The sequence below is a fragment of the Pelagibacterium xiamenense genome (genome assembly GCF_021166475.1).
Classification (GTDB): domain Bacteria; phylum Pseudomonadota; class Alphaproteobacteria; order Rhizobiales; family Devosiaceae; genus Pelagibacterium; species Pelagibacterium xiamenense.
Map to the genome: position 1 here is coordinate 955,123 of NZ_JAJOYS010000001.1, position 55,821 is coordinate 1,010,943.

Here is a 55,821-nt window from a genome sequence, read left to right on the forward strand (position 1 = left end):
GGCTGTGCGATGGTCATTGCGCGCGATGTTGCCCAGGCCGATACGGCCAATTCGCAAATGCTCAACATCATCCGCTCGGCCTATTCCCAGCCGCCCGATCACGGCGCGGAAATCGTTCGTATCATTTTGGAGGACGAGGAACTAAAGGCCGAATGGAAGGCCGAACTCGAGGCCATGCGCACGCGCATGGTTGAGAACCGGCAAAAGCTCGCCGACGCGATCCGCACCCGCTCCAACAGCTCGGACTTCGATTTCGTCGCCGAGCACCGCGGCATGTTCTCGCTTCTGGGGCTGCCCAAGCCGGTGATCGACCGTCTGAAAACGGAAAATGCCGTTTATATGCTGGACGATAGCCGCATCAACATCGCCGGCCTCGGAGACGAACGCATTCAGCGCCTCGCCGACGCCATCGTCAACGCAACGCGGTAAGCTTCCGGTATTCGCGAAAAGTCCAGCGTTTGCCCTTGCAGCCGGGCTGCTTTTTGTCCACCTATAGACTACGACTAAAGTCTAATCCCAACGGGGGAGAGAAATGAAGTTTTTTGTCGATACCGCCGAGGTCAGCGAGATCCGTGAACTGCACGAGATCGGCCTGCTCGATGGCGTCACCACCAACCCCTCGCTCGTCGCCAAGTCCGGCCGCGACTTCAAGGAAGTCGTCAAGGAAATCTGCGAGATCCTGCCCGGCATGCCGGTTTCTGCCGAAGTCGCCGCGACCGACTATGACGGCATGATGGCCGAGGGCAAGGTGCTCGCCGCGCTCGCCGATAACGTCGTGGTCAAGGTCCCGCTCACCCTCGACGGTTTGAAGGCCTGCAAGCACCTGACCGACCAGGGCATCAAGGTCAACGTCACGCTCTGCTTCTCGGCCAACCAGGCGCTCCTGGCGGCCAAGTGCGGCGCGACGTACATCTCGCCCTTCATCGGCCGGCTCGACGACCTCAACCTCGACGGCATGGAACTGATCGGCGACATCCGTGTGATCTACGACAATTACGGCTTCGAGACCGAAATCCTCGCCGCCTCGATCCGCTCGGCCAACCACGTCTCCCAGGCCGCCCTGGCTGGTGCCGACGTCTCGACCATCCCGCCGGCGGTTCTCAAGAAGCTCGCGAGCCACGCCCTGACCGACAAGGGCCTCGATGCCTTCGTCAAGGACTGGAAAGCCACCGGTCAGTCGATCGTTTAAGGATCGCGCCCGCGCATGGCCGACGCGCCGCTCGATAGGACCATCCGCAACGCGCTGGGCGCCATAGAGGTGCCCGGCGGCGGTTCGCTCGCCGAATTCGATGGGCTCTCGGACATTATCGTCACCAAAAGCGCCGTCGCCTTTGCCATTTCGGTCGATCCGGGAATGGAACCCGCTTTCGCCCCCGTACGCTCAAAGGCGGAGGCGGTCGCCACCGAGCACGCCCAGGGCCGCAAGGTCATGGTCTCCTTGACGGCGGACAAGGCGCCCGCCAAGGCCGCCCCGCAAGGGCAGAGCAGGCCTGCACCGCCCCCGCGTACGCCGGTGCCCGGCGTCAGGCACATTGTCGCCGTCGGCTCGGGCAAGGGCGGTGTGGGCAAGTCAACCTGCGCGGTCAACATCGCGCTCGCTTTCGCCGCGAAGGGGTTCAGAACCGGCATTCTCGATGCCGATCTCTATGGCCCCTCTCTCCCCAAGCTTCTGGGCCTCGAAGGCAAGCCCGCGCTGCGCGAAGACGGCATTTTCCGCCCCTTTGAAGCCTTCGGGCTCAAGGCCATGTCCATCGGCCCGATGCTCGAGGGCAACCAGGCCGTGGTCTGGCGGGGCCCGATGGCGACCTCGGCGTTGCGGCAATTGCTGCGCGAAACCGAATGGGGCGAACTCGACGTCCTCGTTGTCGATCTGCCGCCGGGTACGGGCGACATCCAGATTTCGCTCGTCCAGCAGGTCGAACTCGCCGGCGCGGTCATTGTCTCGACCCCGCAGGATCTCGCCCTGATCGACGCCAAGAAGGCCATCGACATGTTCGCACGGGTCAAAATCCCCGTGCTCGGCATCATCGAGAATATGAGCTACTTCCTCGCTCCCGATACCGGGACCCGTTACGATATCTTCGGTCACGGCGGAGCCAAGGACGCAGCCGAGGAGTTCGGTGTGCCGTTCCTGGGCGAGATCCCGCTTGTGATGTCCATCCGCGAAGGCTCCGACGCGGGCCGTCCGGCGGTCGCGGCCGCTCCCGAAGGCGCTGACGCCCAGGCGTTCATCGCGATTGCAGAAAAGATCGCCCCTGCGCTTCAGCGCAAAGCTGCCTTCCCCGTCTGATCAACGCTGATGACAGCTTCGCCGAAAGCTGGTACGCTATCTGTAATCGATTACATTTCGACAATCGGGACAGGTGGGCCAGCAAGACCCGCGGAACCCCGAACAACCTGCCCGGGCGGAGGGTCTCATCATGTTCACGCACAAGCGCGCCGATTTCGGCGACGACTTCATTTTCGGCACGGCAACCGCGTCCTACCAGATCGAGGGCGGCCAGACCGATGGCCGCGGGCCATCGATCTGGGATAGCTTCTCGGCCACCCCGGGCAATACCCATAACGGCGATACCGGGCGCGTCGCGTGCGACCACTACAACCGCTGGCCCGAGGACCTCGATCTGCTCGCCGACGGCGGATTCGACGCCTACCGGTTTTCCTTTTCCTGGCCGCGTCTGATCCCTGAAGGCACCGGCGCGCGCAATGAGAAGGGGTTCGACTTCTATGACCGTCTGATCGACGGCATGCTCGAGCGCAACATCAAGCCCTACGCGACCCTCTATCACTGGGATCTGCCTAGCGCGTTGCAGGACAAGGGCGGCTGGATGAACCGCGATATCGCGGGTTGGCTCGCCGACTACGCGGTCGAGGTCAACAAGCGCTTTGGCGACCGGCTTGCCGCGACCGCGACGATCAACGAGCCCTGGTGCGTGGCGTTCCTGAGCCACATGCTGGGCGTCCACGCGCCGGGCTACCGCGACCTCCGCGCCGCCGCCCGGGCATCCCACCACGTGCTCTTCGCGCACGGTACGGCGATTAACGCGCTGCGTGCCGAGGGCGCGAAAAATCTTGGCATCGTGCTCAACTTCGAGAGCGCGCAGGGCGCGACTGGCAAGTCCGAGGACCTCGCCGCGGCCCACCTCTGGGACGGCATTTTCAATCGCTGGTACCTCGACGGCGTCTTCAAGGGACAATACCCCGCCGACGTTCTCGAAAAGGGTTTCGGGCCGTATATGCCCGAAGGCTTCGAGGACGACATGGCAACGGTATCGACGCCGCTCGACTGGCTCGGGGTGAACTATTACACCCGGGGGCTCTATGAAGCCGACGCCACCAGGACCATCTTTCCGCTCAAGAAGGTCGACGGCCCGCTCGAAAAAACCGAGATGGGCTGGGAGATTTTCCCCGAGGGCCTCGAGGAAATTCTGACGCGCATCTCCGCGGACTATACCGGCATACCGCTTATCGTCACCGAGAACGGCATGGCCGAAATCGAAGGCACGGACGACCCGCGCCGCATCGCCTATTACGACGCCCATCTCGGCGCGGTGCTGGCCGCGCAAAAGCGCGGCGCCGACGTCAGGGGCTATTTCGGCTGGTCGCTTCTGGACAATTTCGAATGGGCCGAAGGCTACGCCAAACGCTTCGGTCTGGTCCACGTGGACTATGAGACCCAAAAGCGCACGCCCAAAAAGAGCTACGAGGCGTTCAAGACCCTCCTCACGGGTGCCAACCAGTCGCAGGTGGCGTAACGGGGCAGGGAAGCGGGCGCTTCGGCGCGAGCCGAGGCCCTTCCGCCCCAAACTTATCCCCGCCTCTCAAACCTCGCCTATGATGCGCGTTACGGACCCGCTTTGATGGGCGCGAGCGCAACGAACGTTTGGGCGGGACCGGTCCGGGTCCGATGGGAGTCGTCCCAGCGGAGGTCCAAAGCGGACAGAGGCCGGACGGGGATTGATTTCCCCGTCGCACCGGGGAAACCCGGAGGGGCACCGAACCCTTCCCACTCGTGGGAAGGATTACGACAACCCCCAGCCCGGGACGCCGCCATAAGCCGAAAATCCCGGGCGTATGCGGCGAGGCTCGCTTCGCATTTATAAGTTCAGTATGAGGCGCGTCTCGCCGCATACCGTCCACGCTCGATAACCGGGGCCCGAAGGCTGCCGGACGCATCCGCCTGCGCGCCGATTTCTCCTTTCATTACGGCATCATCGGCTTGGCAAGCGGGGCAGATTGTGCGACTTTGAACCTCGCCGGACGCCATTCGAACGACCCTTATTCGGGCACTTAAACGTTTTGGTTCCAAAACGTTTTGGATGGTCGGTGAAAAAGACGTTTTCATTGCGTCACACTGTGCAATGGGAGGACTACATGCACAAATCCCTTATGGCCGGTATTTCGGCCGCTACGCTTTTGCTCGCTTCCGCCTCCGGCGCTTCCGCAGCAACGATGGAAGACATCGAGGCCATGGACCTCTCCGGGCAGACCCTCACCGTCTTCGGTCCGTGGCTCACCGCTGACCAGGAGAATTTCGAGCAGGTGATCGCCCTGTTCGAGGAAGCCACAGGCGCCAATGTCGAATATTCGGGGTCGGACAGCTTCGAGCAGCAGATCGTTATCGACACCCAGGCCGGTTCGGCTCCCAATATCGCCGTCTTCCCCCAGCCCGGCCTCGCTGCCGACCTGGCTTCGCGCGGTCTTCTGACCCCGCTTGGCGACGACGTCGAAAGCTGGCTTGTCGACAACTACGCTGCCGGCCAGTCGTGGGTGGACCTCTCGAGCTTCGAGGGCGATGATGGGGAAACCCATCTTTACGCCTTCCCGTTCAAGGCCGACGTGAAGTCGCTGGTCTGGTACATTCCGGACAACTTCGCCGACGCGGGGTATGAAGTGCCCGAGACGATGGAAGACCTCAAGGCGCTCACCGAGCAGATCGTCGCCGATGGCGGCACTCCGTGGTGCATCGGGCTCGGCTCGGGTGCGGCGACCGGCTGGCCGGCCACTGACTGGGTCGAGGATTTCATGCTGCGCGTCAACCCGCCGGAAGTCTATGACGAGTGGACGACGAACGAGATTCCGTTCAACGATCCGCGTGTCATCGCCGCAATCGAGGAATTCGGCTGGTTCGCAAAGAACCCCGATTTCGTCGCCGGTGGCCCCGCCGCCGTGGGCACGACCGACTTCCGCGACAGCCCGCAGGGCCTCTTCGCCGTGCCGCCCCAGTGCTACATGCACCGGCAGGCATCGTTCATCCCCTCCTTCTTCCCCGAGGGCACCGAACTTGGGACCGACGCCGACTTCTTCTATTTCCCCGCCTTTGCGGATGAAGACCTCGGCAAGCCGGTTCTCGGCGGCGGTACGCTTTTTGCGATCACCAACGATAGCGAAGCGGCCCAGGCGTTCATCCAGTTCCTCGAAACCACCGAGGCCAACGAAACCTGGATGGGTCTGTCGGGCTTCCTGACGCCGAACACCAACGTCAACCTGGACGCCTATGCCAATGAAGCGCTGCGCGGGCAGGGGCAGATCCTGCTCGATGCGACGACCTTCCGCTTTGACGGGTCCGACCTGATGCCGGGTGCTGTCGGCGCGGGTTCGTTCTGGACCGGCATGGTCGACTATGTCGGCGGCGCATCGGCCGAAGAGGTTGCCGACGCGATCCAGACCAGCTGGGACGCGATCAAATAAAAGGGGCATGGGCCCTTGCGACTATGTGCCCGGCGCCAGCGGTGCCGGGCACAGGCATTAGAAGAAAACCATTTCGATTGGGATCTTAGCGGAGGGGTGTTATGTGGCTGCAGATAGCCGGCGCGCTCGTAACCGTCGTGATTGGCGTCGCGGCGTGCGTGCTTTACTTTTGGGGCACCAACTGGGTGCTCGACAGAACCCTTGGGACCTCCGGTGCCGGGGCTGCGGGTGACGGTGTTGCCACGGCGGGGCAGGACAAGCTGCGCACGCGCATCCGCCCCTGGCTTTTCCTTGCGCCCGCCCTGTTCTTCATGGGTCTTTACCTCATCTATCCGGTGGTCGAGACGCTGCGCCTGACGTTCTTTGACCGGTTCGGCACCAATTATGTCGGCTTCGGCAACTACATCTGGGCCTTCAACGATCCCCAGTTCCAGCAATCGATCTTCAATAACCTGCTCTGGCTGATCATCGTGCCGACCCTCGCGACCGCGTTCGGGCTCATCGTCGCCGTTCTCGCGGACCGCATCTGGTGGGGGCAGGTCGCCAAGTCGCTGATCTTCATGCCCATGGCCATTTCGTTCGTCGGCGCATCGGTGATCTGGAAATTCGTCTACGACTACCGCGGCACCAATGCCGACCAGATCGGCATCCTCAATGCCATCGTGCAGATGTTCGGCGGCGAGCCGCAGGCGTGGATGACGATCACGCCGTTCTGGAACTCGTTCCTCCTGATGATCATCCTCGTCTGGATCCAGACCGGCTTTGCGATGGTGATCCTGTCGGCCGCCCTGCGCGGCATCCCCGAGGAGACCATCGAAGCCGCGCGCATCGACGGCGCCAGCGATATCCGTATCTTCTTCGACATCATGATCCCGCAAATCTTCCCGACCATCCTCGTGGTCTGGACGACGATCACCATCGTGGTCCTGAAAATCTTCGACATCGTGCTCGCCATGACCAACGGCCAGTGGGACACCCAGGTGCTGGCAAACCTGATGTTCGACTGGATGTTCCGCGGAGGCGGCGATGCCGGGCGCGGCTCGACCATCGCCATCTGCATCATGATCGCGGTCATTCCGATCATGATCTGGAATATCCGTCAGGCCAACAAGGAAGAGGGGACGCGCTGATGACGACGATCACTTCGGGCACTGCAGCAACGCCCCGCACCGAACGTTCGGCGATCGCCTCCTGGTTCGCGCAGCTGACGGCGGGAAAGATTGTCGCGCAGCTCGCGCTTCTCCTGCTTGTCGTTGTCTGGACCGTGCCGACCGCCGGGCTCCTCATCAGTTCGGTCCGCGACAAGGACCAGTTGACGACCTCGGGCTGGTGGGAGTCGCTCGTAATGAGCGAGGCCAACGAGGCCGCGTCGCTGCCCCCGGCCGACACCCAGGTCGAAGAGAACGGCCAATACGTCATCCGCGGCAGCGTCTTCCCGGAAGACGAGGGGCGCACGGTCGTGCGCTACGGCACCTCGATCAACAATCCTTCCGAGGCCGCGGCCGGCGACACGCTCGACCTGCGCACCGGCGGCGAGATCACCGTCAATGCCGACGGCACGTTCGGGATGGTCTCCGCCGCGCCGTTCGAATACGATCGCGCGCGCATCTTCGTCGTCGCGGGCATTCCGCCGCGGTTCACCATCGAGAACTACGTCGAAGTGCTGACATCGGAGGGCATCGGGCGGAGTTTCATCAACTCCTTCACGGTCACGGTTCCCGCGACCGTGATCCCGATACTGATTGCGGCGTTCGCGGCCTACGCGCTGGCGTGGATGAGCTTCCCGTTCCGTGGGTTGCTCGTCGCGCTCATCGTCGGTCTGCTTGTCGTGCCGCTGCAGATGTCCCTCATCCCGCTCTTGCGTATGTACAACGGCATTGCCGGGCTGACCGGAGGCGCCTCCAAGACCTATCTGGGCATCTGGCTCGCCCATACCGGCTTCGGGCTGCCGCTCGCCATCTATCTTCTGCGCAACTACATGGCGAGCCTGCCCAAGGAAATCATGGAAAGCGCGCGCATGGACGGCGCGTCCCACTTCCAGATCTTCACCACCATGGTGCTGCCGCTCTCGTTCCCGGCGCTCGCGTCGTTCGCGATCTTCCAGTTCCTGTGGGTGTGGAACGACCTACTGGTCGCCACCGTGTTCCTGGGCAATAACGAAGGACAGATCGTCCTGACCGCCCGTTTGCGCGAACTCCTGGGGTCGCGCGGCGACAACTGGGAAATCCTGACAGCCGGCGCGTTCGTGTCGATCTTCGTGCCGCTGATGGTGTTCTTCTCGCTCCAGCGCTACTTCGTCCGCGGCCTTCTGGCCGGATCGGTCAAGGGCGGCTGACCGCGACAGGCATCAAAAGGAAAGGGGCCGCCCCAGGGGCGGCCCTTCGCTATGCGAAAAGCACGTCGTCTTTGATCGTTTCGGCGCTGATGCCATCGGCGAGGTCGAAGAATGCCGGGATCATGGTGCCGCCGGTCTTGCCGGTTTCGCACTGCCGGATGACCTCGGCGACAAGCGCGCGGCCACCGGCGCGCAAGGAGGAATTGACCAGCGTCGCGATACCCTCGAGCGGCGAGAGGTTGAGATATTGCAACTGGTCGTTCATCGACGCGATCATCATGTCCTTGCCCGGCTTTTTGCCCGCCTGCGTGATCGCAGAAAGCCCTTCGAGCGCGAAAAGGATCGATGAATAGATAACCGCCGTCACCTCCGGATCCGCCAGCGCCAGCTCGGTGAGTTGATATCCTGCGTCGCCCATCGGGTGGGTGCCTTCGAAATAAAGGACCGTATCCGGTGGCAGCCCGAGATCCCGGACGGCGGCATCGACAGCACGGCGGCGGATCAGGGCGTAGAGGTATTGTTCGTCGCCGTTGATGAAAGCGAATTTCCTGTGCCCGTTCTCGACCACCAGCTTGGCGAGGTTGTAGAAGACCCCGTGGTTATCGATGTCGACCCAGCCAAAGTCATTGGCCACCCCGTCCCGCCCGTGCACGACGAAAGGGACACCCGCGGACTTGAGGAAAGCGACGCGCGGGTCGTCAGGCCTGGGCACGTCGACGATGAAGCCGTCGACACTGCCATCGCGCACATAGTGTTCATACGCCGCCATCTGACCCTCGGGCGGCTCGCCCGACAGAACAATGTCGTATCGGCTGAGCCTGGCCTCGCGCAAAACGCCCGCCAGAACCTCGACGAAGTGCGGATCGGCGAATTTCGCATCGTGTTCCGACTGCACCCACGCAATCGTGTGGCTGCGCTGGGTCACAAGCCGCTGCGCGTTGCGGTTGGGCGTATATCCGGCCCGCCGAGCAGCTTCGACGATCTTCTGACGGGTCGCCTCGCCGACGTCGGAATACCCGTTTAGCGCGCGCGAGATCGTCGTGATCGACAGCCCCAGTTCGGCTGCCAGATGTTTTATGGTAATGCCGCGCGTGGGCGTTTGCCCCGCGCTTCTCTTTCGGCGTGGCGACGGCGCCATCACCTTCCTCCCAAAATTGTCCTACCCCCGGCGTTCGAGGCCGGTACCCCCATTCGCCCGCTTATACCGGTGGGTTCGGGAAAAAACCATGCCCCGACGCCCGGTTGACGGCAGCCCTTTTCCATGCGTAATGAGGGCATACCCAAAACGTTTTGGAAAGAGAATTCGCTAGGGCAGGATCGCAAGAAGCGGCCGGGTTTCACGATGCCGGGTGCGATCAACACGCGCGATTAATTTGGGGGAGACTTTCCGGGCCATGAGTCACTTTGCGCCTGATTCCAAGCAGTACTGGCATCCTTCCGACACATCCCCCCTCGACCGCAACTGGTGGCGCGGCGCTGTGATCTACCAGATCTACCCGCGCTCCTTTCAGGACCATAACGGTGACGGCGTGGGCGATCTCGTCGGCATCACCTCGCGGCTCGAGTACGTCGCGGATCTCGGCGTCGACGCGATCTGGCTCTCGCCGGTTTTCACCTCGCCGATGAAGGATTTCGGCTACGACGTTTCGAACTACCGCGACATCGACCCGATCTTCGGCACGCTCGAGGATTTCGACAGGCTCGTGGAAAAGGCCCATGCGCTGGGTTTGAAGGTGATCATCGACCAGGTGATCTCCCACACTTCCGACCGCCATCCGTGGTTCGCCGAAAGCCGCGTCTCGCGCACCAACGAGAAGGCCAACTGGTATGTCTGGGCCGACCCCAAGCCCGACGGCTCGCCGCCCAACAACTGGCTTTCGATTTTCGGCGGGTCGGCCTGGCATTGGGACGGTCGGCGCATGCAGTATTACCTGCACAACTTCCTCGTCGCCCAGCCTGACCTCAACTTCCACAACCCCGACGTCCAGAACGCGGTCCTTGGCGAAATGCGGTTCTGGCTCGAGCGCGGCGTCGACGGCTTCCGGCTCGACACGGTGAATTTCTACTTCCATTCCCAAGGGCTCGAGAACAATCCGCCCGTCAACCCGGAAGACTACAACGCATCGACCGCTCCCGCTGTGAACCCCTACAACCTGCAGGAGCACACCTACGACAAGAGTCGCCCGGAAAACATCGCGTTCTTGAAGCGCATGCGCGCGCTGCTCGACGAATATCCGGGCAAGGCGACAGTCGGGGAAATCGGCGACGCGCAACACCAGCTCGAGATCATGGCCCAATACACCTCGGGCGATGACATGCTGCACATGTGCTACACGTTCGACTATCTCGGCGGCGAATATTCCGCCGCGCATTTCCGCGCTGCGATCGAGGCCACCGAGGCGACGGCACCGGACGGATGGATCTGCATCGCCTTTTCGAACCACGACGTCGTCCGCCACGTCACCCGCTGGGCGCCGCACGGCCACGAGGAACGCTTCACCCGCCAGGCGGCGATGCTGCTCATGAGCATGCGCGGCTCGGTCTGCATCTATCAGGGCGAGGAACTTGGCCTGGGCGAGGCCGAACTCGCCTTCGAGGATCTGGTCGATCCGTATGGCATCGAGTTCTGGCCCGAGTTCAAAGGGCGCGATGGCTGCCGGACGCCGATGGTTTGGCAGGCCCATATCCATCAGGGCGGATTTTCTTCGGCCAACCGGACCTGGCTGCCAGTACCGGCACACCATCTCCACCATGCCGTCGACCAGCAGGAACACGTCGCCAATTCGGTGCTCGAATTCTACCGCGCCATGCTCGTCTTCCGCAAACAGCATCCGGCACTCGCCAAAGGCTCCATTACAGTGCGGCACGACACGCCCGAGGGCGTTCTGGCCTTTACCCGGACGCTTGATGATGAAACGCTGTTCTGCGCCTTCAACATGACCGCGTACCCGGTCGTATACGAGCTGCCGGGCGAAACGGCGCTTTCCGATGCGGGAGCGCCGGGATCGGACGGGCAATTGGACGGCAATCGGTTGAGCTTTGGTCCCTTCGGGGCCTATATTGGACGAATGAGCTAGGGCGCCTGGGCCCGTTGGGAGGAAGAATGTCTGACCTCAAGATCACCAATCTTTACAAGAGCTACGGCAAGGTCGAAGTCCTCAAGGACATCAATCTCGATATCAAATCCGGCGAGTTCATCGTCTTCGTCGGTCCCTCCGGGTGCGGCAAGTCCACGCTGCTGAGAACCATCTCGGGCCTCGAAACCATCACCAGCGGTTCGCTGGAGATCGGTGGGCGCGTCGTCAACGACGTGGCCCCGTCCAAACGCGGCATCGCAATGGTGTTCCAGTCCTACGCGCTTTATCCGCACATGACCGTGTTCGACAACATGGCGTATTCGCTCAAGCTTCTGCGTACGCCCAAGGACGAGATGAGAAAGAAAGTCGAGGAAGCCGCCGACATGCTGCAGCTTCGCCCCTATCTCGACCGTCTGCCCAAGGCGCTCTCGGGCGGCCAGCGTCAGCGCGTCGCCATCGGCCGCGCCATCGTGCGCAATCCGCAGGTCTTCCTCTTCGACGAGCCGCTCTCCAACCTCGACGCGGCACTGCGCGTCGCGACCCGCATGGAGATTGCCAAGCTCAACGAAACGCTGCCAGATACCACGATGATCTACGTCACCCACGACCAGGTCGAGGCCATGACGCTGGCCGACCGGATCGTGGTTTTGAAGGACGGCGTGGTGATGCAGGTCGGAACGCCGATGGAGCTTTACGACAATCCGCAGTCGCTCTTTGTGGCCGGGTTCATCGGGTCGCCGAAGATGAATTTCCTCACCGGCAAGCATGCCGAGAAATACAAGTGCCACACGGTCGGCGTTCGTCCCGAGCATATGACGATCCAGGCCAAGGCCAATGGCGGCTGGTCGGGCAAGGTGATCTATTCGGAAAACCTCGGCTCGGACAGCTTCATCTATGTTGATATCGGCGAGGAAGAGCCCGTGATCGTCCGCCAGGATGGCAAGGCGACTTACCACGCGGGGGACGATATTGCATTCGGGCCCGAGGGCGACCTGTTCCACCGTTTCGATGCGGAAGGCCGGCCCATGACCGACGGCTTTGCAGCTCCGGCAAAGCCGGGTGCAAGCAGCACAGCGGCAACGTCGAAGCGCCGCGCGGCGAGCCCTGCCAACCCTGCTACCGAGGGCACGCCCGACGGGGGTGTTGTGGGCTCGGCAGGCGGAGTGGCAATGCCGGCCAAAAAGCCGGCAGCGAAAAAGCCCGCTGCGCGCTCGACCGCATCCAAGGCCGCGAGCACGCGGTCGACGACGCGCAAGGCGCCGGCCCGAAAATCGCCCGCCAAACCCAAGGCCTGATTGACTAACCTTGGTGCGCGTTCGCGCCGGGCGTTCTGCGTCCGGTGCGCGCCAACAGGATAACCGGCAAGATTCCTATCGCGATGATGATGAGCGCAGCGAGCGCTGCATCCTCATAGGTCCCGCGCGCCGCCTCGCCGTAGAGCAGGGTGGAAAGGCTCTCGAAATTGAGCGGCCGGAGCAGAAGCGTCGCGGGCAGCTCCTTCATGCAATCGACGAAGACGAGTAGGCCCGCGGCCGTCAATGCCGCGCGCGAGAGTGGAAGGTGCACCCTTACGAGCGCGCCCGTCGCCGTCTGGCCGAGCGTGCGGGCCGCATGGTCGTAGGACATCGGGATACGGCTCAAACCCGCCTCGATGCCGCCCGACGCAATGGCAAGGAACCGTGCCGCATAGGCATAAACAAGCGCCGCACCCGAGCCGAGCAGGAGCAAACCGGTCGATATCCCGAACCATTCGCGCATGGCGTGGTCGAGGGTGCGGTCGATGAAGGCGACCGGGATCAGGATGCCGATCGCCAGAACGGTTCCGGGCACCGCGTATCCCAGCGTTGCGATGCGCGCCATCGCGCCGGTCAGCCGGTCGGGGCGAAGGCGGGCCGCGTAGGCAACAGCGAAGCCCATGAACAAGACGACAAGCGTGGCAACGGCCGAAAGACTTACCGTATTGAGCGTGGCGCGGACGAGATAGGGTGAGAGGCCGGCGAATTCGATGCGCTCGATGGCCTCGAAAAGGAGATAAAGCGCCGGACCGAGAAAGCCGATCACGATGGGCAACGCGCCGAGCGCCAGCGCCAGAAGCCCGCGCGCGCCCGTGAGCCGCTGGGGGTCCATGGGGCGCGCCCTCTGCGCGCTGTGGGCGAACCTCTGATCGCGCCGCGCCCAGCGCTCGACGACGATCAGCGTCACGACGAAAACCAGCATCGCCATGGCGATCTGAGCTGCGCCGGGAAGGTCGGTGCGGATGATCCACGTGGTATAGACCGACGCCGTCAGCGTGCGGATGCCCAGAAACTGTGCCGCGCCCACGTCATTGAGCGCTTCCATGAGGGCCAGGCTGACCCCGACCGCGATTGCCGGGCGCGCGAGCGGGAGCGCCACGCGCCAGAAGACGGTAGAGCGCCGGACGCCCAGCGTGCGAGAGACCTCGATGAGGTTCGCCGCCTGGGTGAGGAACATCGCGCGCGTGGTGAGGTAGACATAGGGGTAGAGCACGAAGCCGAAGATCAGGATCGCGCCCCACATCGACCGTATGTCGGGAAGCCGGAAGTCGCGCGGGCTGTCATAGCCCAGAATTGCCCGGATGACGCCTTGAACCGGCCCGAGCGGGCTCAGGACGTCGAGATAGGCATAGGCCATGATATAGGTCGGAACGGCAAGAGGGAGCAAAAGCGCCCATTCGAGCACGCCGCGTCCGCGAAAATCGTAAGCAGAAACGATCCACGCCGCGCCGGTGCCGACGCAGGTGGCGATGATCCCCGTTCCGGCGAGCAGGATAGCGGTATTCTGAACTGCTTGCGGCAGCACATAGGCAATGACATGGGACCAGAGGGTCCCGGTGTCGCTTGCCGCCGTGATCGCAATGGTCAGCACCGGAATCAGCGCGAGGGCCGCCGTGAGCACGGCCAGACCGACCCATACCCCGCTGCCCCCGTGACGCCGTCTGTTCGCCTGTGTCGGAAAAACCGCTGCCATCAAACCTCAGGAAAAAGCGGCGGACCGATGGGTCCGCCGCCTTTTGGTATCAGTTTTCGAAGGTATCGAAATTGACCCTGTCGACCAATTCGCTCGCCAGCGTGCGGTACTGGACGATGTCACCAAGTGGGATCGAGTCGGGTTCCAGTTCGCCGAAGGCGGCAATGATCGGGTGGGCTTCCGCGGTGCCGGTCACCGGATATTCGAAATTGGCTTCGGCATAGAGCTTTTGTGCCTCGTCCGAGACGAGGTACTCAAGCAGTTGGACGGCTTCCTCGCGGTTGGGTGCGTGCGCTGCAACGCCGGCGCCGGAGATGTTCACCTGCGTGCCGCCGTTTTCGAAGGTCGGCAGGATGACCTTGATCTCGTCGCTCCAGGCCTTCTGCTCGTCGCCGCCTGCGCCGCTGGCCATCAGCCCGACATAGTACGAGTTGCCAATGGAAATATCGCAGATGCCTGCCGCGATGTCGCGCGCGCCGTCGCGGTCGCCGCCTGCCGCCACGCGGGCCTGATTGGCCTTGATGCCCTCGAGCCACTGAAGTGCCGCGTCTTCACCGTGATGGGCGATATAGGCCGCGAACAGGGCGGTATTGTAAGGGTGATGCCCCGACCGGATGCACAGACGCCCGCGCCACTCTTCATCGTCGAGCTGCTCGTAGGTGAACGTGTCCAGATCGAGGTCCTTCGCCGCATAGAGCACGCGGGCGCGCCCCGAGAGCGCGAACCAGTTGCCGTCGGCATCGCGGAGCACTTCGGGGATGGCCGCTTCGAGAACCTCGGATTCGACCGGCTGGGTCAGGCCCCGATCGACAAGGTCGCTCAGAACGCCGAAGTCGACGGTCATCAGGATGTCGGCGGGCGAGCTTTCGCCTTCCGCCGCAACCCGCTCTGCCAGACCGTCCTGAAGGAAAACGGTGTTGACCGCGATCCCGGTCTCCTCGGTAAAGGCCTCGAGGATCGGTTGGATCAGTCCGGGTTCGCGGGTGGTATAGATATTCACTTCCTGCGCGAGGGCGGGGCTTGCGGCGGTAAGTGCGAAAAGGCTCGCAACCGCAAAGCGCTTCAGGGTCGTCATGGGAATTCCTCCAAACGGTCAAACGCTGACAGCGCCTAAGCGCGCCGTGATGCGCCTTAATCCATAGTGGAGGCGGAAAGTCAAGTATAATGAAGTAAGTTTAGAGGCGTTCTAAACTATTGTAATTGTTTAGTTACTTCGCCCCGCTCTCAGCCGCGGGGAAGCGCGGCGCGCGCGGCTTCGTCGGCAGAAAAAACCAGGACGTCGTCGGGTTCGATGCTGACTTGCACCGTGTGCCCGACATCCAGCCCCGATCGTGCGCTGGTGCGCATCACCAGCGGTTCGCTCATGCCGTCCACGGACAGACCCACTTCCTCAATCTCCCCGAGCAGGACCCTGCTCGTGACCCGGGCAGCGATGCCGCTGCCGTTGAGCTTGACGGCTTGCGGCCGCACGTAGAGGTATACCGGACCGGAGCTGCCGCAGGGCGCCGGAAACCGCCCCAACGGGCTATCGAGCCAGTCCCCGGAGCGGCGCGCCGGAATGCGGTTGACCCGCGAGAAGAACTCGGCGGCGTAGGCGGTCTGGGGATAGCTGTAGATCGCATCGCCGGTACCGGTTTCGATGACCTTGCCCTTATGCATGAGGACGACCTTGTCGCCCAGCGAGAGGGCTTCCTCGGGATCGTGCGTCACGATGATGGCGGTGGTTCCGAGCGCACGAAGCACCGAGCTCGTTTCCTGCCGGACAGCATCGCGCAGGCGGCGGTCGAGGTTCGAGAACGGTTCGTCCATCAAAAGCACGTGCGGCTGCGGCGCGAGCGCGCGGGCGAGCGCGACGCGCTGCTGCTCGCCGCCCGAAAGCATATGGGGATACCGGTCTGCGAGCCCGTCGATCTTGAGCCTGGAAAGAACCTCGTCGGCACGCTCACCCGCCGCCTTGCGGCCCAGAGGCCGCAGGCCGAAAAGGATGTTCTGGCGTGCGCTCAGGTGCGGGAAGAGCGCATAGTCCTGGAACATGAAGCCCACATTGCGGTCTTCGGGTTCAACGAAAACGTCCGGGCCGGTGACCATGTCCCCGTCGAGCCACACCGAACCGGCGTCGATATCCTCGACCCCGGCGATGACGCGCAAAAGCGTGGACTTGCCGCAGCCGGACTGGCCCACGAGGCAGACGACCTCACCCGCGGCCATATCGAACGAAACGTTGTCGAGCGCCGTCACCGCACCGAAGCGGCGCGTGACGGACCTGATTGAAAGAGCCGGTGTTTGCGCTTGGGTCATGCCTGTCACAAGCGCCTGGCAGGAGCTTTTGTCAAGACGATGCCGGCTGGCGGATAACGAGTGCTGCGGGAATACTGAGGGTCATCAGTGTGCCGGTCTCGCTTGCCGGGGCGAGATCGAGCGAGCACGCATTGACCGCCGCCAGCGAGCGCGTGAGCGTCAGCCCTATACTCGAGCGTATCGGAGCTCGCGCTGCGCCCTCCTTGTCCTGTCCATCACGGAAGACAACGAACTGCTCTGTCAGTGCGTTGGGTGATTTCGCCGCGTCGCGTACATGGATCGAAACCGATCCGTCTCCCTCCCGCTGGGCGGAGAGCACAACCTTGCTGCCTTCGCCGCTCTGGGCGATGGCGCTCGCGAGCATGTTGAGAACGGCTTGCTTGAGCGTGGCTTCATCGGCCCGGACGAAGGGCAGCGCTTCGGAAATGGCGCTGCGCAGAAGTACTCGCGCCGAGCCGGCATGGCCCCTCACGCGCACGAGGCAGTCCGCAAGCAGCGTCGCCAGGTCGATGTCGGCCGGCGAGAGCCGCATTTCGCCATTGGCGAGGCGCACGAAATCGTCAAGTTCGTCCGCCAGGTCGCCGATGGCCTGTCCCGCTGCCTTGATGTCGCGCGCATATTCGATATAGCGCGGATTGGTGATCGGGCCGAAGGCCTGAGAGGCGATGAGCTCGGCAAAGCCTGAAATCGTGTTGAGCGGCCGCCGTACTTCGCGGCTGATGCGCGAAAGGGTGGCCGTCGGCACGCCGGCATGCGCCGGAGAACCGGGCGTTTCCGGCATCTCGAGAATGCCGAAATAGCCCGAGATCACGCCAGCGCGGCCTTGCGCGAATAGCTTGAGCCGGGTGCCGCGCGCGCTGCCCTTGAGCGTCACCGCCGGCCGCCGGGATTCGGCGAACCGCGCCGGCAGGGAGAGGAAGCGCTCGAGTTCGGCCCTGCCTTCGGGGGCAATGAGCGCGGTAAGCGTCATGCCAGGCGCGGGTGCGTCCTCGCCCCCGTCATTGATGCTGACCTCCGACACAACGCCGTTGGCATCGGTGGCAAGGAAAATGTCTCCCGAAAGGCTCGCGGCAAGCTGGGCGAAGCGCTTGACCTCGCCCTCGTCGAGGACGTCGCCGTCGCGCGCCCGGGCCGAAAGCATGACCGCGTTGCGGCCCTGCCAGGAAACGGTCTGCAGCCGGGCGGTGACCGCGATCTTTTCCCCGTCGCGGCGTACAAGCTGCGTTACCGGTCCGGCGGGTTCGGCAGCGTCGACCGTCGGGAAGATTGTGGCGAGCCCGAGCGCGCGCAGCGTCGTCGCGTTTTCGTAGCCGGTGAGATCGACGAGTGCGCGGTTGGCGAACAGGATTTCCTGGTCGCGGAAGATGAGGATGCCCAACGGAAGGCGATTGAGAACGAGGGATTCGTCGCTGAGCGGAACCAGGGAGCCGGTGTCGCGCGGGGCCTCCGGGGCCGGTTCGGCCGGGGCTTCGGGTTCGCTCTCGGTGCCGATCCGGTCGTTGAGAATACGCGCGAGCTCCTCGAAATTGTAGCGCGCCGCGCGGTCGTCGTTCTCCGGCGCGCTCTCGTCCGCCTGCTCGCCCTCGTCAGAGGTATCGGTCTCGTAGTGCGCGGTCGGCAGCGTCAACCCGCGCCCCGTGATTTGCCACAGGCCGGCCCGCCCGCTGGCATCCTGCTCGGCGTCGGCGGTGAAGACCTCGGTTTCGTCGATTACCGCTTCCGCGCCCCAATCGCTCTGTTCGCCATCGGTCGCTTCGGGCGCGCCGGTATGCTGGGGGAGCGGGGCGGATTGGTGCTCGTGGATCGCCTCCGGGGGGAGCGGCAGATCGTCGGCCTCGCTCAGCGGCTCGTAAAGCGCGCCGTCATCGGCCAGCTTGGCAACCAGTGCGCTCAGCCCGCTGCCGGGAGCGTCCACCGCGGTTTCCTCCGGCGTTTCTCGGGGCGCCTCCGGTTCATCCGGCGCGGATACGGCGTCATCCGGAATAGCCTCGGGTTCGTCGCCGGCGACATCTTCGGGCGCCGGTGCCGCGGCGGCACGGATTTCTTCGGCGATCGGATCGACGCCGACGACCAGGAGGGCAGGGCCGCCCGCGTCAGCGAGCGCGAGCGGCGTACAGACACAGGTTGCTGAAAGCGGCTTGCTGCCTGCCACGAACTGCATGCGTGAAAGCGTCGACTGGCCCATGAGCCCCAGCCGCAGGATGCGCGTGATCTGCCCCTTGATCGGCTGCGCGGCTTCGGCGCGCTTGAGCCCGGAGGATTTAAGCTTGGCGCCAAAAAGCGCCGCGGCATCGTTGTGCCACAAGAGCGACTTGCCGCCTTCCGCCCAAAGCCAGGCCGGGCGGGGATCGTCCTGGAGCGCGAGCGCGCGTTGCGCATCGGGCTTTTCTGTCCAATCCTGCTTCATCCGCGAGCCTGTCACTCCATTCGCCGGGGTCGTTTGGTCTGTCCTGAAATGGGACACCCTTTTGCCCGGGTTTCATCAAGTCTTAAATATAGTGCGTGCGGCGCCCGGTCCATCCGCGTTGCGATTATGGGTGGCGACAATCTGCCGGATGGTTAAGATGAAAAACCATAAAACGCCAGAAAACGCCTCTTGTCTTTATGACCATCTCGACCTATGGTCCGCCCCGTTCCGAGCCGTGATGCATGGCACCAGCCGGGGCTTCTCACGCCGCCTTAGCTCAGTAGGTTAGAGCGCTAGATTGTGGATCTAGAGGTCCCCCGTTCGATCCGGGGAGGCGGTACCACCCCCTTTTATGACTAGATGACGACGACCCTGGCCCCCACCGGGACGCGACGGTAGAGGTCGATGACGTCTTCGTTCGTCATCCGGATGCATCCCGAAGAGACCGAGCGGCCGATGGTCCAGGGTTCGTTGGTGCCGTGAATACGGTAAAGCGTCGACCCGATGTAAAGCGCCCGTGCGCCCATCGGATTGTTCGGCCCGCCGGGCATGAAGGTGGGAAGACCCGGCTGGCGCGCGTGCATTTCCGCCGGCGGGGTCCAACTGGGCCACTCGCGCTTGGCGCTGACCCGGTGGGTACCGGACCATTCGAACCCGGTGCGTGCGACCCCGATGCCGTAGCGCATCGCCTTGCCGTTGGCCATGACGAGGTAGAGGAAGCGCTGGCCGGTATCGACGATGAGCGTACCCGGTGCTTCGGAGGTTCTGAAATTGACGACTTGCCGCAAAAGCGCGGGGTGGCTGACATAGGCGGCCTGATATTGCAGCGCATGCGCCGGGCGCCCCTCCGTCAACTCCATGCCTGGCGGCGGCCCGAACATCGCGTCCATGAACGCCCTGTCCGAGGCGGCAAGCGAGGGGGTGGCGAGCGCCAGCATGGTGGCAATACTCAAAACGATACGCAACATGGCCCGGTCCGATACGCTGGTGGCAGGATGGCGGCCGCCGCGGGAGGCGCGGCGCGAAGCCATTGTCGGCAAAGAGGGCAAAAATTGAGTCAAACATGATGGTTAAGCACCGCTTCAACGCTATGGTTGATCAAAAATGAATCACGCGAATGCGCCGCGAGGAGCCGGATGGACGTTGAAATAACCCGCTGCAACTGGGCCGGCAGCGACCCGCTTTACCAGCATTACCACGACACCGAATGGGGCTATCCGGTTGCCGACGACACGCGGCTTTTCGAAAAGCTGTGCCTCGAGGGGTTTCAGTCCGGGCTGTCCTGGCTGACTATCCTGAAAAAGCGGGAAAATTTTCGGGCCGCTTTTGCCGGGTTCGAGCTCGAACGGGTCGCGCGGTTTACTGAAGCGGACGTCGCGCGCCTTCTGGGCGACGCGGGCATCGTGCGCCATCGCGGCAAGATCAATTCGACCGTCAACAACGCCAACCGCGCGCTGGCGTTGAGGGAAGAATTCGGATCGCTGGCGGCCTATTTCTGGCGCTTCGAGCCCCGGCCCGAGGAGCGTCCGAGCGATCTCAGCTGGGAGAGCCTGCGCAAGATCGCAACGACGTCGGCATCCACGGCCATGTCCAAGGATCTCAAAAAGCGCGGCTTTTCCTTTGTGGGGCCGACGACATGCTATGCGTTCATGCAGGCGATGGGGTTGGTGAACGACCATGTCGCAGGCTGCCACTGCCGGGAGAAAGCCGAAGCCGAGCGCGCGGCATTCTTGCGGCCGGTCTGAAGGCATGCCTATTCGTCCGGCGGCCCTTGGGTCCCGGTGTCAAACAGCGTGGACGGTATGCGGCGAGACGATGCCTCATACTGCATATAAAATAGCGAGGCCCGCCTCGCCGCATACATCCGGGATTTTAGGCTTGGCGTCCGCTCGGGCTGGGGCCAATCCCCGCCAGGTTTCCCCGGTGACCACAGGATCGCTGTGGCTGGCCTCGGTGACGTTCGGACCTCCGCTGGGACGACTCCCATCGGACCCGGACCGGTCCCGCCCAAACGTTCGTTGCGCTCGCGCCCATCAAAGCGGGTCCGTAACGCGCATCATAGGCGAGGTTTGAGAGACGGGGATAAGTTTGCGTTTCCGCACTTATCCCCGCCCCGGTGGGTTAGAATTGGCTATCCCTGAAATACAAGGGATGGATCAGGCGGTCATACGCCAGCGGCTGAACGGCGCCGGGCGGCAGACCGAACTGCTCTTCGATCGGAGGCAGCCCGACGTCCGCCCGCAGGTAGTCGGGCAGGTGCCGGGCGATACGCCTCTTCTTGCGCTCTTCGCTCCAGATGAGCGCGACCAAAGCGGCCCTCAGCACGCGCCAGGGGCCATGCTCGGCAATCAGGTTCTCGATCGAAATATGCGGAACGCCAGCGTCCGCGCGAATATGCACGTTTTGCATAACCAATTATCCAGCCGCCAAAAGGCGAACTGGCTCCTTCAGGAGTTGGGAAATGGGCCGGCACCCGCTTTACGGGCGTCGATCCGGGGTGAAATGAGACGGAATCCGGGCGTCAGGACGCACGCGTGCCGGCGTCGGGAACCGCTTTGGTCGGAGGTTGTGCTGGAAAGACCGGAGCCTTGGGCGGCCCGGAAAGAGGGCCTGGCTTAGCCGCGACGCATATTACGATGGAAGCGAAGCGGTTTTACGGACCAGCCGGTGTTTGCGACACAACGGGTTGTGGCGGTAGCAGATGCTGTCATGGATACGCCTCCCGAGGGGTTGGTGTCGAACGCCCCGCTTGTAGGTCACGAATCCGTTAGCGCCAACCCATTCCGGGACAGAATGTCGCACATCAAGCTTGGGTGTGACATATCGGCAACAGGCTGCCGCTTGCCTTGTCTCAAAAGACCTTATCGGCTAGGAACGGCGCGGACTTCGGAACGCCCGGAATGCCGGGCCAAATCAGGCAAGAACAATGGCCAAGAATACTGCGCTCATCACGCCGCGCCTGCCGCGCGGCTTTGTCGACTTTGAACCCGCCGAACTCGCCGCCGTCGAAGAGATGATGGCGAAGATCAAAAAGGTCTACGAGCGCTACGGCTTCGACCCCGTCCAGACCCCGTTCTTCGAATATACCGAAACGCTGGGCAAGTTTCTGCCCGACACCGACCGGCCCAATGCGGGCGTTTTCTCGGTGCAGGACGATGACGAGCAGTGGATGAGCCTGCGCTACGATCTGACCGCGCCGCTCGCGCGCTACTTCGCGCAGAACTATCAGGATTTGCCGAAGCCCTTCCGCTCGTACCGGGCCGGGTGGGTGTTCCGCAACGAAAAGCCAGGGCCGGGGCGGTTCCGGCAGTTCATGCAGTTCGACGCCGACACGGTGGGCGCCGCGGGACCCGAAGCGGACGCGGAAATCTGCATGATGATGGCCGATACGATGGATGCGCTGGGGCTCCAAGGCAAGTACGTGGTGCGGGTGAACAACCGCAAGGTGCTCGATGGGGTGATGGAGGCGATCGGCGTCACCGATGAAGCGCAGAAGCTCACCGTGCTGCGGGCGATCGATAAGCTGGATAAGTTTGGGCCCGATGGCGTGAAACTTCTGCTCGGCGAGGGCCGCAAGGACGAGAGTGGAGATTTCACCGAGGGAGCAAAGCTCTCGGATGCGCAGGCCGATGCCATTATCGAGATGATGGAAGCGCCCCGGCTTGATGCGCTGGTCGACCTGGAAACCGATGCCGGGCCGGACGGCTTTCTCGACGCCGAATTCAAGACACCGGCCCTCTCGCAGTTCAAGATTACAACGGAGTTTGCCCAAGGGTTTGCCGAACTCGGCGCCATGCACAGCCTTTTCGCCGCCGCCGGCTACGGCCCCGACCGCATCAAGATCGACCCTTCCGTCGTCCGCGGCCTCGAATACTACACCGGCCCCGTCTTCGAAATCGAACTCACCTTCCCCGTCACCAACGAAAAGGGCCAGGAAGTGGTCTTCGGCTCGGTCGGCGGCGGGGGGCGGTATGACGGGCTGGTCTCGCGCTTCCGCAGTGAGGAAACGCCCGCGACCGGGTTTTCCATCGGTGTCTCGCGGCTCGCCCACGCGCTGCAATTGACCGGCAATCTGGGCGCTGAACCGGTAACCGGGCCGGTGGTCGTGACGGTCATGGAAAAAGACCGGATAGCGGACTATCAGCAGATGGTCGCCGAATTGCGCGCCGCAGGGATCCGCGCCGAAATGTTCCTTGGCTCCTCCAAGAACATGGGTAAGCAGATGAAATACGCCGACAAGCGCAATGCGCCGGCGGTGGTGATACAGGGTTCGGACGAGCGCGAGCAGGGCGTTGTCCAGGTCAAGGACCTCGCCGAAGGCGCCGAGGCGGCCAAGTCGATCACCGACAATGCCGCCTGGAAAATGGAGCGCCCGGGGCAGTATTCGGTGCCGCGCGGGGAAATGGTGGAGTTCATCAAGCAAATCCCGGCTGTTGCCGCGTGGATGAAGGCGAACGGGTGATGACCGCCGCCGCCCGCCGCGAAGCACTCAAGGGGTTGGTGTCCGGCGAAGGGGTGACCTTTGCCACAACGCCGATCCTCATTCCGCCCGCGCCGTATTTCGACCTCGCGGGGGAAGAGTTCGGCGCGCGGATGATCCTGACGACCGCCGCTGATGGCGCGGAATTCTGCCTGCGGCCCGATTTCACACTGCCCATCGCCATGGGGCATCTCGAGGCCGGCGCCGCGACGCCGGCGGCCTATGGCTATCTCGGGCCCGTGTTCCGCCAGCGCGCGGAGGGGCCGGCCGAGTTCGATCAGGCAGGGCTGGAACTCCTCGCCCAGCCCGACCCCGAGGCGGCGCTTGAGCGGATCATCGGCTTCGCACGCAACGTGCTCGAGCTTTACGCTGTGGCCGAGCCCAGCGTGCGCGTGGGAAGCATCGACCTGTTCGAAACACTGCTCGCCGCCTGCGACATGCCTGACGTCTGGCGCCCGCGCATCCGCGCGCGGTTCGGGCACCCGGAGGCCATGGCGCGGCTTCTCGACCGGCTGGCCGACCCGCATAAGCCGATGGAAGGCCCCAAGGGCATGGCGGCAGCGGACATCGCGGACTGGGTGCGCGAGTTGATGCTCTCGGGCGGACTGAGCCTTTCCGAAAGCCGCTCGCCCGAAGAGATCGCGCGGCGCTACGTCGAAAAGCAGGCGCTCGAAGCCGCTCAGGTGCCCGGCGAGACCATTGCACTTTTGAAGGCCTATCTCGCAATCTCCGGCGAGGCCGGTGCCGCGCTGGGGCGCATCGCGGATCTCGCGGTCAACGCCAATATCTATCTCGGCACGACGCTCGAGGTGACCCATCAGCGGCTCGCGCAACTGAGGAACGGCAACGCGCTCGGGTCACTGACGTTCGACGCCGGTTTCTCGCCGCGGCTCGATTATTATACCGGCATCACCTTCGAGGTGACGGGACGCGACGGAGCCGTACTGGCTTCGGGCGGTCAGTACGACCGGCTGCTCAACCGCCTCGGCGCGGGGAGTGACATCCCGGCCGTCGGCTGCGCGGTCTGGGTGGCGCGGCTCGAAAAGGAGGCCCCGCGATGAGTACGATCATGCTGGCGCTGCCCTCCAAGGGGCGCATCCAGGAGGATGCCGTCAAGGTCTTCGCCGATGCGGGGCTGCCGATCGAGCGGCCGGGCGGAGCGCGGTCCTATCTTGGCGAAATGGTCGGAATGCCGGATGTCGTGGTGCGGTTTCTTTCAGCTTCGGAGATTGCCCGCGAACTGATCCGGGGCACCATCGATATCGGGATCACCGGGGAAGACCTTATCCACGAGACCGCGGAGATGGGGCCGAGCCAGATCGAGATCGTCAAGCGGCTGGGGTTCGGTCGTGCGGACGCGGTCGTGGCGGTCCCCGATGCGTGGATCGACGTCACCGCGATGGACGATCTCTCGGACGTTGCTGCCGATTTCCGGGCGCGGCACGGGCGCTGGCTCAAGGTGGCGACGAAATTCGTCAACCTGACGCGGCGGCACTTCGCACAGGCGGGGATCGCGGAATACCGGATCGTCGAAAGCCTCGGGGCAACCGAGGCGGCACCGGCTTCAGGCGCGGCGGATCTGATCGTCGACATCACCTCGACGGGCTCGACGCTCAAGGCCAACGGACTGCGAGTGCTCGAGGATGGCGTAATCCTCAAGAGCGAGTCGCTGCTTATGGTAGCGCGCAACGCCGAATGGCCGCACGAAAAGCTCGCGACGCTCAACGCGCTGCTCGACCGCATCGGCGCGGCGCGCTTCGGATAAGGAAAAGGGGCCGCTCGGGCCCCTTTTTTGTTTGCGCTATCGCCTGCCCTCAGGCGGTTGCGCGGCGGTCGTCCACCGAAAACGCGCCCGCGCCATAGGCGACGACGTAAAGCGCGCCGCCAGTGATCGCGAGGTTCTTGAGGAAGCTGATCATTTCCATCTGATCGGCGAAATTGGAATGGAAGATGATGCCCGACGCCAGCGTAAACGCGGCGAGCGCGGCAGCGGCCAGGCGGGTCTGATAGCCCACGAGAAGGAGCAGGCCGCCGCCAAGCTCGACGACGATCGTCGGCCAGATCAGGATGCCCGGCAGGCCGTAGGCTTCCATGTAGCCGACAGTGCCTTCCATGCCGGTAAGCTTGTTGAAGCCCGACAGAACGAAGATGATCGCGATGAGGATACGCCCGACGGTGGGCAGGTAGGTCTGAAGTCCGGTCATTGGGATAACTCCGGTTGAAACGAGATGGTGGCAAGATGATGCAGCGGGATCGTTGTGGGAATGCCCTCGTCGCCGCACACATTGTTCATCGATAGCGACCAATTGCGGGCGTTTCGCCTGGCTTCGTGGCGGTGAGAGTGGACAGTGCGCTCGAATTCGTGCAGCAGATGCGCGCAGTAAACAGGGGCCGGATTCGCGTGCTGGATATGTGGGTGCTCGTCGCCTTGGGCGGCGTCGGGGTGATCGCGGGGTTTGTCGATGCGGTCGCCGGGGGCGGGGGACTGGTTGCGCTGCCCGCCTTGCTGTCCGCGGGGCTCAGCCCCGTCGCGGCGCTTGCCACCAACAAGGTGCAAGGCATCGTCGGTACGTTCACCGCGGCGTTCACCTACTGGCGCGGCGGTTATGTGACGCTGAGGACGATGGGGCCGGGGATTGTTGCGACCTTTGCCGGGTCCTATCTCGGCGCCATCACGGTCAAGGCGATCGATACCTCGGCGCTTGATGTCGCCGTTCCCGTCGCGATCATCGCGGTAGCGCTCTATTTCACCTTCTCGCCCTCGATCAGGGACGTCGACCGGGTCGCGCGGCTGAAGTTCGCGGTCTTCGTGCCGCTCTTCGGGTTCGTGATCGGGTTCTACGACGGGATTTTCGGCCCCGGCACGGGGTCGTTCTTCATGCTCGCCTTCGTTGCGCTGTTCGGTCTGGGGGCGGCCCGGGCTTCGGCCCATACCAAGGTTTTGAACGTCACCTCCAACCTCGCCGCGCTTGCGCTCTTCATTCCCGCGGGCGATGTGGTCTGGTCCGCGGGCATCGCGATGGGCCTGGGGCAGGTCGTGGGCGGTTATCTCGGCGCGTTAACGGGCATAAGGTTCGGGGCCAGGGTGATCCGGCCGCTGGTGATCGTCGTCTCGATCATTCTCGCGATCCGGCTGCTGTTGTTTCCGTAGTCAGCCCAGGGCCTCCCAGGTCTGAAAGCCCGCCAGCGCCATGATGAGCAGCCCCACGGCGAACATCATCGGCCGCGTCGGGACGCGGCGCACTACGATGCCCGCAAGGGGGGCGGCCAATACGCCGCCAGCAATCAGACCGCCGACCGACCAGGCATGACTGGCAAGGTCGTTGGCTTCCGACCAGTGCCCGCTCGCCAGCGCGAACAGGAATGCCGCGGAGACCGAGACCGTGAGGAAGAATTCGACCGTGTTGACGGTGCCGATCACATAGCGCGGCTGCCCGCCGCTCCCCACGAGCGTCGAGGAAACGACAGAGCCCCAGCCGCCACCACCCGCGGCATCGACGAACCCGCCGGCCATCCCGAGCGGCGCGATGAGCTTGGCGTTGGGTTCGAGATGCGGCGGCACGCCCTTGAAAGCCCGGTAGAGGATAAACACACCCATGAGGCTCAGATAGAACGTGACGAAGGGGCGCGCCATGTCGCCCTCGACGCCGGTAAGCAGATAGGCGCCCGCGACGCCGCCGACAATCCCGGCAGGCGCCAGCAGCCAGAAGAGCTTCCAGTCGATATTGCGGTTGGCCAGATGGCTCGTCGCCGAGGCGGCTGTAGTGAAAACCTCCGCCGCGTGCACGCTCGCCGACGCCGTGGCCGGCGATACGCCGACCGACAGCAGCACCGTGGCACTCACCACGCCGTAGGCCATCCCCAATGCGCCATCGACGAGCTGGGCCAGAAAGCCCACCACCGCGAACAGCAGGAAATCCCCGCCCATCTCCACGCCTCCATTTGCGAGCGATGGCAGAAGGATAGAATTAAGACGACCGCATGAGTAGACTATGGCGCAGCGCGAATTTTGCGTTTTGGTGCCACCGCGAGAAATATTTCTGCGGCGGGGCAGGCGGCTGCATTTCTTCCTCGCCGCCTGGCAATAGATACCAAAAGGGCGGCCCGAGAGCCGCCCTTTCCGTTTCGAAGTCCTGGAGAGACTTTTTCGAAAGCGATAGGGGTGTGGACTTAGAAGTCCATGCCACCCATGCCGCCCATTCCGCCGGCGCCGCCGGGCATAGCCGGGGCTTCTTCCTTGGGCAGGTCAGCGACCATGGCTTCGGTCGTGATCAAGAGGCCGGCCACCGAAGCGGCGTCCTGGATCGCGGCGCGGACGACCTTGACGGGATCGATGATGCCCATCTTGATCAGGTCGCCGTATTCGCCGGTCTGGGCGTCGAAGCCGTAAGCAGCGTCCGAGTTGTCGAGGATCTTGCCGACAACGATCGAGCCTTCATTGCCCGCATTGTTGGCGATCTGACGGACCGGCTCCTGGAGCGCGCGGCGCACGATGGCGATACCGGCTTCCTGGTCGGCGTTGACACCCTTGGCCTTGATTTCGGTCGAGGCGCGCAGAAGCGCGACGCCGCCACCGGCAACGATGCCTTCTTCAACAGCGGCGCGGGTCGCGTTGAGCGCGTCGTCGACGCGGTCCTTGCGTTCCTTCACCTCGACTTCGGTCGAACCGCCGACGCGGATCACGGCAACGCCGCCAGCAAGCTTGGCCAGGCGTTCCTGGAGCTTTTCGCGGTCGTAGTCCGAGGTGGTTTCCTCGATCTGCGCCTTGATCTGGTTGACGCGGGCCTCGATGTCTTCCTTGGCGCCAGCGCCGTCGACGATCGTGGTCTCTTCCTTGGTGATCTCGACGCGCTTGGCGGTGCCGAGCATGTCGAGGGTCACGTTCTCGAGCTTGATGCCGAGGTCTTCGGAGATGACCTGGCCGCCGGTGAGGACGGCGATGTCTTCGAGCATGGCCTTGCGGCGATCGCCGAAGCCCGGAGCCTTGACGGCAGCAACCTTCAAACCGCCACGCAGACGGTTGACGACGAGGGTGGCAAGCGCTTCGCCTTCGACGTCTTCAGCGATGATCAGAAGCGGACGGTTCGACTGAACGACGCTTTCGAGAACCGGCAGCAGAGCCTGCAGGTTGGAGAGCTTCTTTTCGTGCAGGAGGATGAGCGGATCCTCGAGCTGGGCGACCATCTTCTCGGAGTTGGTCACGAAGTACGGCGAAAGATAGCCGCGGTCGAACTGCATGCCCTCGACGACGTCGAGTTCGGTCTCGGCGGTCTTGGCTTCTTCAACCGTGATCACGCCTTCATTGCCGACCTTCTGCATGGCCTCGGCGATCATCTCGCCGATTTCCTTTTCGCCGTTGGCCGAGATGGTGCCAACCTGAGCGACTTCGCTCGAGTTGGAAATCTTGACCGCGCGGTTGGCCAGGTTTTCCACGACGTCGGTCACAGCGAGGTCGATGCCGCGCTTGAGGTCCATCGGGTTCATGCCGGCGGCAACGGCCTTGACGCCTTCATTGACGATCGACTGGGCCAGAACCGTGGAGGTCGTGGTGCCGTCGCCGGCAACGTCGTTGGTCTTGGAGGCAACGGTGCGCAGCATCTGCGCGCCCATGTTTTCGAACTTGTCTTCAAGTTCGATTTCCTTGGCAACGGTCACGCCGTCCTTGGTGATGCGCGGAGCACCGAAGGACTTTTCAATGACGACGTTGCGGCCCTTCGGGCCCAGGGTCACCTTGACCGCGTTGGCCAGGATGTTGACGCCGCGCAGCATCTTGTCGCGGGCATCGGTCGAGAACTTTACGTCCTTTGCAGCCATTTTGCTTGGCTCCTCAAATAGAATGCAAGTTGCACAAAAAAGACGTGAGAGGGCTTAAGCCTCGATCACGCCCATGATGTCGGATTCCTTCATGATCAGCAGGTCTTCCCCGTTGATCTTGACTTCGGTGCCGCTCCACTTGCCGAACAGCACGCGGTCGCCGGCCTTGACGTCGAGCGGGGCCACCTTGCCGGCGTCGTCACGCGCGCCGGGTCCAACCGAGACGATCACGCCTTCGGAGGGCTTTTCTTTCGCGGTGTCGGGAATGATGATGCCGCCGGCGGTCTTTTCTTCACTTTCGACACGACGGACAACAACCCGGTCGTGCAATGGACGGAAGCTCATGGTCGCTCCTTGGAACGTATGTTGAATGCTCTATTTCCTCCCCTGTTAGCACTCATTGAGCAAGAGTGCTAGCAGGATGGCGGTGAGATAGGGAGCGGGTGGAAAGGAGTCAAGCGCGCCAGCGACAAATTTTTTGCATCCGCCGGGCGCACTTGCTAAGCGAGGCTGCGCGCTTTGGCGCGCTTGCTTTTGCCGCCAACCAGAACCATACCTGACCGATGACTTCAACCCTTGCTCAACCGAGCGTGGCCGGCTGGACCGCGCCGAAACTCTCGGTCGTCGTGCCGACCTTCAACGAGCGCGACAACATCGTGCCGCTGATCGACAAGCTCGAGACGGTTTTCGCCGGCGTGCCGTTCGAAGTCATCGTCGTCGACGACAACAGCCCCGATGGCACCGCCGAACTCGCCAAGACAGTCGCCGGCGAGAGGCCGCATGTGCGCTGCATCCACCGCATCGGCCGGCGCGGGCTTTCCTCGGCGGTGATCGAGGGCATGGCCTCGAGCGCGGCGGAATTCGTCGCCGTGATCGATGCCGACCACCAGCACGACGAGTCGATTTTGCCCCGGATGCTCAGCGAGGCCGAAGGCGGCGCGGATATCGTCGTGGGCACGCGTTATGCAGGCGAGGGGTCGTCCGAGGCCGGCTTTACCAAAGGCCGCCAGACCGGAAGCACGATCGCGACCCGCCTCTCCCAGCTCCTGACCGGCAAGGCGCTGTCCGATCCCATGAGCGGGTTCTTCCTTCTGCGCCGCGAGCTCTTCAACGCCGTGGTGCCGGGGCTTTCGCGCGAGGGGTTCAAGATCCTGCTCGACATCATCGTGTCGGCCAACCGCAAACGCGGCGGGATCACGATAGCCGAAGTGCCCTATAGCTTCCGCCCGCGCCATGCCGGCGAGAGCAAGATGAGCCCGCTCATTGCCGCGCAATTCCTCGGGCTCATCGTTTCGCAGATTTCCCGCGGCGTTCTGCCCACAAGCTTCCTGCTGTTTTCGCTCGTTGGCGCCAGCGGCGTTTTCGTACATTTGGCGACGCTGACGTTCGCGTTCGACATGCTGGGCTTTAACTTCGCCAACAGCCAGCTTGTGGCGACGCTTGTGGCGATGACGACGAATTTTATTCTCAACAACGAACTCACCTACGCCGACAAGCGCCTGCGCGGGCGCCGGTTCTTCACCGGGCTTTTGAGCTTCTATCTCGTGTGCAGCTTCGGCACGCTCGCCAACGTCTCCGTCGCGAGCATCATCTATGAGGCGAACCTGGCCAATTTCTTCGTCGCCGGCATTGCGGGGGCGGTGATGAGCGTGGTGTTCAACTACTCGGTGACGCGCACCTTTACGTGGCGGTCCTAGGCCATGGGCGCCCGGACGGCAAACGCCGGCCCCTTCACGCCGGCCCAGGCCACGCTGATCCTGATTGCCGTGACCTTCGTCCTGCGCGCGATCGGCGCGGCGTCAATCGGCTGGGGAACAGGGGAGGCCTATTATCTCGCCTCCGCTCGCGTGCCGGCACTGAGCTATTTCGATCAGCCGCCGCTCTCGCTCTGGACGATCTGGGCGACGCTGACGCTGACGGGCAGCGAAAACGTGCTCGTCATCCGGCTGCCTTTCATTGCCATGTTCGCGGTGTCGACATGGCTGGTCTATCTCATCGGCAAGCGGCTCCATTCGCCGCTCGGCGGGTTCTATGCCGCGCTGATCGTCAATGCCTGCGTGCTCTTTTCGCTCTCGATCGGCTCATGGACGCAGCCTGACGCGCCCATGCTGCTGTTCTGGCTGGCGACGGTCCTCGTACTCGTCGACATCTTTTTCGGCAAAGGCGGCGCGCGGCCCTACCGGAGCTGGGCGCTGGCGGGCGCGCTGCTCGGGCTGACGTTCCTTTCCAAGTACCACGCGGCATTTCTCGTGGCGGGAACAGGGCTGTTCATCCTCCTCAACCGCGACGCCCGGCGCTGGCTGTTTCATCCCGCGCCCTACCTCGCCGTGCTGATCGCGCTCGTCATTTTCTCCCCGGTCATCATCTGGAACGCGCAGAACGGCTGGGCGTCGTTCGGCTTTCAGGGCGGCCGCGCGCTGGCGGAACAGGATCTCCACTGGGACCGGCTCCTGCGCATGATCTGGGGGCAACTGCTCTATATGGTGCCGTGGCTCGCGCTCCCGGCGCTGGTTGTCGGCGCGCGCGCGGTCTTTGCCGGACCGCAAGGGCGCTATCCAGGCGATACGCCGGCGGGCGCCGCCGCGCTTATGAGCTATATCGGATGGCCGCCGGTCCTTTTTTTCACCATCGTCGCGCTCTGGTCCGACACCCAGTTCCATTTCCACTGGCAGGCGCCGGGCTACCTGATGCTCTTCATCCTCATGGGGGCCTGGGCCGCGAACCGGGAAGGCAGGGGCGTGCGCTTCTGGCTCTACGGATCGGCGCTCCTGACGTTCGTCATACTCGCGCTGCTCATATCCCACGCGGCGACCGGGTGGGGACGGCATGTTGTGCCTGGAGACTGGGAGGATCCGACAGCGCTGCAGTTGCCGTGGACCGAACTGGGCGAGGAACTCGAGGCATACGGCGCCTTTGAGGCGCCCAAGACCTTTGTCGGGGCGATCAACTGGATCGATTGCGGCTATGTCGATACCCAGGTCGGCGGGCGCGTGCCGTTCCTATGCATGGGGACGGATATCCGCAATCTGGGGTTCACCGCCGATCCGGAGGCGCTGATCGGCTGGGATGCATACGTGGTCGCCAGGACCGGTCGCCCCGACGCGCTCGTCGAGCACTATGGCGATGCGTTCGAAGGCATGGAGCATGTCGGCACCGTTTCAGTCGCCCGGGGTGGTGTCGCGGAGATCGACGATATCCAGGTGTTCCGGGCTACCGGTTTCCTGGGCGCGCCTTAGGCCGCACCCGCCAGCTTGCCTTCGCGCTCCCAGTTGAGCTTCTTGCGGTAGATCGTCGAGGGGCTGATTTCGAGCGCCGCGGCAGCGCGCGCGATATTGCCGCCGAAGGCCGCCAGCGCATCCTCGATGATCTTCTGTTCCTGCTGCCACATGGGCAGAACCTCCGGCGTTGCGGTGGAGGCAGGCGCTGCCGCGCCCATGTGCCCACGCGCCTCGATATCGGCGGCATTGGCCATTTCGGGGGTGACGAGACCGCCGTCGAACATCACGACGATCCGGCGCACGAGATTCTGCAACTGCCGCACATTGCCCGGCCATTCGCGGGCAACGAAAAGATCGGCCACCTCGGAATCGAAGCCGGAGAACTGCTTGTTTTCCTCGGCAGCGAAGCGCTTCAAGAAGCAATTGGCCAGCGTCATGATATCGGCGGGCCGCTGCCGGAGCGGTGGCAGATGGATGGGCAGGACATGGAGCCGGTAGAAAAGATCCTCGCGGAACTTCTTGTCGGTTACCAGCTGCATCGGGTTGCGGTTTGTCGCGCAGACGATGCGGACGTCGACGTCCAGCGCTTTGGCGTCGCCCACGCGTGTAATCGTGCCGGTTTGCAGGAATCGCAGGAGCTTGGACTGCAGCGAGAGGTCCATTTCCCCGATCTCGTCGAGGAACAGCGTGCCGCCATGAGCCAGTTCGACCGCGCCCTTGCGGTCCTGGGTCGCGCCGGTATAGGCCCCCTTGACCGCCCCGAACATCTCGCTCTCGAGAAGATCGCGCGGGATGGCGCCCGCATTAAGGGCAATGAACGGGCCATCGGCGCGCGCGCTGCGCTTGTGGAGCGCTTCGGCACTCACATCCTTGCCCGTCCCGCTTTCGCCGGTGATGAAAACCGGGGCTGAAGACGAGGCGATCCGGACGATCTGGTCGTAAACCGCGCGCATCTGTGGAGACGTGCCAACGAAGCCCTCGAAGTCCGCCTCGGTACCTTTGGCTACGTCGCACGCGAGCGCGCGGGCCTTGCCGTGGCGCTGGCCAAGCTCTTCAAGCCGTGCCGCAAGCGCCTGCCCGCCAATGGGTTTGGCAAGAAAATCATGAGCGCCCGCCTGCATTGCTCCCACGGCCGAGGAAACCGATGCGCCGTCGGACAGGGCGATCAAAAGCGCGCCGTCGGCGAGCTGCGCGAGCCGCGAGACGCCGTCCTCGAGCGACGCGCTACCAGCCTTGATCGCGCCGATATCGGCAAGAATCACGTCGAACCGCTCGGCGCGCAGCGCCCGCAGGGCGTGCGCCGTATGCGCGCTGTGCGCAACACGCGTATGCTCGCCCCAGTGACCGCGGATCGCCGCGATGGTCTGGTGCGCAGCACCGCTGTCTGCCTCAATCAGCAACAGCGAAACATCTGCGGCGGACGATATTCCGGAACGCATAGGGTAGGTCTCTCCTTGCCGCATTGGCGCGGCCGTTGCGCTGCCTCCACTATTTGCCCATTAGGGTAAACAAACAGTTGGCAAACGCTTTTCCGGTGCGCCCGGCGCCTTTTGCCGCCGCCTCCCTGATGCTAAAGCTTTATGGGCCAGAAGGATCGATTCCCCATTCGAGGCGGCATACGGGCGTGCAGGGTCTTGTCTATCTTTTCATTGCGCTGAGCGGCGCGGGGCTGGGCGCCGCGGCTTATTTCGTGCTCGCCTTCACGCCGATCGAGGCAGCGCTTCTTGCGCTCATCGTTCTCGTCGGCGGCGCGCTGGTCCACGAGCGCACGATGCGCCACCGCGCCGAAGCCAAGCTTCAGAAAGGCGTGAGCGAGATGGGCAAGCTTCTGAGCACCGACGCGCAGGCCGGCCAGGTGCTCTCCAAAAGGGTCAATGCGCTCATCGAACTCGATCTGGGCGCGCGCATGGAAGTCATCGAAGCCGATATGAGTGTGCTGGGGACCGTCGTCAGGCAGGTGGCGGAAGCGGTCTCCGAACTCGAGGCCGCCCAGGCCGCGGCCCCCGGACCGACATCGGAGCCCGCGCGCGAAGACCGGCGCCCGCCTCCGCGCCCGACGGTTCCGCTCGCGGTCGTCGAGGCCGCCCTCGACAACGACCGCCTCGTCCATCACGTCCACCCCATCCTGACGCTGCCGCAACGGCGGCTGCACGCCTATGAACTTTACCCGCGTCTGAGCCTCGAAGGCGGCAGGCTCGCCGATCCGCCCGAATATATGCCCGTCGGTATCGCGGGCGGCGCCACGGTCATCCGCCGTATCGAGCGGATCTGCACCGAAGAGGCCATCCGTCTCGTCCGGCGCGCGCGGCTTCTGGGCGAGCCGCTGAAGGTGCACGTTCCGCTCGTGGTATCCTCGCTCGCCGACCGCGCCTATCTCGACCAGCTTCTGGCGCTGCTTTCGGCCAACCGCGCCGTCAATCCCGATATCTTCTTTGCGCTCGATCACGCCGATTGGGAGGCGCTGGGCAAGGCTGAAAGCGATAGTCTGGCACTGCTCGTCAAGGAGGGTGCGGGGCTTGCCATCAGGGATGCCGACACGCTGCGGCTCGACTTCGCCGGCCTTGCGGACAAGGGGGTTCGTTATCTTTCGGTCGACGCCGGCCAGTTCATCGACCGGCCGTCGGCGCTTACCGATTTCCATTCCGCCGACATCGACGACTATGTCCGGCGCTTCGGGATCAGCCTCGTCCTGGCCGGTACCCGGACCGAACAGCAGATTCTCTCGCTACTCGACGACGATATCAAACTCGCCCAGGGGGACGCGCTGGCCAAGCCCGGTCCCGTCCGCCCCGACCTTGCTGAAGACGGCAATGACGACCTGCGGGCCGCGGCCGGCCGTTGACCGGACACTGCCCCGACACGAAATCTTCAGTGCTGCGCCGCTAGGCTGTACCCGAGCCGATTCGAATGAACGAAAGTGCACCGATGACCGATTTGACCGGCCCCCTCCCGGGCCTTTCCGTATTGACGTCGCAATACCACGCGATCCTTTCGGACGTCTGGGGCGTCGTTCATAACGGGGTCGCCCAGCATGAAGCGGCGGTCGATGCGCTCACGCGATTCCGCGCCCAGGGCGGACGCGTCGTCCTTATCACCAATGCTCCGCGCCCGCGCGGTCCAATCATCGCACAACTCGACGCGCTCGGCGTGTCGCGCGATGCCTATGACGGCCTCATTTCCTCAGGTGATGCGACCCGGACCCTGCTCGAGGGCTACAAGGGCAAGACGATCCACCGGGTCGGACCCGAACAGGACGATATGCTCTTTGACGGCCTCGATATCGCGTTCGGCGATGTTGCCGAGGCGAGCGCCGTCGTCGTCACCGATCTCGACACGGACGACGAAACCCCCGACGACTACAGGGACCGCATGGAGGCCTGGCTCGCGCGCGGGCTGCCGATGATCTGCGCCAATCCCGACAAGGTGGTCGAGGAGGGCGACCGGCTGGTCTACTGCGGCGGCGCGCTGGCGGATGCCTATGAGGATGCGGGCGGCCGCGTGATGATGGCGGGCAAGCCCTTCAACCCGATCTACGAGCAGGCCAAGGACATGCTCGATACGGCGGGCGGGCGCACCTACGCACCCTCGCGCGTCCTGGCAATCGGGGATTCGCTGCGCACCGACGCCATGGGCGCGGCGCAATTCGGCATCGACCTCCTGTTCGTCACCGGCTCGATCCACGCCGAGGAACTCGACGCCTTCAACAATCCGCCACCCCAGCGGATTGCGAATTTCATCTCGCCCAGCCGGGTGCGCCTTGCGGGGTATATGCCAAAGCTGGCGTGGTAGGTGCGCGCTATTCGAGGTGTTCTGCGATCCACATCTTGATCAGCGCTTGCCGGGTGATGCCCAGGCGCTTCGCCTGCCGGTCCAATCCAGTGACCATCCATACTGGAAAATCGACGTTCACCCGCTTGCTCTCGATGTTCCGGCGCCGGGCTTTCGACCAATCGAATTCGGCGGACACATCTTCGCCGGCGTCGAACTTCCGGTCCAACTCAGAAGCTTTCATAATATTCGATCTCCTCTTTCCGGGCGCGACGGACGGAAATGATGCGCACGGCGTCGCCCCGATAAGTGCAAACTGCAGCCCAATGTTTGGTCCTGATCATTCCTATGATCAAAAACCGCGGCTCATCCACGGTTCGCGCAGGAACCTCTAGAAGGCGGTCGTCATTCCAAAGCACCTGTGCGTCTTCGAAATCGATACCGTGTTTTTCGTAGTTCGCCACACTCTTTGCGGGATCATACTCGAACTGCATGATGTTCCATTTGGTGCGATAATGGTATAATTTCTATACAAAACGCATTCCAAGATGGAAATCAAGCGGCGGCGGTGTTTTGGCAAAAGCGAGCGCTGCCTGCCTCCCCCTTGCATCCGCCCCCCGAACAGGGCAGGTTCGCGCGTCAAAAACCGAACCAGCTCCTCACGCGCCCCGATGACCACGACATCCGAATTTTTCCGGCTCGACGGCCTTGATGCCGTGCCCGACGCGGCGCGGGGCGGGGTTGTTGCGATCGGGAATTTCGACGGGTTTCACCGCGGGCATCAAAGCGTGTTCGACGCGGCCAAGGCCATGGCGCGCGAAAAGCATGTGCCGGCGCTGATCCTCACCTTCGAGCCGCACCCGCGCGACGTCTTTGCGCCCGCGCCGTTCCTTCACCGGCTGACCTATGCCGGCGACAAGGCCAGGCTCGCCGAGGCGCTGGGCTTCGATGGGCTCGTGGTGTTGCCGTTTTCACGCGATCTTTCAAGCGTCGAGGCGCCGGATTTCGTTTCGCGCTATCTGATCGATGCGCTCGGGGCGAGCGGCGTCGTAGCCGGGGCGGATTTTCATTTCGGCAAGGGCCGGGCGGGGACGCCGGAATTCCTCAAGGCCGAAGGCGAGCGGCGCGGGTTCGGCGTCGAGATCGTCGGGATGCTCGATGAGGGCGACGAGCCGGTTTCCTCCTCGCGCATCCGCGCTGCGCTGGCCGAAGGCGGGGTCGAGGCGGCGAACCGGCTGCTCGGCTATCACCACTTCATATCCGGCACGGTGATCGAAGGCGATAAGCGCGGGCGGGAGCTTGGGTATCCCACCGCCAATTTCGCGCTGCCGGAAACAAACGTGCTCGCGCAGGGCGTTTATGGGGTCAAGGTGCGGGTTGCGGGCGAAGTCTTCGGCGGCGTCGCCGCCTTTGGCAAGCCGATGTTCGACAACACACGCCCGCCATTTGAGGCCTTCATTTTCGATTTCGACCGCGATATCTATGGCCAGACCATAGAGGTGGCGCTTTTGAGCTATATCCGCGGACAGATGACTTTCGACAGCCTAGATGCGCTCATCGCACAGATGGACGCCGACACGGCGGCTGCGCGAATTACCATCGCCCAGGCGCGTCCGCTCTCCAGGCTCGACGCCGCGCTGGGCTTTATCGCGGACTGACCTTCTGTTTGGTCGCGTTCTCGAACCGCAAAAGTGGTACCCACTTTTGCTGAGAACCCTCAAAACCGTTGGATAAACCGGGCTGCACTGCTAAAAGCGGCCCAACCCCGAAATCTCCGAAGATTTTGCGAGTAGCAATGACCGATACTGCACCGGGCGCGACGACCGAGCGCGACTATTCGACAACGCTTTTCCTGCCCCAGACCGAATTTCCCATGCGGGCCGGTCTGCCAAAGCGCGAGCCCGATTGGCTTAAGCGCTGGGAGGACATGCACCTATATGAACGCCTGCGCGAACAAAGCGCCGACAAGCCCAAATTCACCCTCCACGACGGCCCGCCCTACGCCAACGGCAATATCCATATCGGGCACGCGCTCAACAAGACGCTCAAGGATCTGGTATCGCGCTCGATGCAGATGCTGGGGTACAACGCGGCCTATGTGCCGGGTTGGGACTGCCACGGCCTGCCCATCGAATGGAAGATCGAGGAGCAGTACCGCGCCAAGGGCAAGAACAAGGACGAGGTGCCCATCAACGAATTCCGTGCCGAGTGCCGGACATTTGCCGATCACTGGATCGACGTGCAGCGCGAGGAATTCAAGCGCCTGGGCGTGATGGGGGATTGGGACAACCCGTACCTCACCATGAGCTTCGACGCCGAAGCGCAGATCGCGCGCGAGCTGATGAAGGTCGCAAAGGCCGGGCAGCTTTATCGCGGGTCCAAGCCGGTGATGTGGAGTGTGGTCGAGCGGACCGCGCTGGCCGAGGCCGAGATCGAATATCAGGACTATGAGAGCGATGCGGTCTGGGTGAAGTTTCCTGTAACAAGACAGGTCTGGGCAGACGATGCGCCTGAGGAAAAGTTCTTGGACGCATTTGTCGTCATCTGGACCACCACCCCTTGGACCATTCCCGCCAATCGCGCGGTGTCATATTCATCCAAACTCGAGTATGGCCTTTATGAAGTTGATACCGCCGAGAACGATTTTGGTCCGCAGCCAGGTGAAAAGCTGATTTTTGCCGACGCGCTCGCGGAAGAGTGCGCGGCTAAGGCCAAGCTGAAGTTCAAGCGTATCTCGAGCGTGAGCGCTGACGAACTTGCCGCGATCACCTGTCACCATCCGCTGCGCGGCCTCGGTGGCGGCTATACCTTCGACGTTCCGCTGCTTGACGGAGAGCACGTTACCGATGAGGCCGGTACAGGCTTCGTGCACACTGCCCCCGGCCACGGCGTTGACGACTTTGAGGTCTGGATGTCGAACGCGCGCGAACTCGAAGCACGCGGCATCGATACCAACATCCCCTTCCTCGTCGACGCCGATGGCTTCTATACCAAGGACGTCGCAGCATTCGGTCCGGACGCTGCTGAAGGCGCCGCGCGGATCATCGACGACAAGGGCAAGAAGGGCGACGCCAACAAGCGCGTCATCGCGGCACTGATCGAGGCCGACAAGCTATTCGCGCGCGGACGGGTCAAGCACCAGTACCCGCACTCATGGCGTTCGAAAAAGCCGATCATCTTCCGCAACACCCCGCAATGGTTCGTCTATATGGACAAGGACATCGGCGGGGAAGGCGATACGCTGCGCGATCGGGCATTGAAGGCCATCGACAATACCAAATTCGTGCCCGCCGCGCGCCAGACGCGGCTGCGCTCGATGATCGAGAACCGGCCCGATTGGGTGCTCTCGCGCCAGCGCGCCTGGGGCGTGCCGATCACGGTGTTCGTTCATAAGGACACCGGTGAAATCCTCGTTGACGAGACGGTCAATCACCGCATCGCGCAGGCCTTCGAGGAAGAGGGCGCCGATGCATGGTTCGCCGAGGGCGCCAAGGCGCGGTTCCTTGGCGACGCGGTGGACAGTCACGACGACTGGGAGCAGGTGACCGACATCCTCGATGTGTGGTTCGACAGCGGTTCGACGCACGCGTTCGTTCTCGAAAACAAGCAGAAATGGCCGCACCTCAAATGGCCGGCCTCGATGTATCTCGAAGGCACCGACCAGCATCGCGGGTGGTTCCATTCCTCGCTGCTCGAAAGCTGCGTGACCCGGGGCCGCGCACCCTATGACTCGGTTCTGACCCACGGGTTCACCATGGACCAGAACGGGTTCAAAATGAGCAAGTCGGCGGGCAACGTCGTCGCGCCACAGGACATCATCAAACAGTACGGCGCCGATATCCTGCGGCTCTGGGCGGCAACCATCGACTATGCCGAAGATCACCGGTTGGGCGACGAAATCCTCAAAAATACCGTCGAGACCTACCGCAAGATCCGCAATTCCTTCCGCTGGCTGCTGGGGAACCTCGCCCACTACAATGCCGATGAGGCCGTGGCGCGCGAGGAAATGCCGGAACTGGAAAAGCTGATCCTGCACCGGCTCTTCACGCTCGATAAGGAGGTTCGGGCCGCTTACGAGGCATTCGACTACAAGCGCGTCGTCTCGCTCGTGGGCAATTTCATGAACCTTGAATTGTCCGCGTTCTATTTCGACGTTCGGAAGGACGCGCTTTACTGCGATCCGCTCTCTTCGGTGCGCCGCAAGGCATCGCTCACCGTTCTCGACCAGCTCTATTCATGCCTCACCGCCTGGCTTGCGCCGGTCCTGGTCTTCACGATGGAAGAGGTCTGGCTCGAGCGGAACCCGGGCGAGACAAGCTCGGTGCACGCGCGCGTATTCCCCGACCTTCCCGCCGATTGGCAGGATGACGTTCTGGCCGAAAAGTGGTCGAAAATTCGCGCCGTGCGCCGGGTGGTTACCGGGGCCCTGGAGATCGAGCGGAAGAACAAGACCATCGGCTCCTCGCTCGAGGCTGCGCCGAAGGTCTATGTCTCCGACCCGGCGCTGCTCGAGGCGATCAGCGGGCACGACATGGCCGACATCGCGATCACCTCGGGCCTGGAGATCATCGAGGGCGGCAATCCGCCTGCCGATGCGTTCACGCTCGACGAGGTGCCCGGCGTCGCCGTCGAATTTGCGCTTGCCGAGGGCAAAAGGTGCGCGCGCTCCTGGAAAATCACTGCCGATGTCGGGACCGATCCGGACTATCCGGATTTGACCCCGCGCGACGCCCAGGCCATGCGCGAGCGCGCCCGGACCGGGTTGCCTGCATGAGGGCAGTTTCCCAACCGTCCGTCCTCTGGAGTCTCATACTGGGGACGGACGTCCTGATCCTCGATCGGCTGCACAAATATATCCAGATCGACGTTTTTGGCTGGACGGGCGGCGAGGTGGTGCCGATCACCTCGTTCTTCGACTACATCCTCGTCTGGAATACCGGCATTTCCTATGGCCTGCTCGGCGGGCTGACGCCGGAAATGCTGTTGATCGTCATGGGCGTCGCGGTGGTGGCGCTTGCGTTCTGGTGGGCGAAGGATGACGGGCTGTTGACGCGGGTCGGGATCGCACTTGCCATCGGGGGGGCGCTCTCGAACGCGATCGACCGGATCGTTTACGGTGCCGTTGCCGATTTCTTCCATTTTCACGTAGGGAATTTTTCCTGGTACGTCTTCAACATCGCCGACGTGGCCATCACCTTTGGCGTCGTTCTTCTGGTTGCCGACGTCCTCTGGCCGCGGCGCAAGGTCGAGGCGGACTCCTGAATTCGGTCAAATTCTGGCCATAGGACCAGCGATGCGTTATAGGGTGGGAAAAATTTTATGGGTTTGAGGCGTTCGATGTTTTCTCGCGTATCCGGTATCTTCGCGCACGGCCGTGTGGCCGCCGGCGCGGTTGCCCTGTCGGGCCTTCTGGCGCTGAATGCGTGCACGACCATCGAGGGCACCAACGCGATGATGGACCCCGCGACGTTCGAGCGCGAGGTGCTGCGGACAACCCTTCAGGGCGTCGGCCTTGTTCCTCAGGAAGACAAGACGCCCGTTTCGGTCGAGCGCGCGCCGCTCGTCGTTCCTGCCGCCGGCACCACGGCACCACCGCCGCAGCAGTCCACCGCGACGATCCCCGAGGATCGCGACGCGGTCGTAGTCGACGCCTCGGGTCTGACCCAGGCCGATTTGCAGATGCTGCGCGATGGCCGTGTGGTCGACGCGTCCTCGGGCTCCGGCCGGCCTCTGACCGAGGCGGAAACCCGTCAGCTCGCCGCGCGCATGGCGGCTTATAACCGGCAGCGCGGGGTGACGGAGCGCAACATCTATCTGCCACCGGAAGACTATTTCACGCAGGTGGGCGGCCAGGATCTGATTTGCCTTGCGCCCAACGGCGATCTGGTGTCTATCAGCGATCCCGCGTGCCCGCCCGACGTCCGGGCGCAGTTGGCTGCGCAGAACCAGTAGCATCGCCGATGTTCTGAACCGTTTCCAGGCGAGGTCCCCGCGGGGCCTCGCTTGTGTTATTTGGCCCACTGAAATGAGACCGCACCCCTTTTTTACCGGGAAGCGCCCTGAGAGATGAACGACACCCAAGCCCCCTCCGGCGAACGCCTCGCCAAAGTCATCGCCCGCGCGGGGTTATGCTCGCGCCGCGACGCCGAAACCTGGATCAGCGCCGGCCGCGTCTCGGTCAACGGCAGCATAGTCAAGACGCCGGCCTTCAACGTAATCGACAGCGATACCGTCGAAGTTGACGGCAAACCGGTCGCGCGGCGCGAGCCCACCCAGGCCTGGCTCTATCACAAGCCCGCCGGGCTGATGGTGACCGAGAAAGACCCCGAGGGACGCCCGACGGTTTTCGACGAATTCGCCAAGCTCGGCCTGCCGCGCGTACTGACGGTGGGGCGGCTCGACTTCAACACCGAAGGACTGCTGCTGCTCACCAATGACGGGGGCGTCAAGCGCACGCTCGAACTCCCCGCTACCGGCTGGCTGCGCCGCTATCGCGTGCGCGCCTTCGGCTCGGTGACCCAGGACCAGCTCAATACGCTCGCCAACGGCACGACTGTCGAGGGCGTCGAATATGGCCCGATCGAAGCCAAACTCGACAGCGTCAAGGGCTCCAACGTCTGGCTCACGGTCGCCCTGCGCGAGGGCAAGAACCGTGAGGTGCGCGTCGTGCTCGGCGCGCTCGGGCTCGAGGTCAATCGCCTGATCCGAGTTTCGTATGGCCCGTTCCAGCTCGGCGACCTGCCGGTCGGCGCCGTCGAGAAGGTGAAAACCCGCATCCTGCAGGATCAGCTTGGCAAGAAGCTCGCCGAACGCTCGGGCGCGGATTTCGACAGTCCGGCGCGCGAGGACGAGGCGAACCAGCCGCGCCGCCGGATGCCCGAGAAGCCGGAAAGCCGCCCGACCGAGCGCGATCGCTTCGGCGGCCTGCGCAAGCGTCCCGACTTCAAGCGCAATGAAGCCCCCAGAGGGCGTGAGCGCACCATTCATTTCGACGATGGCCGCCCCTCCGAAACCTTCATCGAGAAGCCGAAGTTCGAAAAGCGTGGCCGCGACGACGACCGTCCCGCGCGTTCGGGCGACAAGAAGCCGTTTGCCAAGGGCGCGCGTAGCGACAAGCCCTTCCGCAAGGACGAAGGACGCCCGTACGCCAAGCGCCCGGCACGCGACGATCGCGAAACGGGCGAACGCCCGCCCCGCCGTGACGGGGGCAAGCCGTTCGCGAAAGGCCCGCGCCGTGACGGCGACAAGCCTTTCCGCAAGGATGAAGGCCGTCCGACGTCCAAACGCCCCACGCGTCCCGACCGCGAGCGCGAGGCCGGGGATCGCCCGCCGCGCCGCGAAGGCGGCAAGCCGTTCGCCAAAGGCCCGGGCGCCGGACGCGGCGGCAAACCCGGCGGTAGCGGAAAGTCCTTCGGCAACCGCGCCGACGGCCAGTGCCGGAGCGGAAAGCCAGGGGGCGCGCGTCCCGGCAGGCCTGCAGGGCGTCCCTCCGGCCCCCGCAAGCCCCGGGGCGAATAAGCCATGCGCATCGTTGCGGGCAAGTTCCGCGGCAAGCAGCTCGACACGCCCAAATCCGGTGCGATCCGCCCCACCGCGGACCGGGTGCGCGAAGCGGTGTTTTCGATCATCGGCTCGCGCATCGGCCCGAACCTTGACGGCGTGCGCGTACTCGATCTTTTCGCCGGAACCGGCGCCATGGGCCTTGAAGCCCTCTCGCGTGGCGCCGGGCACTGTATCTTCGTCGATTCCGGCATCGAGGCGCGCGGGCTCATCCGCGGGCACATCGAAGCGTTCGGCGTCGCCGGACAGGTGAAGCTCCTGAAACGCGATGCGACCGACCTCGGCCCCATCGAGCGGCTGAAACCCGCCACCCTCGTCTTCGCCGATCCGCCTTACGGGCAGGGGCTGGGGGAAAAGGCGCTCGCAAGCGCGCTCAGGGGCGGATGGATTGCAGCGGGGGCGCTGGTGGTACTCGAGGAGCGCAAGGATGTCGCCGTCACGGCGCCCGAAGGTTTCGCGATCATCGACCGGCGGGACTATGCTGATACGGCAGTGACGCTGATGGATGTAACGGGTTAGCGTCGACGCCATCTAAAGGGAGACTGTGACAATGGCCGAAATGCTGACGATACCCGATCTCAAGGACAAAGCCGTTCTGATCACCGGCGCTTCCACCGGAATCGGCGCGGCCTTGGCACGCGCCTTCGCCGCGCAGGGAGCGAAGGTTGGGCTGCACTACAACAGCAGTGCCGATCAGGCGCGGACCGTGGCCGATGAAATCGCGGCCGCGGGCGGCAGCGTTAAGCTGATCCAGGGCGACGTCAGCAGGCCGGAGGAATTGGAACGTGTCGTCGAAGAAGCCGCCGCAGCCCTTGGCGGCCTCGACGGGCTGATCAACAACGCCGGCGCGATGATCGGGCGGGTGAACTATGCCGATGCGACGAGCGAGTATTACGACCAGGTGATGGACCTAAATGCGCGCTCGGTCATCATAGCGTCGCGGATCGCCTTTGCGCATATGAAGGCTAAAGGCGGGTTCATCATCAATACAAGCTCGATTGCCGCACGCAATGGCGCGCTGGGCGGCGCTGGCATTTACGGATCGGCAAAGGCGTTCGTCTCCAACGCCACGCGCGGCATGGCCAAGGAATTCATCCCCTACGGGATCCGCGTCAACGCCGTATCGCCCGGTGTGATCACCACGCCGTTCCAGGAGCGCTATTCGACGCCCGAGGGGCTCGAAGCGATCCGGAAGGGCATCCCGATGGGGCGGCTTGGGACCGCGGAAGACTGCGTCGGCGCCTATCTCTTTTTGGCGTCGGAAATGCTTTCCGGATACGTGATCGGGCAGACGCTCGAGGTCAATGGCGGTCAGTTGATGCCGTAGAGGCGGTCATCGCCGCCCGAACAATCGCTCAAGGTCACCCTTTTTGAGCTCGATATAGGTCGGGCGCCCGTGGATGCACTGGCCTGAATGGGGCGTAGCCTCCATTTCGCGCAGGAGCGCGTTCATTTCATCCCCGCGCAGGCGCCTGCCCGAGCGGACGGAACCGTGACAGGCCATGCGCGCGATGATTGCGTCCATGCGCTCTTCGACGACCGCCACGCTGTCCCATTCGGCAAGTCCGTCGGCAAGGTCGCGGATGAGGCCTTCGACGTCGGCCTGGCCGAGCAGGGCGGGGGTCTCGTTGACCGCGATGGCCGAGGGGCCGAAGCGTTCGAGATAGAGTCCCAGCCGCTCGAGCACGGACCGCGCGTCTTCGAGCCGGCCGCAATCTTCCTCGGGCAGGTCGACGACCACCGGGATCAGCTGCGCCTGGCTCGGGACCGGGCCGGCCCGGAGCTGATTGCGGAAGCGTTCGTAGACTAGCCGTTCGTGGGCGGCGTGCTGATCGATAAGAACGAGCGCATCGCCGTTCTGGGCGACGATGTAGTTCTCGAAAACCTGCGCGCGAGCGACACCGAGCGGATAGTCGGTATCCGGCACCGTTTCGGCCAAAGGCTCCATCCGTGCGCTCGGCGCGTCGAAGCGGCGATGGTGCGCCGCGACCTCGGCGGAAAAATTAGGGCGTTCAGCCGGTGTCCAGCCAGGCGCAGGCGTTGAAGACGTTGCGGCAGGCTCGGCAAATGCCGCCTGGCCCGGCCCGGCCGGCTGCGCCGGCGCCTCGGGGACGCGGAAGCTGGCGAGCGCATTGTCGGCAACCGAGGACGACGCGCGGAAACCTGCCGCGCCCAGCGCCTCGGTGAGCGCGCGGATCACGGTGCCGCGCACAGCGCCGGGGTCGCGGAAACGCAGCTCGGCCTTGGTCGGGTGGACGTTGACGTCGACATCCGCGGGATCGATGGCGACGAAAAGCGCCAGCACCGGGAAGCGGTCACGGTGGAGGAAATCGGCATAGGCCGCGCGCACGGCGCCCAGAAGCACCTTGTCGCGCACCGAGCGGCCATTGACGAAATAAAACTGGTTGAGCGTATTGGCACGGCTATAGGTCGGCAGCCCCGCCAGCCCGCCCACGACAATCCCGCCGCGTGAAAAGGCGATCTCCTGCGCGTTCTTGGGAAAATCCGTGCCGATGATCTGCGCGAGGCGGGCGTGGACCGCATTCTCGCCTGTTTGCGCGGGCCAGTTGGTCGCGGAGCGATCCGAACCCGAGAGCACGAAATGCACGCCCCGGTGCGCCATGGCGAGGCGCTTCACGACGTCGGTGATCGCGTTGGCTTCGGCGCGGTCGGTCTTTAGAAACTTGAGCCGCGCGGGGACGGCGGCGAAGAGGTTTTTGACTTCGACGATGGTGCCCCTGTTCATGGCCTGCGGCACGGGCCCTTCGCGCAGGCCGCGTTTGAGCGTGAGTTTCAGTCCGCTCTGCGCATTTGCCGGACGTGAGGCGATGGACAGGTCCGAGACGGCGCCGATCGAGGCCAGCGCCTCACCGCGAAAGCCCAGCGTGCGGATGTCGTCGAGCCCGCCATCTGACAGTTTCGACGTAGCGTGGCGCTCGACAGACAGGAGTAGGTCGGTCTCGTCCATGCCGTGGCCGTCGTCCTCGATGCGGATGAGACCCTTGCCGCCCGCGCCGGTCGTGATCGCGATACGCCTCGCACCCGCGTCGAGCGCATTCTCGACGAGCTCCTTGACGACGCTTGCGGGCCGCTCGACGACCTCGCCCGCCGCGATTTTGTTGACCAGATCGTCTGGAAGCTGCCGGATGGCCATGCGGGGTGATTCTCCTTTGGCGTCATTCTAGGCGCCACGCGGGTGCGATGCACGGGGCGAGACACCAAACTCCAAAGCTGATAGAGGCTTGTCGCCATGGATGCAGGTTTCAACCCGATGGATATGGCGTTCGCCCTTGCCGAGCAGGCCGCGCTCGCAGGCGAAGTGCCCGTCGGCGCGGTGATCGTTAAAGACGGGCAGCTCGTCGCCGCTGAGCGCAACCGCATGCGCGCGTCCGGCGATCCGACCGGGCATGCCGAAATGCTGGCGATCCGCGCCGCGCTCAAGAAGATCGGCAGCGGCCGGCTGGCGCAATGCGATCTCTACGTCACCCTCGAACCATGCACCATGTGCGCAGGCGCCATCGCCCACGCGAAAATTCGCAGGCTCTATTATGCCGCCGAGGACCCCAAGGGCGGTGCCGTGGACAATGGCGTGCGGTTTTTCGATCAGCCCACCTGCCACCACGCGCCCGAGGTGATCGGCGGTCTGTCCGAGGGGCGCGCAGCGGAGATGCTCAGGAGATTTTTCGCTGAGCGGCGATGAATTCCTCGATCTTGTCGCCCAGTAGCCGCTTGAACCGGTCTTTTTCCTTGTCTCCCGCCGCGATGATTTCCCTGACGCGCCAATATTCATGCGCGCCATACGCCGAGAGAAATGGCCGGAAATAAAGGTCGGGCGGATAGGCGGCGATCATGTGGGCCGTCAACGCATGCATCATGATCTGCGCCGAACCAAGACCGATATCGAGGGCCGAAGGCACCGCCTCGCGCGGCCAGTCCTGCGGGTCACCATTCACATCGATGCCGATCAGGATATTGGATCCCGCCGCGGCGATATCGAGTGGCAGCGGGTTCACCACGCCGCCATCCACCAGAAGGGTTTCGTGGTAATGGACCGGCTTGAAAAGGCTTGGAATGGCGAGCGATCCCGCCACGGCGGGGCGCAGCGGCCCCTCATGGAAAACGACCTGATGCCAGGATTTGAAATCCGTGGCGATGCAGGAAAACGGGATGGTCAGTTCCTCGAACGTCGCGGGCATATCCAGGGGCGTGAAGGCGTCATAGACCTTCTCGGCATTGAGCTGGATCGACAGTCCCTCGGCCAGAACCTGTTTGACCGAGCGCATATGCGTCGACAGCAGCCTGCCGAAAAGCCCGTTCATCGAACCAAGGCGCTCTTGCGACAATTCCCGGATCTCCCGGCCGGTCATGCCGGCAGCCCAGCCAGAGCCGATCAGGGCGCCGATGGAGGTGCCGGCGATCCGGTCGGGCCTCAGCCCCATTTCATCCATCGCTTCGATGAACGGGATATGCGCGAGCCCCCGGGCAGACCCACCCCCGAGTGCGATACCGATCCGCGGATCGTCGATCGTGCCCACGCTTCAGCCTCTGGTTCTCTCCGTCCAGAGGCTAAACCAGATGCGGCCTATTGAGAAGAGACTGCACGCCATCCGATATCGCGGCGGCAGAACCCCTCGGGCCAGTCGATAGCATCGACCGCCGCATAGGCCCGCGCCTGCGCTTCTGCGACGTCGCTGCCAACCGCAGTGACGTTGAGAACCCGCCCGCCAGTGGCCTTGAGCGCCGCGCCCTCTCGCGCCGTTCCCGCGTGGAAGACCTGAACCCCGTCGGAGTTCGCAGCGTCCGCGCCGGCAATCGCCGTCCCCTTTTCGTAGGCGCCGGGATAGCCCTTGGCGGCGAGCACGACCGTGAGCGCGACGCCATCGCGCCAGCGCGGCGTCACCGGGGCCAGCCGCCCTGTGGCGGCACCTTCGAGAATGTCGAGCAGGTCACTCTCGAGGAGCATCATCAGGACCTGGCACTCGGGGTCGCCGAACCGTGTGTTGAATTCGATGAGCTTGGGGCCCTCGGCGGTCATCATCAGCCCGGCGAAAAGCACGCCGGAAAAGGGTGTGCCGCGCGCGGCCATGCCGCGGATCGCCGGCTCGATGATTTCGCGCAACGCGCGCTCGACCAGCGCATCGGTCATGACCGGGGCGGGGGCATAGGCACCCATGCCACCGGTGTTGGGCCCCTCGTCGCCGTCATAGGCTCGCTTGTGGTCCTGGGCCGGGGGCAGAAGGGTGATGTGCTCGCCGTCGCAGACCGCAAAAAGGCTGGCTTCCTCTCCCATAAGGCATTCTTCGATGACGACCTCGGCGCCCGCATTCCCGAACGCCCCGTCGAAGCATTCGCGCAGCGCCGCCTCGGCGGCTTCGATCGTCCCGGCGACAGTGACGCCTTTGCCCGCCGCAAGCCCGTCGGCCTTGATGACGATGGGCGCGCCCTGTTCCCTGAGATAGGCGAGGGCAGGGTCGAGGGCATCGAACCTGGCGTAGCGCGCCGTGGGTATGCCCATCTCGTCGCATAGGGCCTTGGTGAAGGCTTTCGAGCCCTCGAGCTGCGCGGCGGCCTTCGAGGGGCCGAAAACTGCAAGGCCGGCGGCGCGCAGATCGTCCGCAATCCCGGCAACCAGCGGCCCCTCGGGGCCGACAACCACGAGATCGATCAGTTCGCGCTGACAGAAAGCGGCAACCGCGTCGTGATCGGCCACGTCGAGGGCGATGTTTTCCGCCACCAGCGCCGTACCGCCATTCCCGGGTGCAACGAAGAGCTTTTCGAGCCGGTCCGATTTCGCCATGGCCCACGCCAGCGCGTGCTCGCGGCCCCCCGACCCGATCAGCAATACCCGCATCGTCGCCCGTTCCCCTTGTATGATTGCGTTGAGACGGACCGTCTACCACGGGTCGCCCGCACCCGCCAGCCTTGACCGAATCCCCGCGATGCGCGACCACAGGACAATGACCGACGTTCAGTCCAACGCCCACGAATTTACCGTTTCCGAGATATCCCAGGCGGTCAAACGCACCGTCGAGGATAATTTCGGTTTTGTCCGCGTGCGCGGTGAAATCTCGGGCTTCCGCGGGCGACATTCCTCCGGGCACTGCTATTTTACCCTGAAGGACGAGAACGCCGCGATCGACTCGGTGATCTGGAAGGGCAATTACGCCCGGCTTGCCTTCAAGCCCGAAGAGGGGCTTGAAGTCATCGCGACGGGCCGTCTGACGACATTTTCGCGCTCGTCGAAATATCAGATCGTCATCGAACAGCTCGAACCAGCCGGCGCGGGCGCGCTCATGGCGCTGCTCGAGGAGCGGCGCAAGAAGTTCATCGCCGAAGGGCTGTTCGCCCCCGAGCGCAAGAAGGATCTGCCGTACCTTCCACGCGTCATCGGAGTGGTGACGTCGCCCACCGGCGCGGTCATCCGCGATATCATCCATCGACTCGAGGACCGCTTCCCGTCCCACGTGATCGTCTGGCCCGTCCGCGTCCAGGGCGAGACCTGCGCGCCGGAGGTGACCGCGGCCATCGACGGGTTCAACGCGTTGCGGCCCGGTGACGCAATCCCGCGCCCGGACCTCCTGATTGTCGCCCGTGGCGGCGGCTCGATCGAAGACCTCTGGGGGTTCAACGAGGAAAGTGTCGTACGCGCGGTGGCGCGGTCGGAAATTCCCGTGATCTCGGCGGTGGGGCACGAAACCGACGTCACGCTCGTCGATTACGTCGCCGACCGGCGCGCGCCGACACCGACGGGCGCCGCGGAAATGGCCGTGCCTGTGCGCGGGGAACTGATTGCCTATGTCGACGATCTTGGCGCGCGCCAGCGCAACGCCGCGCGACGCCTCGCGGGCAATCTGCGCGACCGCTTCCGCGCCGCTGCGGCGGGGATGCCGCGCGCAACCGATCTAACTGCAACCCAGCGCCAGCGCCTCGATATGGCCTCGACGCGCCTCACCTCGGCGCTTCGTTCGGCCCGGCACGCCAAGGTGCTGGCCCTTTCGGAAACATCGCGGTCGCTTGGGCCGGGCCTTCTGCAGTCGCGAATGCACAAAAGCCGCGCGGACCTCGACCGGCTCTCAAACCGTGCCGCCTATCTGGCGACAGGCCGCGTCTCGCGCGCGCAATTGCGGCTCTCCCCGCTCGCGAGCGCGTTGCGTCCACAATTGCTCAAGACCCCGATCGAACGCGCCGCAACGCGGATCGATACGCTCGCCCAGCGGCTTCTGCCGGCCTTTGTGCGAAAGGTAGAGGACCGCCGCACACGGCTCGAAGCCTCAAGCCGGCTGCTTGAAACCGTGGGCTACAAACAGGTGCTCGCGCGCGGATTTGCGCTCGTCACCGACGCGGACGGCCATATCGTCCGCTCGCCCGACGCCGTCAAGCCCGGCGACGCCCTCGCGATTACCGTTGCAGATGGCCGGATCGATGCCCATGTCTCTGGTGCGCCCGCAGCACCCCGGCGCAAGGCCAAGACCGACACCGATCCTGGCGGACAGGAAAGTCTCTTTTGACGGCGCGCGCGCCGGAGCGTAAAAAGATAGCGTTATGAATATTCTCGAAAGCGGGTTCAGCCCGTCCGAAGCGCAGGTCAAATATCTCGACGCCGACTATGTTGTCGTCAAGCCCGGCACGTTTGTGCGCTGCGCGATAACCGGTACGCCGATCCCCATCGAAGAGCTGACCTATTGGAGCGTCGACCGGCAGGAGCCCTACGCGAACGCCGAGGCGGCATTCACCGCCTATTTGCGCGATCGGAAGGGTTGAGCCGCCTCAGTCCTTTTCCGCCGGATCGAGCAGCCGGTGCAGGTGCACGATGAAATAGCGCATCTCGGCGTTGTCGACTGTCATCTGTGCCTTCTGTTTCCAGACGTCATAGGCGGCCTTGTAGTTGGGAAAAACGCCAACGACATCGACCGCGTCGAGATCCTTGAACTGAACACCTTCGAGGTTCGAAAGCTCACCGCCGATCACAAGGTGCAGCAACTGTTTCTGTTCGGTCTCGCTCATCTTCCACTTTGCTCCAGTGTGGTGGGATCGGGACAGCCATAGACGGTGCGCAACGCATCGCACAGCATGTCTTTTAGCGACGGGTCGGCGGTTGCTGCAAGAGCCCCGTGACGAGTATCGGCCCGGTTGTAGTGTGGCCGGCCGGCACAAGCGTCGCGAAAATCCGCCCCGGCCTCGGCGAGAATAATGTCCGCGCCTGCGATATCCCAGTCCTGCGCGCCGCGCCTGGCGACAGTTGCGTCGAGCTTGCCCCGCGCGACCTGAACGAGCCGGTAGGCAAGCGAGGGATACATTGGGCCTTTTTCATAGACGAGACCGGCGCTCTGGAGTTCGGTATGCACCGCGCCCGGCGCGGGAATGAGCCGGTCGGCATCCCCCCGATAGGAGGCCCTGAGGGGCTGCCCGTTGAGCGTTGCCCCCCGCCCAAGCGCGGCAGCGTACATTTCGTCGCGTGCCGGCGCGTAGACGACGCCTGCGACCGGTATGCCATCCTCAACCACGGCAAGACTGACGCACCAGCTATCCTCGCCCTTGATGAACCCGCGCGTTCCGTCGATGGGGTCGACGACAAAGACCCGGCGGTGGTCCAGCCGGTCGGTGGTATCGACCTGCTCCTCGCTCAGCCAGCCATAATCGGGCCGTGCGCCCAAAAGCGCCTGGCCCAAAAACGTATCGATGGCGATGTCGGCCTCGGTGACGGGCGAGGTGATATTCTTGGTCCAGGTCTTGAGATCGGTGCGGAAGAACCCCAGTCCGATAATCCCCGCATGCACGGCCGCCGAGCGCAGAAGCGCCAGGTCATCCTGTGCAGGGCTCGGAGCGGCAGTGGACATACAGGTCCCATGGTTGATCGCGAACACCCGGCAGCGCCTTGTACCCCGCCGGTTTGGCGCCCTTCCTATGCGCTTGGCGGCAAAGGCGCAAGTAAGCCCGGTTAATCGCCTCTTACACCTGGTGAGAAACCGCTAACCCATTTTGAGACAAGACAAACTTAACCCAGTTTTTTAAGCGGATGGCGAGCCGGCTGCGTTAGTTTGACCTCACCAAAAGAGAGCGGAACAAAAAAACAAGCTCTCGAAAGTTGACAGTGAGGCTAAATATGGTTCGCGGCGCTAGCATTATCGGTTCGCCCGTCGCATTGCAGATGGGCAATCCCTTTCCACCCGGCACGTCTTTATTCGCGGCCAACGACAATCGCTCCTCGCGTGAGGTGATGACCGTGACCGTGCGGCGCGTGCTCGATAAGAGCGGGCTGGTGGTCAAGGTCAAGGTGCCTGTTGGCGAGTATACAGGTGTTGCGGTCGCCACATCGATTTCCGAAGAAGGTGAGCTTTCGAGCGCCATCGAGCTGATCCACCCCAATCCCGAACTCAACTATCGAGTCTACGAGGAAAAGGGGAATACCAACGTCGTGGCCGAATGGCAGAACTGGGGCAAAAAGCTCCGCCTGCCGCTCTATATCCGCGCCGGCGACGGCAATCTCATTGCATATTCCCAGCAGGTCGACGGCCTGATGGTCGGCAGCCAGTCCGGGCGCCGCATGCTTGGTCCCGACGTCGACCGCCGCACCCGCTTCGCCCGCCGCCGCAAGCCCGGCGAGCAACGCGCATAGTTTGAAGGATATTTTGGGGATGTATGAGGAAGCCCGGCTGGAAACGGCCGGGCTTTTTGCTATCGTGCGTGCTCGGTAGCCTTTTTCAACGCCTCTTCACTCCATTGATTGAGGCTCATACCAGCGCTCTCCGCCGCCATGGCCGCTTGCGAATGGACAGCCGGATCAATGCGAAGCATCAGATTGCCTGAATAGGCCTTCTCCGGGCTTTTGCCGACCTTCTTGCAGGATTCAAGGTAATCCTCGACCGCCTCGGCGAAAGCCAGCTTGAGATCGGCAACGGTGTCGGCGTGAAAGCCTACGACATCGTTGATGCCAAGGATGCGTCCGAAGAAGATCTCGTCATCGGCGTCAAATGCTACCGACGCCTTATATCCTTTATAGCCAAGCACGCTGCTCATGGCTGTACTCCGATCTTAACTAGAAACTCTCGTGCGGCGCGAACTTGATAGCGTTTGGCTTCTTTGGCTGGGTGCGGGCGATGGAAATAGGCAATTGTCTCGTTCTTGACAAACCGCACCGCGGACCCTTTGCCTTCGATAACGCTGCAGCCGGCCGCAATCAGCAAGCTTTCTATCGCCGCCCAAGCGATGCTTCCCGAGACAGGGTCTGTGAAAACCGCCTTCAGCGTTGCGCGATGCTTGCTGTTCATGCAAGCATTTAAGCAGTGATAGCGAATTTTGCAAGCGTGGACCTAAACAAGCCCCGCCGCAACGAACGCCAGCGTCAGCGCTACCCCCACCCAATGGTTCGCCTTGAACCGCGCCAGGCAGTTGGGCCCGTCTTTGCGGTCGAGCGTCACGATCTGCCAGGCGAGGATCGCGCCGGGCGCCAGCATGAATAGCGCAAGATCCCAACCCGATCCGGCGAGCTGCCCTGCGGCAAACCACAGTATCATCGCCAGCGCATAAAAGCCGGTGACAAACGGCCTGGGCCGCTCGCCAACCAGCAGCGCGGTGGATTTGACGCCAATCAGGACATCGTCTTCGACGTCCTGCAATGCGTAAATCGTGTCGTAGCCGATGGTCCAGGCGATGGTGGCGGCGTAAAGAACCAGCGGTGCCCAGTCGAGGCCGCCGGTGATCGCGGTCCAGCCCACGAATGCGCCCCAGGAGAACGCGAAGCCGAGGAAAAGCTGCGGCCAGTAGGTCACGCGCTTCATGAACGGGTAGATCGCGACCGGGACGAGCGAGGCGAGGCCCATGACGACGGTAACGACGTTGAACTGCAAAAGCACCGCAAGCCCGACGAGCGCCTGGGCCACAAGCCAGACCGCGGCCTGTTTAACGCTGACCTGGCCCGAGGGGATCGGGCGCGAGCGCGTGCGGGCCACCTTGTCGTCGATATCGCGGTCCACGATGTCGTTGAAGGTGCATCCGGCGCCGCGCATGGCCACGGCGCCGATGAAAAAGAGAACGAAATAGGAGAGGTTGAAGACCGTTCCCGTCGCCGTGCTCGCGATGGCAAGCGCGAAGGCGCAGGGCCAGAACAGAAGTTGATAGCCGATAGGCCGGTCGAGCCGGGACATGCGCAGATAGGGCTTTGCGGCTTCTGGCGCGAACCGGTCGACCCAATTGCCCTTGACGGCGTCTGCGACGCTGCCCGACGGTCTGGCGGATGGCGATGACATCGTCACTCCTCTTTCGATCGGCCCCGGCTCAAGCCTCTTGCAGGGGGGCGCGCAAGACGGCTATGCCCAAATTCGGACGTTTGTTTTCCCCAAGAAGCTCTAGTTGCCCCAACCCGCAAGTCAACAGGACCCGATGCCGCGTACCCACAAGACCCTGCCGCGCCTTTATGTCGAAACCGCGATGAGCACCGGCACCGAGATCGCCCTCGACAAGGCGCAGACCAATTATCTCGTCAACGTGCTGCGGCGCGGGGCAGGGGAGCAGTGCGTCGTCTTTAACGGCCGCGATGGCGCGTTTCTGGCGCGGATCGCGCAGGCGTCGAAAAAGACCGTGACGCTCGACCTCGTCGCGCAAACCGCCGCCCAGACCGAGCCCAACGACCTCTGGTGCGGCTTCGCGCCGATCAAACGGCTCGACTATATCGTCCAGAAGGCGACCGAGATGGGGGCCGGGACCATCCAGCCGGTGATCACGCGGCATGTCCAGAACCCGCGCGTAAACATCGACAAGCTGCGCGCCAACGCAATTGAAGCCGCCGAGCAGTGTGAGGTGTTGTCGGTTCCGCAGATCGAAGACGCGATTGCGTTCGATGCCCTTATCACGGGCTGGACCGAGGCTCACGGCGACCGCAAGCTGATTTTTTGCGATGAGGATGCAGCGTCCGAGTCGCCCATAGATTCGCTCGCAGCGCTCGAGGGAACGCGCTTGGGCCTGTTGGTTGGTCCCGAAGGCGGGTTCGCCCCCGAGGAGCGCGAGCGCCTGCTCGCGCAAGATTTCGTGATCCCCATCAGCCTCGGGCCGCGCATACTGCGCGCCGATACCGCCGCGGTAGCGGCCCTTGCGCTGATTCAGGCCGTCGCCGGGGATTGGCAACCTTTTATCGGCAATTGACGATAAAAGGGATTGAAACCACAATCGGGACCGGTATTGTCGCGGCG

Annotated in this window: 51 protein-coding genes, 1 tRNA gene and 1 pseudogene (1 of these 53 only partly in view); 31 read left to right on the forward strand and 22 right to left on the reverse strand. The window is 63.7% G+C overall.

Features of this window, described 5'->3' with window-relative positions; all coding sequences use genetic code 11:
* The 7 genes from LSG43_RS04670 to LSG43_RS04700 form a co-directional block, all read left to right on the forward strand.
* Window positions 1-429 carry the 3' end of an amino acid aminotransferase gene (locus LSG43_RS04670; protein WP_231801665.1) on the forward strand. 756 nt of this gene lie to the left of the window's left edge, so the window shows 429 of its 1,185 coding nt (coding positions 757-1,185); its start codon lies off the left edge, out of view; its stop codon occupies window positions 427-429.
* A gap of 103 nt (window positions 430-532) precedes the next feature.
* The gene (gene fsa / locus LSG43_RS04675) at window positions 533-1,189 is read left to right on the forward strand and encodes a fructose-6-phosphate aldolase (RefSeq protein ID WP_231801666.1); all 657 of its coding nucleotides are present in this window, start codon (window positions 533-535) and stop codon (window positions 1,187-1,189) included.
* Window positions 1,190-1,204: 15 nt separating this feature from the next.
* The gene (locus LSG43_RS04680) at window positions 1,205-2,290 is read left to right on the forward strand and encodes an Mrp/NBP35 family ATP-binding protein (protein ID WP_231801667.1); all 1,086 of its coding nucleotides are present in this window, start codon (window positions 1,205-1,207) and stop codon (window positions 2,288-2,290) included.
* Window positions 2,291-2,420: 130 nt separating this feature from the next.
* Complete coding sequence (locus LSG43_RS04685) at window positions 2,421-3,755, forward strand: GH1 family beta-glucosidase (protein WP_231801668.1); 1,335 nt, start codon at window positions 2,421-2,423, stop codon at window positions 3,753-3,755.
* A 619-nt stretch (window positions 3,756-4,374) separates the two neighbouring features.
* Window positions 4,375-5,691, forward strand: coding sequence for an ABC transporter substrate-binding protein (locus LSG43_RS04690; protein ID WP_231801669.1), 1,317 nt, complete (start codon window positions 4,375-4,377; stop codon window positions 5,689-5,691).
* Between the two features lie 101 nt (window positions 5,692-5,792).
* Window positions 5,793-6,821 carry a carbohydrate ABC transporter permease gene (locus LSG43_RS04695; RefSeq protein WP_231801670.1) on the forward strand — a complete coding sequence of 343 codons (1,029 nt, stop codon included), beginning with the start codon at window positions 5,793-5,795 and terminating at the stop codon, window positions 6,819-6,821.
* Window positions 6,821-8,026 (forward strand): carbohydrate ABC transporter permease, encoded by a 1,206-nt coding sequence (locus tag LSG43_RS04700; RefSeq protein WP_231801671.1) that lies wholly within the window; start codon window positions 6,821-6,823, stop codon window positions 8,024-8,026. The genes LSG43_RS04695 and LSG43_RS04700 overlap by 1 nt, the downstream gene beginning before the upstream one ends.
* Before the next feature lie 49 nt (window positions 8,027-8,075).
* Here LSG43_RS04700 and LSG43_RS04705 read toward each other — a convergent pair whose 3' ends face one another.
* Window positions 8,076-9,164, reverse strand: a complete 1,089-nt coding sequence (locus LSG43_RS04705) for a substrate-binding domain-containing protein (RefSeq protein WP_231801672.1) — start codon at window positions 9,162-9,164, stop codon at window positions 8,076-8,078.
* Window positions 9,165-9,420: 256 nt separating this feature from the next.
* Between LSG43_RS04705 and bglA the strand changes: the two genes are divergently transcribed.
* Both bglA and LSG43_RS04715 read left to right on the forward strand, forming a co-directional pair.
* Complete coding sequence (gene bglA, locus LSG43_RS04710) at window positions 9,421-11,103, forward strand: beta-galactosidase BglA (RefSeq protein WP_231801673.1); 1,683 nt, start codon at window positions 9,421-9,423, stop codon at window positions 11,101-11,103.
* Window positions 11,104-11,129: 26 nt separating this feature from the next.
* A pseudogene (locus LSG43_RS04715) lies at window positions 11,130-12,125 on the forward strand (ABC transporter ATP-binding protein); the annotation flags it as partial.
* A gap of 277 nt (window positions 12,126-12,402) precedes the next feature.
* Here LSG43_RS04715 and LSG43_RS04720 read toward each other — a convergent pair.
* From LSG43_RS04720 to LSG43_RS04735, 4 genes are all read right to left on the reverse strand, one after another.
* Entirely contained in the window at window positions 12,403-14,091 is a 1,689-nt protein-coding gene (locus tag LSG43_RS04720; protein WP_231801675.1) for an ABC transporter permease, read from the reverse strand.
* Between the two features lie 49 nt (window positions 14,092-14,140).
* Window positions 14,141-15,166 carry an extracellular solute-binding protein gene (locus LSG43_RS04725; RefSeq protein ID WP_231801677.1) on the reverse strand — a complete coding sequence of 342 codons (1,026 nt, stop codon included), beginning with the start codon at window positions 15,164-15,166 and terminating at the stop codon, window positions 14,141-14,143.
* Between the two features lie 149 nt (window positions 15,167-15,315).
* The gene (locus LSG43_RS04730) at window positions 15,316-16,389 is read right to left on the reverse strand and encodes an ABC transporter ATP-binding protein (RefSeq protein WP_231801679.1); all 1,074 of its coding nucleotides are present in this window, start codon (window positions 16,387-16,389) and stop codon (window positions 15,316-15,318) included.
* Window positions 16,390-16,420: 31 nt separating this feature from the next.
* On the reverse strand, window positions 16,421-18,796 hold the full coding sequence (locus LSG43_RS04735) for a sensor histidine kinase (protein ID WP_231801681.1): 2,376 nt from the start codon (window positions 18,794-18,796) through the stop codon (window positions 16,421-16,423).
* A 266-nt stretch (window positions 18,797-19,062) separates the two neighbouring features.
* Here LSG43_RS04735 and LSG43_RS04740 point away from each other — a divergent pair.
* Window positions 19,063-19,139 (forward strand) — tRNA-His (locus LSG43_RS04740).
* Window positions 19,140-19,152: 13 nt separating this feature from the next.
* On the opposite strand, the gene LSG43_RS04745 is transcribed toward LSG43_RS04740, so the two are convergent.
* Entirely contained in the window at window positions 19,153-19,764 is a 612-nt protein-coding gene (locus tag LSG43_RS04745; RefSeq protein WP_231801683.1) for a L,D-transpeptidase, read from the reverse strand.
* 168 nt (window positions 19,765-19,932) lie between these two features.
* Between LSG43_RS04745 and LSG43_RS04750 the strand changes: the two genes are divergently transcribed.
* Window positions 19,933-20,541: a DNA-3-methyladenine glycosylase I gene (locus LSG43_RS04750; protein ID WP_231801685.1), complete on the forward strand. Its 609-nt coding sequence runs from the start codon at window positions 19,933-19,935 to the stop codon at window positions 20,539-20,541.
* A 376-nt stretch (window positions 20,542-20,917) separates the two neighbouring features.
* Here the strand turns inward: LSG43_RS04750 and LSG43_RS04755 are convergent, their stop codons facing one another.
* On the reverse strand, window positions 20,918-21,205 hold the full coding sequence (locus LSG43_RS04755; RefSeq protein ID WP_231801687.1) for a hypothetical protein: 288 nt from the start codon (window positions 21,203-21,205) through the stop codon (window positions 20,918-20,920).
* Between the two features lie 517 nt (window positions 21,206-21,722).
* Here LSG43_RS04755 and hisS point away from each other — a divergent pair.
* Genes hisS through hisG form a run of 3 tightly spaced genes read left to right on the forward strand, consistent with a single transcriptional unit; the run spans window position 21,723 to window position 25,041 of the window.
* A complete protein-coding gene (gene hisS / locus LSG43_RS04760; protein ID WP_231801689.1) occupies window positions 21,723-23,258 on the forward strand; it encodes a histidine--tRNA ligase in 1,536 nt (511 codons plus the stop codon).
* A complete protein-coding gene (locus LSG43_RS04765; protein ID WP_231801691.1) occupies window positions 23,258-24,337 on the forward strand; it encodes an ATP phosphoribosyltransferase regulatory subunit in 1,080 nt (359 codons plus the stop codon). The genes hisS and LSG43_RS04765 overlap by 1 nt, the downstream gene beginning before the upstream one ends.
* Complete coding sequence (gene hisG, locus LSG43_RS04770) at window positions 24,334-25,041, forward strand: ATP phosphoribosyltransferase (protein WP_231801693.1); 708 nt, start codon at window positions 24,334-24,336, stop codon at window positions 25,039-25,041. The genes LSG43_RS04765 and hisG overlap by 4 nt, the downstream gene beginning before the upstream one ends.
* Window positions 25,042-25,090: 49 nt before the next feature.
* On the opposite strand, the gene LSG43_RS04775 is transcribed toward hisG, so the two are convergent.
* Window positions 25,091-25,480: a DoxX family protein gene (locus LSG43_RS04775; RefSeq protein WP_231801695.1), complete on the reverse strand. Its 390-nt coding sequence runs from the start codon at window positions 25,478-25,480 to the stop codon at window positions 25,091-25,093.
* A gap of 137 nt (window positions 25,481-25,617) precedes the next feature.
* Here LSG43_RS04775 and LSG43_RS04780 point away from each other — a divergent pair, with 137 nt between their 5' ends.
* Window positions 25,618-26,427: a TSUP family transporter gene (locus LSG43_RS04780; RefSeq protein WP_231801697.1), complete on the forward strand. Its 810-nt coding sequence runs from the start codon at window positions 25,618-25,620 to the stop codon at window positions 26,425-26,427.
* Here the strand turns inward: LSG43_RS04780 and LSG43_RS04785 are convergent, their stop codons facing one another.
* From LSG43_RS04785 to LSG43_RS04795, 3 genes are all read right to left on the reverse strand, one after another.
* On the reverse strand, window positions 26,428-27,204 hold the full coding sequence (locus LSG43_RS04785) for a sulfite exporter TauE/SafE family protein (protein WP_231801698.1): 777 nt from the start codon (window positions 27,202-27,204) through the stop codon (window positions 26,428-26,430). It lies immediately after the preceding gene.
* Window positions 27,205-27,446: 242 nt separating this feature from the next.
* A complete protein-coding gene (groL, locus tag LSG43_RS04790) occupies window positions 27,447-29,090 on the reverse strand; it encodes a chaperonin GroEL (RefSeq protein WP_231801699.1) in 1,644 nt (547 codons plus the stop codon).
* A gap of 54 nt (window positions 29,091-29,144) precedes the next feature.
* Entirely contained in the window at window positions 29,145-29,435 is a 291-nt protein-coding gene (locus tag LSG43_RS04795) for a co-chaperone GroES (RefSeq protein ID WP_231801700.1), read from the reverse strand.
* Between the two features lie 218 nt (window positions 29,436-29,653).
* On the opposite strand from LSG43_RS04795, the gene LSG43_RS04800 reads away from it, so the two are divergent.
* Both LSG43_RS04800 and LSG43_RS04805 read left to right on the forward strand, forming a co-directional pair.
* Window positions 29,654-30,787 carry a glycosyltransferase gene (locus LSG43_RS04800; protein ID WP_231801701.1) on the forward strand — a complete coding sequence of 378 codons (1,134 nt, stop codon included), beginning with the start codon at window positions 29,654-29,656 and terminating at the stop codon, window positions 30,785-30,787.
* Between the two features lie 3 nt (window positions 30,788-30,790).
* On the forward strand, window positions 30,791-32,326 hold the full coding sequence (locus LSG43_RS04805; protein ID WP_231801702.1) for an ArnT family glycosyltransferase: 1,536 nt from the start codon (window positions 30,791-30,793) through the stop codon (window positions 32,324-32,326).
* Here LSG43_RS04805 and LSG43_RS04810 read toward each other — a convergent pair.
* Window positions 32,323-33,747 carry a sigma-54-dependent transcriptional regulator gene (locus tag LSG43_RS04810; RefSeq protein ID WP_231801703.1) on the reverse strand — a complete coding sequence of 475 codons (1,425 nt, stop codon included), beginning with the start codon at window positions 33,745-33,747 and terminating at the stop codon, window positions 32,323-32,325. The two genes, LSG43_RS04805 and LSG43_RS04810, sit on opposite strands and share 4 nt — an antisense overlap.
* 185 nt (window positions 33,748-33,932) lie before the next feature.
* Between LSG43_RS04810 and LSG43_RS04815 the strand changes: the two genes are divergently transcribed.
* Window positions 33,933-35,150 (forward strand): EAL domain-containing protein, encoded by a 1,218-nt coding sequence (locus LSG43_RS04815; protein WP_231801704.1) that lies wholly within the window; start codon window positions 33,933-33,935, stop codon window positions 35,148-35,150.
* A gap of 83 nt (window positions 35,151-35,233) precedes the next feature.
* Window positions 35,234-36,097 carry a TIGR01459 family HAD-type hydrolase gene (locus tag LSG43_RS04820; RefSeq protein ID WP_231801705.1) on the forward strand — a complete coding sequence of 288 codons (864 nt, stop codon included), beginning with the start codon at window positions 35,234-35,236 and terminating at the stop codon, window positions 36,095-36,097.
* A gap of 7 nt (window positions 36,098-36,104) precedes the next feature.
* On the opposite strand, the gene brnA is transcribed toward LSG43_RS04820, so the two are convergent.
* Window positions 36,105-36,320, reverse strand: a complete 216-nt coding sequence (gene brnA, locus LSG43_RS04825) for a type II toxin-antitoxin system BrnA family antitoxin (RefSeq protein ID WP_231801706.1) — start codon at window positions 36,318-36,320, stop codon at window positions 36,105-36,107.
* Window positions 36,307-36,570, reverse strand: coding sequence for a BrnT family toxin (locus LSG43_RS04830; protein ID WP_231801707.1), 264 nt, complete (start codon window positions 36,568-36,570; stop codon window positions 36,307-36,309). Before LSG43_RS04830 ends, brnA begins: the two co-directional genes overlap by 14 nt.
* A 177-nt stretch (window positions 36,571-36,747) precedes the next feature.
* Between LSG43_RS04830 and LSG43_RS04835 the strand changes: the two genes are divergently transcribed.
* The 7 genes from LSG43_RS04835 (at window position 36,748) to LSG43_RS04865 (ending at window position 44,963) form a co-directional block, all read left to right on the forward strand.
* Window positions 36,748-37,734 carry a bifunctional riboflavin kinase/FAD synthetase gene (locus LSG43_RS04835; RefSeq protein ID WP_231801709.1) on the forward strand — a complete coding sequence of 329 codons (987 nt, stop codon included), beginning with the start codon at window positions 36,748-36,750 and terminating at the stop codon, window positions 37,732-37,734.
* Window positions 37,735-37,871: 137 nt separating this feature from the next.
* Window positions 37,872-40,850, forward strand: coding sequence for an isoleucine--tRNA ligase (gene ileS / locus LSG43_RS04840; protein ID WP_231801710.1), 2,979 nt, complete (start codon window positions 37,872-37,874; stop codon window positions 40,848-40,850).
* On the forward strand, window positions 40,847-41,338 hold the full coding sequence (gene lspA, locus LSG43_RS04845; protein ID WP_231801711.1) for a signal peptidase II: 492 nt from the start codon (window positions 40,847-40,849) through the stop codon (window positions 41,336-41,338). The genes ileS and lspA overlap by 4 nt, the downstream gene beginning before the upstream one ends.
* 75 nt (window positions 41,339-41,413) lie before the next feature.
* Window positions 41,414-42,028, forward strand: a complete 615-nt coding sequence (locus LSG43_RS04850) for a hypothetical protein (RefSeq protein WP_231801712.1) — start codon at window positions 41,414-41,416, stop codon at window positions 42,026-42,028.
* A gap of 114 nt (window positions 42,029-42,142) precedes the next feature.
* The gene (locus LSG43_RS04855) at window positions 42,143-43,594 is read left to right on the forward strand and encodes a pseudouridine synthase (RefSeq protein ID WP_231801713.1); all 1,452 of its coding nucleotides are present in this window, start codon (window positions 42,143-42,145) and stop codon (window positions 43,592-43,594) included.
* A gap of 3 nt (window positions 43,595-43,597) precedes the next feature.
* Window positions 43,598-44,155 (forward strand): 16S rRNA (guanine(966)-N(2))-methyltransferase RsmD, encoded by a 558-nt coding sequence (gene rsmD / locus LSG43_RS04860; protein ID WP_231801714.1) that lies wholly within the window; start codon window positions 43,598-43,600, stop codon window positions 44,153-44,155.
* Window positions 44,156-44,186: 31 nt separating this feature from the next.
* Entirely contained in the window at window positions 44,187-44,963 is a 777-nt protein-coding gene (locus LSG43_RS04865; RefSeq protein ID WP_231801715.1) for an SDR family NAD(P)-dependent oxidoreductase, read from the forward strand.
* A 6-nt stretch (window positions 44,964-44,969) separates the two neighbouring features.
* On the opposite strand, the gene mutL is transcribed toward LSG43_RS04865, so the two are convergent.
* Entirely contained in the window at window positions 44,970-46,790 is a 1,821-nt protein-coding gene (gene mutL / locus LSG43_RS04870) for a DNA mismatch repair endonuclease MutL (RefSeq protein WP_231801716.1), read from the reverse strand.
* A 96-nt stretch (window positions 46,791-46,886) separates the two neighbouring features.
* Here mutL and LSG43_RS04875 point away from each other — a divergent pair, with 96 nt between their 5' ends.
* Window positions 46,887-47,336 carry a nucleoside deaminase gene (locus LSG43_RS04875; RefSeq protein ID WP_231801717.1) on the forward strand — a complete coding sequence of 150 codons (450 nt, stop codon included), beginning with the start codon at window positions 46,887-46,889 and terminating at the stop codon, window positions 47,334-47,336.
* Here the strand turns inward: LSG43_RS04875 and LSG43_RS04880 are convergent.
* Complete coding sequence (locus tag LSG43_RS04880) at window positions 47,308-48,171, reverse strand: patatin-like phospholipase family protein (protein ID WP_231801718.1); 864 nt, start codon at window positions 48,169-48,171, stop codon at window positions 47,308-47,310. The two genes, LSG43_RS04875 and LSG43_RS04880, sit on opposite strands and share 29 nt — an antisense overlap.
* Before the next feature lie 47 nt (window positions 48,172-48,218).
* On the reverse strand, window positions 48,219-49,487 hold the full coding sequence (gene purD, locus LSG43_RS04885; protein ID WP_231801719.1) for a phosphoribosylamine--glycine ligase: 1,269 nt from the start codon (window positions 49,485-49,487) through the stop codon (window positions 48,219-48,221).
* A 106-nt stretch (window positions 49,488-49,593) separates the two neighbouring features.
* Here purD and xseA point away from each other — a divergent pair, with 106 nt between their 5' ends.
* A complete protein-coding gene (xseA, locus tag LSG43_RS04890; RefSeq protein WP_231801721.1) occupies window positions 49,594-51,144 on the forward strand; it encodes an exodeoxyribonuclease VII large subunit in 1,551 nt (516 codons plus the stop codon).
* A gap of 34 nt (window positions 51,145-51,178) precedes the next feature.
* Entirely contained in the window at window positions 51,179-51,397 is a 219-nt protein-coding gene (locus LSG43_RS04895) for a DUF2093 domain-containing protein (protein WP_231801723.1), read from the forward strand.
* A 6-nt stretch (window positions 51,398-51,403) separates the two neighbouring features.
* Here the strand turns inward: LSG43_RS04895 and LSG43_RS04900 are convergent, their stop codons facing one another.
* On the reverse strand, window positions 51,404-51,640 hold the full coding sequence (locus tag LSG43_RS04900; RefSeq protein ID WP_231801725.1) for a DUF4170 domain-containing protein: 237 nt from the start codon (window positions 51,638-51,640) through the stop codon (window positions 51,404-51,406).
* Entirely contained in the window at window positions 51,637-52,473 is an 837-nt protein-coding gene (locus LSG43_RS04905; protein WP_231801727.1) for a 3'(2'),5'-bisphosphate nucleotidase CysQ, read from the reverse strand. Before LSG43_RS04905 ends, LSG43_RS04900 begins: the two co-directional genes overlap by 4 nt.
* Before the next feature lie 266 nt (window positions 52,474-52,739).
* Here LSG43_RS04905 and LSG43_RS04910 point away from each other — a divergent pair, with 266 nt between their 5' ends.
* The gene (locus LSG43_RS04910; RefSeq protein ID WP_231801729.1) at window positions 52,740-53,252 is read left to right on the forward strand and encodes a DUF6101 family protein; all 513 of its coding nucleotides are present in this window, start codon (window positions 52,740-52,742) and stop codon (window positions 53,250-53,252) included.
* 59 nt (window positions 53,253-53,311) lie between these two features.
* On the opposite strand, the gene LSG43_RS04915 is transcribed toward LSG43_RS04910, so the two are convergent.
* From LSG43_RS04915 to ubiA, 3 genes are read right to left on the reverse strand one after another with little or no spacing between them, the layout of a single operon-like run.
* Window positions 53,312-53,653 carry a type II toxin-antitoxin system HicB family antitoxin gene (locus LSG43_RS04915; RefSeq protein WP_231801730.1) on the reverse strand — a complete coding sequence of 114 codons (342 nt, stop codon included), beginning with the start codon at window positions 53,651-53,653 and terminating at the stop codon, window positions 53,312-53,314.
* Window positions 53,650-53,904: a type II toxin-antitoxin system HicA family toxin gene (locus LSG43_RS04920; protein ID WP_231801731.1), complete on the reverse strand. Its 255-nt coding sequence runs from the start codon at window positions 53,902-53,904 to the stop codon at window positions 53,650-53,652. Before LSG43_RS04920 ends, LSG43_RS04915 begins: the two co-directional genes overlap by 4 nt.
* A 42-nt stretch (window positions 53,905-53,946) precedes the next feature.
* Complete coding sequence (gene ubiA / locus LSG43_RS04925) at window positions 53,947-54,882, reverse strand: 4-hydroxybenzoate octaprenyltransferase (protein WP_231801732.1); 936 nt, start codon at window positions 54,880-54,882, stop codon at window positions 53,947-53,949.
* 133 nt (window positions 54,883-55,015) lie between these two features.
* Here ubiA and LSG43_RS04930 point away from each other — a divergent pair, with 133 nt between their 5' ends.
* Window positions 55,016-55,774 carry a 16S rRNA (uracil(1498)-N(3))-methyltransferase gene (locus LSG43_RS04930; protein WP_231801733.1) on the forward strand — a complete coding sequence of 253 codons (759 nt, stop codon included), beginning with the start codon at window positions 55,016-55,018 and terminating at the stop codon, window positions 55,772-55,774.
* The last annotated feature ends 47 nt before the right edge of the window (window positions 55,775-55,821 follow it).

Excerpts from the sequence above, each read along its gene's own strand:
- fsa (WP_231801666.1), top strand. The coding sequence starts at position 533 with ATGAAGTTTTTTGTCGATACCGCCGAGGTCAGCGAGATCCGTGAACTG.
- LSG43_RS04680 (WP_231801667.1), top strand. The coding sequence starts at position 1,205 with ATGGCCGACGCGCCGCTCGATAGGACCATCCGCAACGCGCTGGGCGCC.
- LSG43_RS04685 (WP_231801668.1), top strand. The coding sequence starts at position 2,421 with ATGTTCACGCACAAGCGCGCCGATTTCGGCGACGACTTCATTTTCGGC.
- LSG43_RS04690 (WP_231801669.1), top strand. The coding sequence starts at position 4,375 with ATGCACAAATCCCTTATGGCCGGTATTTCGGCCGCTACGCTTTTGCTC.
- LSG43_RS04695 (WP_231801670.1), top strand. The coding sequence starts at position 5,793 with ATGTGGCTGCAGATAGCCGGCGCGCTCGTAACCGTCGTGATTGGCGTC.
- LSG43_RS04700 (WP_231801671.1), top strand. The coding sequence starts at position 6,821 with ATGACGACGATCACTTCGGGCACTGCAGCAACGCCCCGCACCGAACGT.
- LSG43_RS04705 (WP_231801672.1), bottom strand. The coding sequence starts at position 9,164 with ATGGCGCCGTCGCCACGCCGAAAGAGAAGCGCGGGGCAAACGCCCACG.
- bglA (WP_231801673.1), top strand. The coding sequence starts at position 9,421 with ATGAGTCACTTTGCGCCTGATTCCAAGCAGTACTGGCATCCTTCCGAC.
- LSG43_RS04720 (WP_231801675.1), bottom strand. The coding sequence starts at position 14,091 with ATGGCAGCGGTTTTTCCGACACAGGCGAACAGACGGCGTCACGGGGGC.
- LSG43_RS04725 (WP_231801677.1), bottom strand. The coding sequence starts at position 15,166 with ATGACGACCCTGAAGCGCTTTGCGGTTGCGAGCCTTTTCGCACTTACC.
- LSG43_RS04730 (WP_231801679.1), bottom strand. The coding sequence starts at position 16,389 with ATGACCCAAGCGCAAACACCGGCTCTTTCAATCAGGTCCGTCACGCGC.
- LSG43_RS04735 (WP_231801681.1), bottom strand. The coding sequence starts at position 18,796 with ATGAAGCAGGATTGGACAGAAAAGCCCGATGCGCAACGCGCGCTCGCG.
- LSG43_RS04745 (WP_231801683.1), bottom strand. The coding sequence starts at position 19,764 with ATGTTGCGTATCGTTTTGAGTATTGCCACCATGCTGGCGCTCGCCACC.
- LSG43_RS04750 (WP_231801685.1), top strand. The coding sequence starts at position 19,933 with ATGGACGTTGAAATAACCCGCTGCAACTGGGCCGGCAGCGACCCGCTT.
- LSG43_RS04755 (WP_231801687.1), bottom strand. The coding sequence starts at position 21,205 with ATGCAAAACGTGCATATTCGCGCGGACGCTGGCGTTCCGCATATTTCG.
- hisS (WP_231801689.1), top strand. The coding sequence starts at position 21,723 with ATGGCCAAGAATACTGCGCTCATCACGCCGCGCCTGCCGCGCGGCTTT.
- LSG43_RS04765 (WP_231801691.1), top strand. The coding sequence starts at position 23,258 with ATGACCGCCGCCGCCCGCCGCGAAGCACTCAAGGGGTTGGTGTCCGGC.
- hisG (WP_231801693.1), top strand. The coding sequence starts at position 24,334 with ATGAGTACGATCATGCTGGCGCTGCCCTCCAAGGGGCGCATCCAGGAG.
- LSG43_RS04775 (WP_231801695.1), bottom strand. The coding sequence starts at position 25,480 with ATGACCGGACTTCAGACCTACCTGCCCACCGTCGGGCGTATCCTCATC.
- LSG43_RS04785 (WP_231801698.1), bottom strand. The coding sequence starts at position 27,204 with ATGGGCGGGGATTTCCTGCTGTTCGCGGTGGTGGGCTTTCTGGCCCAG.
- groL (WP_231801699.1), bottom strand. The coding sequence starts at position 29,090 with ATGGCTGCAAAGGACGTAAAGTTCTCGACCGATGCCCGCGACAAGATG.
- LSG43_RS04795 (WP_231801700.1), bottom strand. The coding sequence starts at position 29,435 with ATGAGCTTCCGTCCATTGCACGACCGGGTTGTTGTCCGTCGTGTCGAA.
- LSG43_RS04800 (WP_231801701.1), top strand. The coding sequence starts at position 29,654 with ATGACTTCAACCCTTGCTCAACCGAGCGTGGCCGGCTGGACCGCGCCG.
- LSG43_RS04805 (WP_231801702.1), top strand. The coding sequence starts at position 30,791 with ATGGGCGCCCGGACGGCAAACGCCGGCCCCTTCACGCCGGCCCAGGCC.
- LSG43_RS04810 (WP_231801703.1), bottom strand. The coding sequence starts at position 33,747 with ATGCGTTCCGGAATATCGTCCGCCGCAGATGTTTCGCTGTTGCTGATT.
- LSG43_RS04820 (WP_231801705.1), top strand. The coding sequence starts at position 35,234 with ATGACCGATTTGACCGGCCCCCTCCCGGGCCTTTCCGTATTGACGTCG.
- brnA (WP_231801706.1), bottom strand. The coding sequence starts at position 36,320 with ATGAAAGCTTCTGAGTTGGACCGGAAGTTCGACGCCGGCGAAGATGTG.
- LSG43_RS04830 (WP_231801707.1), bottom strand. The coding sequence starts at position 36,570 with ATGCAGTTCGAGTATGATCCCGCAAAGAGTGTGGCGAACTACGAAAAA.
- LSG43_RS04835 (WP_231801709.1), top strand. The coding sequence starts at position 36,748 with ATGACCACGACATCCGAATTTTTCCGGCTCGACGGCCTTGATGCCGTG.
- ileS (WP_231801710.1), top strand. The coding sequence starts at position 37,872 with ATGACCGATACTGCACCGGGCGCGACGACCGAGCGCGACTATTCGACA.
- lspA (WP_231801711.1), top strand. The coding sequence starts at position 40,847 with ATGAGGGCAGTTTCCCAACCGTCCGTCCTCTGGAGTCTCATACTGGGG.
- LSG43_RS04850 (WP_231801712.1), top strand. The coding sequence starts at position 41,414 with ATGTTTTCTCGCGTATCCGGTATCTTCGCGCACGGCCGTGTGGCCGCC.
- LSG43_RS04855 (WP_231801713.1), top strand. The coding sequence starts at position 42,143 with ATGAACGACACCCAAGCCCCCTCCGGCGAACGCCTCGCCAAAGTCATC.
- rsmD (WP_231801714.1), top strand. The coding sequence starts at position 43,598 with ATGCGCATCGTTGCGGGCAAGTTCCGCGGCAAGCAGCTCGACACGCCC.
- LSG43_RS04865 (WP_231801715.1), top strand. The coding sequence starts at position 44,187 with ATGGCCGAAATGCTGACGATACCCGATCTCAAGGACAAAGCCGTTCTG.
- mutL (WP_231801716.1), bottom strand. The coding sequence starts at position 46,790 with ATGGCCATCCGGCAGCTTCCAGACGATCTGGTCAACAAAATCGCGGCG.
- LSG43_RS04875 (WP_231801717.1), top strand. The coding sequence starts at position 46,887 with ATGGATGCAGGTTTCAACCCGATGGATATGGCGTTCGCCCTTGCCGAG.
- purD (WP_231801719.1), bottom strand. The coding sequence starts at position 49,487 with ATGCGGGTATTGCTGATCGGGTCGGGGGGCCGCGAGCACGCGCTGGCG.
- xseA (WP_231801721.1), top strand. The coding sequence starts at position 49,594 with ATGACCGACGTTCAGTCCAACGCCCACGAATTTACCGTTTCCGAGATA.
- LSG43_RS04895 (WP_231801723.1), top strand. The coding sequence starts at position 51,179 with ATGAATATTCTCGAAAGCGGGTTCAGCCCGTCCGAAGCGCAGGTCAAA.
- LSG43_RS04900 (WP_231801725.1), bottom strand. The coding sequence starts at position 51,640 with ATGAGCGAGACCGAACAGAAACAGTTGCTGCACCTTGTGATCGGCGGT.
- LSG43_RS04905 (WP_231801727.1), bottom strand. The coding sequence starts at position 52,473 with ATGTCCACTGCCGCTCCGAGCCCTGCACAGGATGACCTGGCGCTTCTG.
- LSG43_RS04910 (WP_231801729.1), top strand. The coding sequence starts at position 52,740 with ATGGTTCGCGGCGCTAGCATTATCGGTTCGCCCGTCGCATTGCAGATG.
- LSG43_RS04915 (WP_231801730.1), bottom strand. The coding sequence starts at position 53,653 with ATGAGCAGCGTGCTTGGCTATAAAGGATATAAGGCGTCGGTAGCATTT.
- LSG43_RS04920 (WP_231801731.1), bottom strand. The coding sequence starts at position 53,904 with ATGAACAGCAAGCATCGCGCAACGCTGAAGGCGGTTTTCACAGACCCT.
- ubiA (WP_231801732.1), bottom strand. The coding sequence starts at position 54,882 with ATGTCATCGCCATCCGCCAGACCGTCGGGCAGCGTCGCAGACGCCGTC.
- LSG43_RS04930 (WP_231801733.1), top strand. The coding sequence starts at position 55,016 with ATGCCGCGTACCCACAAGACCCTGCCGCGCCTTTATGTCGAAACCGCG.